Origin of the sequence: Flavobacterium psychrophilum DSM 3660 = ATCC 49418, from assembly GCF_002217405.1 — a bacterium.
GTDB lineage: Bacteria > Bacteroidota > Bacteroidia > Flavobacteriales > Flavobacteriaceae > Flavobacterium > Flavobacterium psychrophilum.
The window spans coordinates 1-45,665 of record NZ_MUHE01000047.1 but is presented as its reverse complement, the minus strand read 5'-3'; the positions used below and the strand labels follow the sequence as shown (position 1 = coordinate 45,665).

The window sequence follows — 45,665 nt, the reverse complement described above, 5'->3', positions numbered from 1 at the left end:
TTTTAAAGCTAAATTGGTATAATATTTAGGTCTGTTTTTTTAGACTATTTTATAATTATATGAAACTTTACAGCTAATAAAATTTATTCGAGGTGTTTATTTATGTGACCTAAAAAAGTATAGCAGTTTTCGCAAAACGCCCAAGTATAAGCTGTAAATAAATAAATTTTGTACTATTCTTACATAAGCGAAAAAGCATCAATAGTTATTTTGATGCGTTTATTAGGCTAATAATGCGATTATAATGCACATATATAAATTTAATTAATAAGAGGCGTAAAAGCGACTATATTACTCTCTAAGAAACGATATGCGCTTATGATGACCTCAAAAAAAAATTAAAAAAACCAACTCGCAACTAAAATTGCGGTAATGACACAAATTAAATCAACTACGAGCATCGTTCCTAAGGCATAACGGGTATTTTTTATATTAACAGAACCAAAGTAAACTGCAATCACATAAAAAGTACTTTCGGCACTGCATTGAAAAATACTGCTTAATCTTCCTGTTAAAGAATCGGCACCAAAAGTATTCATCGAATCAATTAAAAACCCACGTGATCCCGCAGAACTAAAAGGGCGGAGCAAAGCAACTGGCAAAGCGTCTGTAATTTCTTTGCTAACACCCAAATTAGAAAAACCAAAGGCTATCCATTGGCTAATAATTTCAAATAAACCGCTATTTCGGAATAAAGAAATAGCTACTAACATTCCTAAAACATACGGGAAAATAGTAACTCCTGTTTTTACCCCATTGTTAGCTCCTGACACAAAGGTTTCATAAACAGTTGTATTTGCTTCTGCAAATTTCTTTTCTTTAATAAGAGAAAGAATCAGTGTAAATGCAATAATTCCTACTAAAATTAAAGCCGAAAGATTAGAAGTAAAATAATTTTTACCAATTAAATCTAAATGGTTTACATACATTAACAAGCCAACAATTGCAGCAATTAGCGTCATTAAACCAACGACCAAAGAAGCACTTTTGAAATTAATTTTTTGTTTAATTCCAACAATTAAAAAGGCGGCAATGGTGCCAATAAAAGAGGTAATAATGCAAGGCAACATCACATCGGCTGGGTTGCTAGCATTTGCTGCTGCACGATAGCCAATTATAGATGTTGCAATTAAGGTAAGTCCAGAGGCATGCAGGCACATAAACATAATTTGAGCATCGCTGGCTTTGTCTTTTTCGGGGTTTATTTCTTGTAAACTTTCCATGGCTTTGAGTCCGAATGGCGTAGCGGCCGAATCTAATCCTAAGAAATTAGCAGCAAAGTTTAAGGTCATATACGAAATAGAAGGATGATTTTTGGGAATGCTAGGAAATACTTTGACGAAAACGGGGCTCAATACTTTGGCCAATTTTTCGGTTGCTCCAGAAATAATTAAAAGCTCCATTAAGCCACAAAAAAAGGCCAAATAAGCGATAAGAGGCAAAATTAAATCTAGTAATGTGTTTTTGCAAGTAGGTAACAACCCGTCCGATTTTTGAATGCCACTATAAATCTTTACGGTTTTGTTTTTGTACACATAAGTCGTATCTGCATTTATACTGTCTTTATTAACAATCATCGTTTTGTCTGGTGCTTTTTCGATGCTGTCTTTTACAAATTTCGGAATCTGATTGAGATATTTTTCAGAAATTAAAATGGGATCATCTTTTTTTCCATTCAAAATAAAATCGATAGTGTAACTGTTGCCAGAAAATAAACTGAAGACAACAAATACAATTGAAGAAATAAAAATTGCCAACCAAAACCGACTTAATACCATAATTTTGTTTTTTGTAAATGTAATATTTAACTACAAAATTCACAAAGATTTCCGCAAAGTTCACAAATAAAATCCGTGACAATCTGCTTAAATCCGCGTCATCTGCGTTCTATTATTAAACGTGAATAATCTCTTCTTCTATTAATAAATCTTCTCTTCGCAATCGTAAGAAAATTTGAGCCACTGCGATGGTATCTTTCTCGCAATAGGTTATAATTCGATCAATATCTTTTTCTACATAAAAAACATAACCCAATTGCGAACCATCAATATCACCTTTTGGCGAAGGAATTCCTAATACTTTACACATCAATTTTAATGAGGTGAAATGTTTGTAATCACCAAATTTCCATAATTCTAAAGTGTCTAAATGCGGAATTTCCCAAGGTTTTTTTCCAAATAAATTCAGTTTGTTTGGAATGGTAATTTGGTTTATAATCATGCGCCGAGCAATAAACGGAATGTCAAATTCTTTGGCATTATGACCACAGAGAAGGTGTTGAGGTTGGTTGAAATGATTGTTTAATAAATTAATAAAATCGTGTAAAATTTTCTTTTCTTCGCCAAAAAATGAGGTGACTCTAAAATTCCTAATGTCTCCCTTTATTGTAAAATAGCCCACCGAGATACAAATTATTTTTCCAAATTCGGCCCAAATTCCTGCTCTATCATAAAATTCCTGACCCGAAAATTCTTCTTTGCGTTGGTATTGGGTTTTTAGTTCCCAAAGTTGTTTCATCTCATCATCAAGCGAATTGTAATTTTCTTCTTCTGGAACGGTTTCTATATCTAGGAAAAGGATATTGTTTAGGTTTATTTTTTCAATCATTTTTGTAACACGAATTTCCCGAATTTACACTAATGTAAAAACATAGTTAAGTATTTCACGAATATAAAAAAAATGATGGTAATTTTTGTAATTTGTCTCTAATTTTTAAAATAAACTTTGCTGATTTGTTGGGTTTTCGTGTTCTAACAACCATTTTTTGCGCCACAAACCACCCGCATAACCCGTGAGCGAACCATTAGTTCCTATTACACGATGGCAAGGAACAACAATCCAAAGTGGGTTTTTTCCGTTTGCCGATGCTGCTGCTCGAATGGCTTTTGGGTCGCCTAATTTCTTGGCCAAATCGAGATAAGATATTGTTTTTCCAAAAGGAATATTAAGTAATTCTTTCCAAACTTTTTCCTGAAAAATTGTGCCTTTGGGATTGAGTTTGAAAGTAAAATTAGTTCTTTTTCCTTCAAAATATTCTTGGAGTTGGTTTGCGGCTTCTTCGAGGTTTTTAGGGATTTCTTGGCAAACTGTACCTTTGGGCCAAGCAGAAATCTGAGTAATTCCAGTTTGGTCGCCAGTAATTTGGGTAATTCCTAAAGGTGTTTGTATGTATGTTGTTTCCATAATTTAAAGATATGTTTTTTTGCTTTGGAAACGATTTTTGATGAAAAAATAAAATGCGATTTATTCTTAAATAAATCGCATTTTAACTTGTTGTTTTTTTTGGCGCATAACGATTGCTCTTTTCTTGAGGTGCAAAAGCCTAAAAAATGATTTTAATAGCAAACTAAGTTTACAGAAGCTTAATAAAAACCATCTGTTTGTAAAAACGGTTTTTATTTGAGTTTAATAAATTTATAAAATAAACCTTTTTATTTCTGATTTTTTTTAGAAAATAAGAGGCTGATTATTTTACATTTGAATATACATAAGCTTCTAATTGTTGTAGTTCTTCATCAGAAAAAGTTTTTATTAAAGCAAAATTAGCTTTCATCACTTCGTATTGTGTTGGGTCTACAATTGGGTCGGCTTTGCCTTTTAGAAATGTAATTATATTTGCGTTTTTTTCTTTGTAAATTTTTGCAATATCTTGTATGCTAGGCCCTATTGTTTTTACATCGGGTTTATGGCATGTAGTACAAGTGCCTTTTCCTTCAAAAATTTCTTTGCCTAAATCTGAGGGCGATTTTACTTCTGTAGTGGTTGTTTCTGTTTTTTCTTCTGTTTTTCCAAAGGATTCTTCAGATTCTTTTTTGCAAGAAAAGGCTAGAGTTGCAACTGCTATAATAATAATTTTTTTCATGATGTTTTTTTTTGTTACTTCAAAAGTAGGCTATGTTATGACTTAAAAAAATGATAAATATCATCAAAAGGGTATAATAAGAGTCCGTTTTTTTTTAGATGGGATAGTAACAAATTTGTATTAAAATGTAATTAGAAATTCCCGTTTTGTGTAATTTAATTTATTTGTTTTTTAACAATATTGAATCCTATATTTTGCGGCTTAATTCGATTTATTACATTTAACGGTTTTAAAAAGGGTATTATTTATTTAATAGAATTGCGGCTTCTTTGGCAAAATATGTTGATATTAAACTAGCTCCAGCTCTTTTTATACACATTAATTGTTCCATCATGATTTTGTCGTGATCTAACCATCCTCTTTCGGCAGCGGCTTTTATCATTGCGTATTCGCCAGAAACATGAAAAACGGTTACGGGAATATTTACAGCGTTTTTAACTTCTCGTACAATGTCTAAATAGGCAATTCCGGGTTTTACCATGACCATGTCAGCTCCTTCTTCTACATCCATTAATGCTTCTTTGATGGCTTCAATTCTGTTGGCATAATCCATCTGATAGGTTTTTTTGTCTTTCGGAATTTCGGCATTGTTTACAGGTGCACTGTCTAATGCGTCGCGAAATGGTCCGTAAAAAGCTGAAGCATATTTAGCAGCATAACTCATAATTCCTACGTTATGAAAACCTGCGGAGTCTAGACCTTGGCGCAAACGAAGTACACGGCCGTCCATCATATCGGAAGGGGCAACGAAATCTGCTCCTGCTTGTGCGTGTGAAACAGCCATTTTTACTAATGCGGTATTTGTTGCATCATTTGCAATATCGCCATTTTGAATAATTCCGTCGTGACCGTAAATAGAATAAGGGTCTAGTGCCACATCTGGCATGACGATCATTTCTGGGCATGCGGTTTTAATGGCTTTGATAGCGCGTTGCATTAATCCATCGGGATTCCAGGATTCTTTCCCGGTATTGTCTTTTAGAGATTCATTTACTTTTACATAAATATTTACAGCTCTAATTCCCAAAGCGAATATTTCTTTGACTTCCTCGACAGTTAAATCGATAGAACGGCGGTAAATTCCAACCATCGATGGGATTTCTACTTTTATGTTTTCTCCTTCTGTAATAAACATTGGGAACATAAAATCGCTAGGGCTTAGGGTTGTTTCACGAACTAAACTTCTAATAGATTGGTTAATTCTTAAGCGTCTGCCTCTTTGAAGTGGGAACATATATTTAAATTTTAAATTTTTTTTCAATGTATTCAAATCCTTTTTTCATGCGCTTGTTTTCGTCAAAGCGATAGCCTGCATAAATACCAAAACTTGTCTTTTCGTTCTTTATTTCGGTACTATTTTTGTTATTGTAGTCGAAATTTTTATAGGTCGATTTTAATCCGCCAAAAAAGTTTTTGTTGTTATAACCAATGGCTATATTGGCATCGACATTATAATTTACATTAGTAGAACTTACTTTTGTATAATCTTGATATGATGAATTTTTAAAAAAACTTATCGATTTATTTAAGCCAATTCCGGGGTGAACTCCCACAGTTGTAACCCATTTTTTATATAAAATAAAGTTGTACATATAGCCTAATTGTATATAAGCATCGAAAGAATTTATTCTTATTAGTTGGATATTTTTAGTGGCTGGTTGGTTGGTTTCTAGGTTGTTATGATAATACGATATAGATGGTATAAAACTTCCGTTACTTTTTATTTGTCTTTCTGTCATTGATTCGAACGAGCGATAGGAGAAGTTTTTATTTAAGATATAAAAAGTTTTGCCACCAATTGTTTTAATTTGAAGGTCGTTTAGTGGTCTTATGGGTTCAGATGATTTTAAATCTTCGAGGTAAAATCCTTTAATTTCTTTATAAGTTACCTCTTGGCGAAGCCTGTCTGAATAGAAAAACTTAAAACTAAAGTCTAGTGTTTTAGTTTCTCCTTTGCGAGGGTCATTATTGCTTTGTAGAAAATTAGGTGATATAGAAAAATTTAGCCCTAGAAATTTGTAATCGAAAGATAATTTTAGCCTTAAAACATTGTTTGGGACTAGGCTTTTTTGTCTGGTTTTTGTGTAACTTAAATTTTGAATATAAAAATTGTCGGAATTTGAATTAATTTCCATTTGAAAAATCATTTTATCAAAATAGTTTACTCTATATTCTGGATTGTATTTGTTTTTTTTTGCATATAATGAGTCTCTTTCTTGCGCATTGGCAAAAGAGAAGAACAAAAACAAAAGACATATTAACTTACTTTTCATAAATAAATTAGACCCAATTTTTTGGTTTTTTTAATAGGCTTATTAGCTTTTCTTCTTCGCTTCCTTTTTCTGGATGGTGGTCGTAATGCCATTGTACATGTGGGGGCAAACTCATCAAAATACTTTCTATTCTGCCGTTAGTTTTTAATCCAAATAAGGTGCCTTTGTCATGAACCAAATTAAATTCGACGTAGCGACCACGACGAATTTCTTGCCATGTTCTTTGTTCAGGGCTATAGGGTAAATTTTTTCTTTGTTCTAAAATTGGAACATAAGCTTCTAGGAAAGAGTTGCCCACTTCGGTTACGAAATTGTACCAATCGGTCATAGACATGTCATCTGTTTTTTTGCAATAATCGAAAAATAATCCGCCAATACCACGTGCTTCATTTCGGTGTGCATTCCAGAAATAATCGTCGCATTGTTTTTTAAATTTTGGATAAAAATCTAGACTGTGTTTGTTGCAAGCTGTCTTGCAAGTTTGATGAAAATGAATTGCGTCTTCTTCAAATAAATAATATGGTGTAAGATCTTGTCCGCCACCAAACCAAGAATTGATTACGTTTGCGTTATTGTCATACATCTCGAAATAACGCCAATTGGCATGTACAGTTGGTGCCATTGGGTTTTTGGGATGAATGACAAGGCTTAATCCGCAAGCAAAAAAATCTGCTTCGCCAACATTAAATAGTTGCTGCATGCTTTGTGGTAATTTTCCGTGTACTGCCGAAATGTTTACACCGCCTTTTTCTATTACGCTGCCATTTTCTATTACACGTGTTCGTCCGCCACCACCCTCTGGGCGTTCCCAAATATCCTCACGGAAATTAGTGGTGCCCTCTGCGATTTCTAATCCTTTACAAATTTGGTCTTGAAGGTTTTGTATGTACGTGTAGAATTTGTTTTTCATATTAAATTTTATAAACAATCATAACGCCCCCACGATATGGAAGCCATTCGCCACTTTTATTATATTTTGTAGCATTTTCGTATCGCTCGCCAGTGCTTATATTATAACCTTTATAATAACCTTGCTGGTTGCCACCGCCTACAAAAAGGTCTAAAGCAAAATGATTGTCAATGGGAACTTTAAAGCCAACAGTTGCTCCGTATAGGAGGCTATATCCAGTTTGGTAAAGGTCGGTATTTATGTAGTTCCATTTTTGCATTTTATATTTTGATCCTGCAATGTGAGCACCAATATAAAATCCTTTTTCTAATGTAGAAAAATGATACCTCAATTCTGGTGTTACTATTATAAATTCTTGCGGGCCATTATTAATTGATTTCCACAGCGAACACATAACATCTAATTGAAAAGTAAGCTTGTTGCCTACTTTAGTTTCTATTGCAATCTGGGGTATTCCAACAAGAGTTGTAATGTTGGCTTTTATATTGGTTTGTGACCAAGTATTTGCGTAGCAAAACACCATAAAAGAAAGATAGTAAAGTGTTTTTTTGGATAATTTTGTCATTTTTTATTTTTTTAATTCGTATAATTCCATGTCTAGTGGCGCTCCAATAGTTGGGTAAAATTCGTTTAGTAGTGTTTTTTGCCAAATAAAACCATTGTTTTTGGCTACTTTTATACTTCCTAAATTTGTTTTATGGGATATAATTTGAAGTGTTTTTAGTTTTAATTCATCAAAAGCAAATTCCAACATTTTTTTTACTGCAAATGTAGTTAATCTTTTTCCTTCGAACTTCGAACCAATGCAATATGCAAATTCTCCTTGTTTTATATTCCAATCTATTTTTTTGATGATGATTAAACCTGCAATTTCTTGATTGTTTTTCTCTCGGATAGCAAAGGTAAAATTAGTTTTTTCTTTGATTTCTTTATTTTTAATTATAATGTATTTTATAGACTTTTCGAGCGTCGAATTACTTGAAAGTGTTACGGGGAAATAGCGTTGCAATCTTTCATTATTGTTTATAATAAACTGATACAACTCATTTGCATCCGTTGGTTTTAGCTTGTCTAATATATAAATCTCATTAAAGACGTTAAATTTATATTCCATTAAATCTAACTAGATTTTTGATTTGAAATTTGATATTTTTATTAATCTTACTCCATTTAATATATACAAATCATTTTCATTTATATACATACCCGTAACACCATTACTCCAGCTTATAAATCCAGTTTTGGTTTTGTCTGGTGTTATAGTATTTACACTGCCTGTTTTAAAACTTTCAAAGGTATTTGTTGTGTTATTTAGTTTCAATATCCCCTGTCCATTAACAGAAGCATAAATATCATTATTTGAATCTATTGCAATATCCTCAATAGTCGAATTATAGTTTGAAACTAAAGTTGTAACTTTATAAGCATTATTTATAAACTCAATTTTTCGTAAATTTGTATAATCATCTATAACATAGATTTTATTATCTCTACACACGATTTTAGAAATTGATTTAAAACTAGCACTTAATCCATTACCATCAACAACCGAAGCATTTCCAGAACCCGCAATAGTTGATTCTAAATTATTCTCTGGTAAATAAAATTTTAAAGTTTTATTATTATTATCAAAAACTACTATAGAATTATTAGAATATCTTGACATTGCAGTATTTTGGGCCTTATTAATATAATTTGGTCCATTATCAATCATCACATAACTATTCAGTTGAATATTATCATACGAGAATATTTTATTTCTATTATCCGCTCCATCAGAATTAAAAAATAATTTATCGTTTAAAGTCGACGTAATATTGATGCCGTTTCCTAAAAAACCTCTCAAATTATTTAAAACCTCACTTTTTGCTCCATTTGAACTTACTTTTGATAACAATGCCTTAGAATTTGTTCTATCGTCTAGTAGTAGATAAACATCATTTGTTGAAGTAATTGTTAAATCATTAAATTCGATTTGATTGTTCCTATTAGCAGCGTAAAAATCGACATCATAGTCTACTGTTAAATAGTTTTTAAATAGATCTTCAGGTTCATTTTTAGAACAAGAAAGCACGATTAATGTTGCTAATAATAGGGCAAGTTTTTTCATTATTTTTATTTATATTAAAGTTTAGTTATACTCCTTCACTGCATCTACAAACGCTTTGGCATGATCTACAGGGATATTGGGTAAAATTCCGTGACCTAAATTTACAATATATTTGTCTTTCCCGAATTCGTCAATCATTTCGTGTACCATTTTCTTAATCACAGGAATTGGCGAAAGCAAACGACTTGGGTCAAAATTTCCTTGTAAAGTAATGTTTCCACCAGATAAATATCTTGCGTGGCGTGGCGAACAAGTCCAGTCTACACCAAGTGCCGATGCTTTACTTTTTCCCATTTCGCCAAGTGCAAACCAGCAGCCTTTTCCGAAAACAATAACAGGTGTAATGTCTGCCAATGCTTCGATAACTTGGTTAATGTATTTCCATGAAAATTCCTGATAATCAACAGGAGATAACATTCCTCCCCAAGAGTCAAAAATCTGAATGGCATTACAACCTGCTTTTACTTTTTCTGTTAAATATGCAATGGTGGTATCGGTAATTTTTTGTAATAAAACATGTGCTGCTTCTGGATGAGAGAAGCAAAATCCTTTGGCTTTGTCAAAGCTTTTAGATCCTTGCCCTTCTACGGCATAGCACATAATTGTCCATGGGGATCCCGCAAATCCAATTAATGGCACTTCATCGTTTAGCATTTGTTTGGTTAGTTTGATGGCATCAAAAACATAACCTAATGTTTGGTGAACATCTGGAACAATAACTCTTTCTACGTCTTGAATCGTACGAATAGGATTTGGCAAAAAGGGCCCCACATTTTCTTTCATTAATACCTCAATTCCCATGGCTTGTGGTACAACCAAAATATCTGAGAATAATATGGCAGCATCGGGCGCAATTCTGCGAATAGGCTGTACGGTGATTTCGGCTGCTAATTCTGGGGTTTGACAACGGGTAAAAAAATCATATTTGTCTCGCAATGCAATAAATTCTGGCAAATATCTTCCCGCTTGACGCATCATCCAAACTGGTGGACGTTGTACGGTTTCTCCTTTTAATGCTTTTAGAAATAGGTCGTTTTTAATCATTTTTTTCTTTTTTTAATTGCGAATTACATAAACCCTTGCCAAATTACTTATCGTCAAGATGTAAAGGCGCAAATTTATTTTATTTATATTCGTTTATACATTCTTCAATTACATCTTCGATAGTTGGATTTTCGGCAATGATGATGTTTTTTGTAATTTTTTGTAAGGCTTCGGCAGTGGTTTCGCCAATACAAAAGCATACTTCTTTTTTGAGGGTATTGTCTTTTAAATAACTTTCTACTCCCGATGGACTAAAAAACAAAATGGCTTCTACTGAATTTTTTATTTTTTGAGGCGTGAGTGTTGTTTCGTACACTTTAATTTCATTAAAATTTACATTTGCTTCTTTTAGAGTTTGGGGTAATATTTCCCTGCGTAAGTTTCCGCTGAAAAAAGTAAAGCTATCACTACCATGAATTAAGGTTATGATTTCGGCCAGATCGGAAGCGTAACCTGTGTAAACATCTACATTAAAACCGTTTTCTGATAATAATATTTTTGTTTTTAATCCAACACAAAAAACATTTTTCGTTTTTAATTCGTCACATTTTGGGTGTTGCAAAATACTATATACGGCATTTTGACTGGTAAATATTAAATTGTCTTTGATGTTTTTTAAATCAAAATCTTGGTGTTCTGTTTTAATAAAATCGGCTTCAATTACATTAAAATTAGCGTTTACTAAAGCTTCTTTTTGAATGGTTGAGAGTTTTTTTGTAGAAAGTATGTTAATTTGACTCATTATTTTTTTAGTTTTTCTTTGATGGTTTTCATTAGTTGTACACCACCATTTTCAAAAATTTCTTGCCCAGCATGATAGCCTAATTGTTTCCATTCTTGTATTTCGACTATTTTCTTGATTTCTATTTTCTGACTTCCGTCTAATGAAAATAAAACCCCTTGAAAATGAATTGTTTCGTCTTTTTCGTTAAATCTTGCATAAGCTCCAATTGGTGCAGTACAACCGCCTTCTAGCGTTCTTAAAAATTGGCGTTCGATATAGGTTGTTATTTCGGTTTCAATGTGGTTAAGTTCTGCTAAAGCATCTAAACAATAAGTGTCGTTTCCCATGGCAACGACCATCATTGCGCCTTGTGCAGGGGCGGGAATCATCCAGTCTAAGTTGATATAGTTTTCTGGTTTTATATTTATTCTTTCTAAACCTGCTGCAGCAAAAACGGCACCATTCCAGTTGTTGTCTTGCAATTTTTGCATTCGGGTATTTACGTTTCCACGCAAATCGACCACTTGATGATTTGGGTATTTGTGCAACCATTGGGCTTGTCTTCGCAAACTTCCTGTGGCTATTGTTGCTTGGGTATTTAAGAAATCGAGATTGTTGTTATATACTAAAATATCTTTTTCGTTGGCTCTTTCTAAAACGGCTGCTTGCACAATTCCTTGTGGTAAGGCGGTTGGAACGTCTTTCATAGAATGTACAGCAATATCGATATCGCCATTTACCATAGCTATATCGAGTGTTTTTGTAAAAATTCCAGTTATTCCGAGTTCGTAAAGTGGTTTGTCTAGTATAATATCTCCTTGCGATTTTACGGCTATAATTTTTGTTTTATGTCCTAAATCGTTTAGCATTTTCTCGACATGATGTGCTTGCCAAAGCGCTAGTTCACTATCACGAGTTCCTATTTTTATTGTTTTTTTAGCCACTATTTAGTGAAGTTTTTAGCCACTAATTCGCTCGTTTTAATAGTTGCGAATTGTGGTTTTTTTTAGTGTTATAATTGAAATATTTTATTGATATAATCGATGCTTTCATCGACCATTGTTTCTTCATCTTTGAGATGATTGGCGAAGTGATTGGTTATTTTTTGAATAATACGGTTGCTAATAAGTTCTGCTTGTTCTTCATCGAAATTGGATAGTTTTTTTCTCTGAAAGATTAGCTCTTTTTCTTTTATGGTATTCAATTTTGCTTTGAGCGCATGAATTGTTGGGGCATATTTGCGTCCGTTCATCCAGCTGCTAAATTCGTTTTTTATTTCTTCGATAATGGCTTCAGCGGCAGGAATGTGTAGTTTTCTTTTTTCGAGAGTTTCATCGGTAATTTGCGACAAATCATCTAGGTGAACTAAGGTTACGTTTTCTAATTCATTTACATCACTATTTACATTCTTCGGAATCGATAAATCTAGTATGAGTAATGGTTTTTTTAGATTTAAAATAGCTTTGTCTATCGTTGGGTTTTGGGCTCCAGTTGCTACAACTAAAACATCAGCTTTTTGTAATTCGATATGCAAATCGGCATAATCTTTTACAATCAGATTGAGTTTTCCAGCAAGTTTTTCGGCTTTGTCTTTGGTTCTATTTATTAAAGTGATATGCTCATTTTTAGAATGTTTTACTAAATTTTCGCAAGTATTTCTTCCTATTTTTCCTGTGCCAAAGAGCAGAATATTTTTCTCTCCAATATTTGCTACATTTTTCATAATGTATTGTACTGATGCAAATGAAACAGAGGTTGCTCCAGACGAAATATCAGTATCAGTTTTTATTCTTTTACTAGCTTGAATGACAGAATTTACCAATCTTTCCATAAAAGAATTGGCAAGATCTAAGGCTTTACTTTCTGTAAATGCAATTTTTATTTGGCTAATAATCTCGAAATCACCAAGAATCTGACTGTCTAAACCAGTACCCACTTTAAATAAATGAGAAATGGCCTCCTGATTTTTATATACATAGGCTACTTTTTGAAAATCTTCAACAGTACCTTTCGAGTTCTCACAAAGTAATTTGATGAGTTGAAACGGATGCTGGGCAAAACCATAAATCTCGGTTCTGTTACAGGTCGAAGTTACGATTAAGCTTTCTATCCCTTCGGTTTTTGCTTGTTGCAATAAGTTAGATTTCGATTGCGCATCGATACTAAATTTTCCACGAATCTCTGCATCAGCTTTTTTATAATTTAGGCCAATGGCATAAAAAGTGTTGTGCTTCGGAATTGTATTGTTCTCCATAGTTGTCACTTTATTCAAAAAGTTAAGCAAAAGTATAGTTATCCTATTTATAAAAGTAACGCTAGAAGTTCTATTTGTGTCGCTAAGAGATTTTTTTATTAAAAAATAGATTTCTATCGTTATTTCTTTTATTTTTGCATTAAAATCAAGCCTTACGGAAATATTTATTTAGAATAATTCTAAATAAAGAATTCGATTTTATTCAAATTTGACAAAAAAAACATCGCTATGAGTTCAGCCGAAGAAATAAAAATTGATGATGATTTTATCCTGATTCGTTTTCAGAATGATTCGGATAAAACGGTTTCTTTCGAGCGACAGGTAAACAATGGATTAATACAATTTCATTTCGGATTAAAAGGCAACGCAAAATTTATCTTCAATCAAGGAAATTACACTTTAGATCTGAAGGAAGAAAAATCTTTGCTGTTTTATAATCCGCAAAAAGAATTGCCTTTGCATTTAGAAATCGAGCCAAAATCATGGTTAATTTCTATATTGGTTTCTATCAAAAAATTTCACCGCTTGTTTTCTACAGATACAGAGCATATTCCGTTTTTGAGTGATGAAAATAGAGACAAAAAATATTATGGCGAAGAAAACATTTCTCCATCAATGGCCATTGTTTTAAATCAAATGTTTTATTACAACTTGAACCCATCAATAAAAAATTTATACTATAAAGGAAAAGGCTACGAATTGTTGAGTTTGTTTTTTAACCGTTCCGAAGACCCAAATGCAGAGCAATGCCCATTTTTGATAGATGAAGAAAATGTTTTAAAAATAAAAAAAGCCAAAGAAATTATTATTGCTAACATGGCAGAACCCCCAGGTTTACAAGAGTTAGCTGATGAAATAGGTTTAAATTTAAAGAAACTAAAAATGGGTTTCAAGCAAATATACGGCGATACAGTTTATGGTTTTTTGTTTGATTACAAGATGGAGCAAGCCCGAAAATTATTAGATTCAGGATCTTATAATGTAAACGAAGTGGGTTTAAAAATTGGCTATAGTACCGGAAGCCATTTTATAGCCGCTTTTAAAAAGAAATTCGCTACAACACCAAAGAAATATTTATTAGAAAAAAGTTTATAAAAGATGAAAGGAGTTTTATTAGTAAATCTAGGATCGCCAGAAAGCCCAACAGCAAAAGATGTTAAGCCTTATTTAGATGAATTTTTGATGGACAAATACGTAATCGATGTCCCGTATTTATTAAGAGCCTTATTAGTTCGTGGTATTATTTTAAGAAAAAGACCAGAAAAATCGGCCGAAGCATACGCAAAAATCTGGACACCAGAAGGCTCGCCCCTTATTGTGATTTCGAAAAAAATGCACAAAAAAGTGCAAGCCTTAACAGATATTCCTGTTTCGTTAGCCATGCGCTACGGAACCATGACAATCCTAAAAGGGTTGCAAGAACTAAGCGACAAAGGGGTAAATGAAGTGATGCTTTTTCCCTTGTACCCACAACATGCCATGGCATCGACCACTACAATTTTAGTTTTGGCAGAAGAGTTGCGAGCGAAGCATTTTCCAGACATGAGCTTTACAATTGTTCCCGCTTTTTACAACAAACCAGATTATAGTAAAGCCTTAGCTAATTCGATACAAAAACATTTAGCAAGTTACAATTACGATCATTTGTTGTTTTCTTATCACGGAATTCCAGAAAGACATATTCGCAAGACCGATGTTACAAAATCGCACTGCAAAATAGACGGTTCTTGTTGCAACACACCCTCGCCTGCACACGAATTTTGTTATCGCCATCAGTGTTACGAAACCACAAAGCAAGTGGTAAAATTACTAGGAATTCCCGAAGGAAAATATAGTCAGACTTTTCAATCCCGATTGGCAGGTGACAAATGGCTAACGCCTTATACAGATGTTGAAGTAAACAAAATGCCCAAGAAAGGAATTAAAAAATTAGCCGTAGTAACACCAGCTTTCGTATCGGATTGTTTAGAAACATTAGAAGAAATTGCTATGGAAGCCAATCATCAGTTTAAAGAAAACGGAGGAGAAGAATTTTTAGCAATTCCTTGTATGAATGATGAAGACCAATGGTGCGAAGTGATTGCAAATTGGATTAAAGATTTTCAGAAAAAAGGCTAAAAGAAAATAACTGACAGATAATAAATGCTCTCATGGAATACTACAATTACATAAAATCGCTACATTTAATTTTTGTAATCACTTGGTTTGTAGGTTTGTTTAATATAGTTCGCTTCTTTGTATATCAAATTGAAGCAAATGAAAAACCCTCGCCCGATCGCGAAATTTTGCTTGCCCAATTTAAAATAATGACTTACCGTTTGTGGTATATTATTACTTGGCCTAGTGCAATTGTAGCAAGTATTTTCGCTTTTTGGTTGCTTTACCTAAATCCAGCAATACTACAAGCAGATTATTTTCAAATAAAATTAGTCTTTGTCTGTCTGTTATATTTATACCATCTAAAATGCCATCAAATATATAATCAATTGCAAAACGGCAAATTCAAGTATTCTTCAAATGTTATGCGTTTGTGGAACGAAGGCGCAACGATAATACTATTTGCTATTGTTTTTTTAATAATTTTAAAAAATGCTTTCAACTGGATTTACGGTGTTATTGGCATCTTTTTGTTTTCGGTATTAATCATGCTGGGGTTTAAGTTTTACAAACGAATACGTGAAAAAAACAAATAAATGAATTCTATTTTTAAAATTAAAAGTTGGTCATTGCGTGTAAGAATCTTTTTATCGATGATTCTTATCACCATCATATCTTCTATTTTAATTGCAGGTGTTTCGTTAATTCATTTCCAATACGAAAGCAAAGAATACAATCAGGAATTACTAATAAGCAAAGAAAATCAGATAAAACAACACCTTCAGTATGTCCTGGCAACCACGCCACATCCGTTAACGACATTCAATATTCCGTCAATATTTAAAGGGAAAATTTTCGAAATTTCTAACATTCATGATATCGAAATAGATATGTATGACCTAACTGGAAGGCTACTCATTACCTCGAACGCACCAATAATTAAAGGTCAAATTGCACCAAATATTCCAAATATTGTTATAGAAAAAGTTAAGGAATCTGCAAACAACAGATACATAAACTCGATCGAAAACAAAGAAAACAACTTCCAGTTTTCATATAGCTATTTGATGGATTATGTAGAGAAAAATCCTATCGGAATCATACGATTACCCTATAAAGAAGACAACACATTTTATCAAAAACAAATAGAAGAATTCCTAAAAATTTTCGGGTTTGTGTACCTTGCAATGTTCGTTATTTCTATTTGGATAGCTTTATATTTATCTCGATATATTACCAAATCGTTAGAAACAATTTCGAACAGCCTAACTAAAACCAGTCTAACCGAAAAAAACAAAAAAATTGAACTAATTAGCAATAGTTACGAAATAGATAATCTGGTTCATTCCTACAATAATATGATCGACGAACTAGAAGAAAGCGCCAATAAAATAGCCCAAAGCGAACGTGAAGGTGCTTGGCGAGAAATGGCAAAACAAGTAGCACATGAGATTAAAAACCCGCTAACACCTATGCGACTGACAGTGCAGAGTTACCAACGAAAATTTGACCCCACAGACCCCAATGTTACCCAAAAACTAAATGATTACTCCAAAACCTTAATACAGCAAATAGACACGATGAGTGCCGTAGCATCTGCCTTTTCTAACTTCGCATCTATGCCAGCACAACAAAATGAAACTATAAATGTAGTAGATGTAGTAAAATTAACCTTAGATATTTTTAATGAAGGTTTTATAGAATTTTATTCTAATTTAGAGGAAATTATCACCACAATAGACAGAACACAACTCATACGAATTATTACCAATTTGGTTAAAAACGCCTTACAAGCCATTCCCGAAGAACAAGTATTTAAGAAAATTTGGGTTTCAGTAAATAAAGAAGCTAACAACGCCGTAATTACTGTAAAAGACAACGGCAAAGGAATTGCAATAGCAGATTTTGATAGGATTTTCGAACCAAAATTTACCACAAAATCTAGCGGAATGGGACTGGGTTTGGGAATTATAAAAAATATCATCGAAAATTATAACGGAACGATTACTTTTGACTCAGAAATAAATAAAGGAACAACATTTACCGTTTCATTACCCATAACAAATCAATAAATCATGGCATTAGAAAATATTATTTTAGAACACGAAAAAGGAATTGCAACCATTTTTATAAACCGTCCAGAGAAATTAAACGCGCTCAATAAAGCTACTATCCAAGAGCTGCACGAAACTTTAAAAATGATCGATGCAAACGAAGCTGTTAAAGTTATTATTATAACAGGAAGTGGCGAAAAAGCATTTGTAGCAGGTGCTGATATTTCAGAATTTGCTCATTTTTCAGACCACGAAGGCGCCATGTTAGCCGCCAAAGGACAAGAAATCTTATTCGATTTTATCGAAAACATGAAAACACCAGTTATTGCAGCAATTAATGGTTTTGCATTAGGTGGCGGACTAGAACTCGCCATGGCATGTCATTTTCGTATTGCTTCCGAGAATGCAAAAATGGGATTGCCAGAAACTTCACTAGGCGTTATTCCTGGTTACGGAGGAACACAACGTTTGCCACAACTAATTGGTAAAGGACGCGCCATGGAAATGATTATGACGGCAGGCATGATTGATGCCATAACAGCAAAAGCATACGGATTAGTAAATCATGTTGTTTCGCAAACTGATTTAATGTCAACTTATATGACAATTGCCGATAAAATCATGAGAAATTCGCCAGCCGCTATTTCTAAAGCAATTGAAGCTATAAATGCCAATTATAAAGATGGCACCAATGGTTTTGATGCAGAAATTAAAGCTTTTGGCGAATGTTTTGCTACCGATGATTTTAAAGAAGGAACCACTGCTTTTTTAGAAAAAAGAAGAGCTGTTTTTGTTGGAAAATAAGCTAAAATTTAGCGTTCCCCATTCCATTCAAAATGAAATTGCTCAAGAAAAGTTTCCATATAATGGTGCCGTTCTTGGGCAATTTTTTTACCAGTTTCTGTATTCATTTTATCTTTCAATAAAAGTAATTTTTCGTAAAAATGATTTAATGTTGGGGATTCAGAATTTTTATATTCTTCTTTATTCATACTAAGATTTGGCACAATTTCAGGATTGTATAACTGGCGATTTTTGAAGCCTCCATAATTGAAAGTTCTAGCAATTCCTATGGCACCAATAGCATCTAACCTATCTGCATCTTGTACGATTTCTAATTCTTTTGATGCGAAATTTTTATTAAAATTTCCGCCTTTAAAAGAAATGTTTTCGATAATCTTAATGACATGACTAATTATTTCTTCCGAAACGTTTTCTGCTTCTAGGAATTCTCTAGCCATTTTTGGACCAACGGTTTCATCGCCATTATAAAACTTACTGTCGGCAATATCGTGTAATAATGCGCCCAATTTTACAACCATTTCATTGCATTTTTCCGCTGAAGCAATTAGAATTGCATTTTTGTAAACACGCTCTATATGAAACCAATCGTGCCCGCCTTCGGCATTTTCTAGCTTCTGTTTTACGAATAGAATTGTTTTGTTGATGAGGTTTTTCATAATTTCTGTTTTACAAAAAATCCTTTCTTTAGGGAAAGGATTTAGTCTGTTTTCTATGATCTTAAAGTTTTTTATCTTATCAAAGCTGGCTCTACCCATTTAAAAAGTTGAGATTCAGCAGGAATAATCAATCTTTCAGAAATTTTCGCCATTCGGGCAGGTAATTTCATCAAATAATCACGTGCTTTTTCGGCTTCGTCAGTAAGATTTGAAAGTTTTTCTATTTCCCATTTTTCTATGAGTTTTTGCATAATATCTACATAGTCGGAAGCTGTATATACACCTATTCGTTGTGCAGAATCAGAAAAATTTACGAATGCCGAGCTTATTTTTTCTCCAGATTCACGAAGAAATTGCGCAGGCATTACAATTTTTTGTTTCATCATATAATTGAAAGCCAAAAGCATTTCACTTGGATCTACTTTAAAAATTTGATTTACAAATTCTGAATAAGCATGATGATGACGCATTTCGTCGCCAGCAATCATTTTACATATTTTGGCTAATTTATTGTCGCCATATTGTTTTGCAATTTGCGAAACTCTATTGTGCGAAATGTAGGTTGCTAATTCCTGAAAACTAGTGTAAACAAAATTTTTGTAAGGGTCACGACCCGTTCCTATATCAAAACCATCAGCTATAAGATGTTGTGTTGTTATCTCTATCTCACGCATATTTACACGACCTGATAAATACAAGTATTTGTTTAGTAAATCTCCGTGGCGGTTTTCTTCTCCAGTCCATTGTCGTACCCATTTAGACCAGCCGTTTTGTTCTGCTTGTCCTACGCCATCTACGTCCATAAGCCATGATTCGTAGGTTGGTAGTGCTTCTTCAGTAATGGTGTCGCCTACGAGGGTTACCCAAAAATCATAAGGCAATTCTTTTGCTATTTCACGTAATTCTTTTACTTCTTCAAAGAAAGTTTCGCTTTCGGAATTAGGTAAAAAATCAGTTGGTTGCCATATTTTTTCTATTGGAATTAAATATTGGTCAACAAATCCGTCAATTTTATTTTCTAGAAATTGCATTACTTCTAGGCGTATGTTTTTTGTAGACATGCTTAATTTAGATTGTAGATTTTTTGTAAATCTAGTTATACTTTTATAGATTGGATTATTGCATTCTCTGTCATAGTCATTATTTCTTCAAACGAATAATCCTTTACAGCCATTGGTTTGTGAATAATAAATTCTAAACTACTTCCTAAACCCATAGGAAATGCTCCAAATTTAACCATTTTCCATGAATTATTAATACTAATTGGTACAACATGTGCAGAGGGCGCATATTTACACAATATTTTGAGGCCACTTTCGGCAAATTTTTTAGGTTCTCCTGTTTTGCTTCTGGTTCCTTCTGGGAAAATTACTGCTGATCGTTTGTTTGCTTCAATGTATTTTGACAATTGCGCAATAGTCGAAATGGCTTGTTTTGGGTCTTTTCTATCTATAAGTACCGATCCGCCATGGCGTAAATTATAGGAAACGCTAGGAACTCCGCTGCCTAATTCTTTTTTACTCACAAATTTAGGATGAAATGCTCTTAGAAACCAAATTATGCCTATAATATCATATAGGCTTTGGTGGTTAGAAACAAATATGATAGGCACTCCTTTTGGAATGATTTCTCTGTTTTTGATGGTGTAAGTTGAGCCAAGGATATGACCTACTTTTAGGAGGCAAAAATTTAAATAATCGACACTTTTCTTGTGTGTTTGATAACCAAAAATATTAAAGCATACCCATTGAATAGGATGAAAAACCAATAGGCATACTAAGAAAAGGGTATATGCAATAAGGGAAATAGGATAAGATATTAATTTTTCCATTTTATTAGAAATTTTTAGCAAAGATATTTTTTTAAATAAAAAAAACCACGTCGAAACGTGGTTAAATTTATTGGTTTTAATTAGCAAAATTCTGCGTAAGCATCTTTTAAATTTTCGGCAATTAGTTCTGCTGGGCGGCCTTCTATATGATGGCGTTCTAGCATGTGAACCAATTCTCCGTCTTTAAATAAAGCCATGCAAGGTGATGATGGAGGAAATGGAAACATGTGCTTACGGGCTGCTTCTACGGCATCTTTATCGACACCTGCAAAAACGGCAATTAACTGATTTGGTTTTTTTGCTCCGTCTAAACTCATTTTTACTCCTGGGCGCGCATTTCTTGCCGCACAACCACATACTGAATTTATTACCACAAGTGTAGTTCCTTCTTTGGCCAAAGCCATGTCTACTGCTTGGGCATTATATAAATCTTGAAAACCTGCCTCTGATAGTTCAGTACGCATTGGTTTTACCATTTCTTCTGGATACATAATTTTTGTATTAAAAATGTTATTGATTTGCAAAGTTACAAAGTTTGTAAGGAAGTAATAGAGAAGTTAATAGTTTTTTAACTATCGCCTTCAAAGTTTTATAATGATCTATTTTTTACTACTAATTCGCTAATTTTTAAAAATTTGCTAATCGGTATCAATTTACTTCAATAAAATTGGCAAAACATCAGTAATTTTGTCTAATGTTCTAAAATTTGGATGTTCTACTTTGTGACTTATTTTTTCGTGTTCCCAAGTGGTATAAAAAGGAACATGAACCGCATAACCACCAATTCCTAATACGGGTAAAACATCGCTTTTTAAGGAATTTCCTATCATAAAAAACTCCTCAGCATTTATTTCTAAACGGGTTAGTAATTTCTGATAATTAACTTCCTGCTTGTCGGCCATGACTTCGATATGGTGAAAATAATGTCCCAAACCCGAACGATGCAATTTGCTTTGTTGGTCTTTTAAGTCGCCTTTTGTAGCTACGATAAGTTTATATTTTCCGCTTAAAGCTTGTAAGGTTTCTTCAACACCCTCAAGTAATTCGATAGGTTTTTGTATTAATTCTTTGCCGTATTCGATAATTTTCTCGATAATTTCTATCGAAATAGTATTGTTAGAAATTTTCATTGCCGATTCAAGCATCGAAAGAATATATCCTTTTATGCCGTAACCATATAAATCTAAATTCTCGATTTGGGTTTTAAACAATTCTTGAGATAATCCTTGGTGCGACAAATAATCTGCCATCAAAGCACAAAATTTGTGTTCCGTTTCCTGAAAATACGGTTCATTAACGAATAAGGTATCGTCGGCATCGAAAGCGATTACTTTTAGGTTCATGATTTATTTATTTTAACCCTCTCATGGTTTGGAAGCCTGAGAGGGTTTTAAGTCTTAATTTATTCCTTCTCCATTCCCAACTCCAGCAACATCAGGATTTACAAAAGCTAGTTTCCCGTCTGGCAAATTGGTCATCAAAATCATACCTTGACTTTCTACACCACGCAAAGCTCTTGGCGCTAGATTTACTAAAACCGTGACTTGTTTTCCTATGATTTCTTCTGGCGAAAAGCTTTCGGCAATTCCTGAAACAATTGTGCGAACATCGATTCCAGTATCTACTTTTAAAACTAACAATTTGTTGGCTTTTGGCATTTTTTCGGCTTCGATAATGGTTCCTACACGCAAATCCATTTTAGCAAAATCATCGTATTGAATGAGTTCTTTTTGTGGTTCTGCTTTTTTGTTTTCGGCAATATTAGCCGTTTTTGTAGCTTCCAATTTGTCTATTTGTTTTTGTATTTGTTCGTCTTCTATTTGTGCAAATAATATTTCGCCTTCGCCAATTTTGTGTCCAGCAAGAATCAAATCAGAATTTGTTGTTACATCATTCCAACTTAATTTAGCATCAATTTTCAGCATTTTGTTTAATTTCTCAGCCGTAAACGGCAGGAAAGGTTCACACAAAACACGCAACGCCGTAGCAATTTGCAACGCCACATACATTTGCGTTTTTACACGTTCTGGATCGGTTTTTACCATTTTCCAAGGTTCTTCGTCTGCTAGATATTTGTTTCCTAATCGGGCTACATTCATTAATTCGCCCAAAGCTTCACGAAAACGGTATCTTTCTATCGAACTAGAAATTACAGCAGGATAGGCTTTCAATTCGGTTAAAGTGGTTTCATCTACTTCCGAAAATTTGTTAGGAGTTGGCACAACGCCTTCGTAATATTTATTGGTTAAAACCACTACACGATTGATGAAGTTCCCAAAAATGGCAGCCAATTCGTTATTATTTCTCGCCTGAAAATCTTTCCAAGTAAAATCGTTGTCTTTACTTTCTGGAGCATTGGCGGTAAGCGCATAACGCAAAACATCTTGCTGGTTTGGGAAATCTTCTAGGTATTCGTGCAACCAAACCGCCCAGTTTTTAGACGTTGATAATTTATTTCCTTCTAAATTCAGGAACTCATTAGCAGGAACATTGTCTGGCAAAATATAACTTCCTTCCGCTTTTAGCATGGCAGGAAAAATAATACAGTGAAAAACAATATTGTCTTTTCCTATAAAATGCACCAACTTTGTATCGTCTTTTTTCCAGTAATCTTCCCAGTTTTTTCCTTCTCTAGCTGCCCATTCTTTGGTGGCAGAAATATAACCAATAGGCGCATCAAACCAAACATATAATTTTTTTCCTTCGGCACCAGCCACAGGAACGTCGATTCCCCAGTCTAAATCGCGAGTTACGGCACGAGGTTCTAATCCGCCATCGATCCAAGATTTTACTTGACCGTACACATTGGGTTTCCAATCACTTTTGTGCCCTTCAAGAATCCATTTCGTTAGAAAATCCGAATATCTGTCTAAAGGCAAAAACCAGTGTTTTGTCGATTTCATAATGGGTGTTTCGCCAGTAATAGTCGATTTCGGATTAATTAAATCTGTAGCATTTAAGGTCGAACCACATTTTTCGCATTGGTCGCCATACGCTTCTTCGTTGCCACATTTAGGGCAAGTTCCCACCACAAAACGATCGGCAAGAAACTGATCGGCTTTGGCATCATACAATTGCTCCGTCACTTCTTCTATAAAATCGCCTTTGTCATACAATTTCTTAAAAAATTCCGAAGCGGTATCATGGTGAATTTTAGCCGAAGTTCTCGAATAATTATCGAAAGAAATTCCGAAATCGACAAACGATTTGCGGATAATTCCGTCATATTTATCAATCACTTCCTGAGGTGTAATGCCTTCTTTTTTGGCTTTCATCGAGATGGCAACACCGTGTTCGTCGCTTCCGCACATAAACGCCACGTCTTTTCCTTGCAAACGTAAATAGCGCGAATAAATGTCTGAAGGCACGTAAACACCCGCCAAATGCCCAATGTGAATAGGTCCGTTTGTATAAGGCAAAGCTGCCGTAATCGTATATCTTTTAGGATTCTGAATCATAATCAATTAAAAATTAAAAATTACGAATTAAAAATAATAATTCGCCATTGTAAAATGATTGCAAAAATAAGTTTTTTAGGAGCTAATCCCGCTATTCGTTTCAATCTTTTTTTCGGCGAAAAGCCTCAAAAAAGGATTTTCACTGCTATCGGGGCTAGGGCATTCCGTTTCAATTCAAAAATATGTGTCATCCGCATGCCAATAAATAAATAACTTTTATACATTTTGTTTACAGCCTTATTTATTTTTATTATTTTTTTAATATAAATTCATTCATGTTTAACTATATTTGCTAAACTAAATATAAACTATTACTAATCATGTCTATTAAAATAATTTTAATGTCATTGTATGCATCGCTAGGTTTGGTTAAGCAACAAGTGGTTAAGACATTTGGTCGTGATACCTCCGTTGTGGATAAAGAGGTTGTGGATGTAATTTTGTCAAATTCTTCCAATAAGAAAAAATTAATTGAAAGATTAAATCAGAATAACAACTCTTCAGTTGAAATAAAAATTGAGGGTAACAACTTTTCATTTATTACTACTGATTAAGCAATATGGAAATAGCATTAAACTCTTTTATACTTTTTTTGCTGTTTATATTTCCTGGAATTGTATTTAGAAGATTCTATTATGTCGGAGAGTTTTCAAAACAGTTTAGTTCAAGTAACTGGATAAATACTTTGTATATTAGTTTAGTACCAGGATTGGTAATTCAAATAATTTCTTATTTCACATTTGTAAATTTGATTTACAGAAAACCAATTCTTAATAATTATAGCTTTATAAACACGGTCTACACTAAATTGAAATCCAATTCTTTACCCAAAGAGTTCTTTAATTTTGAATTGTTATGCTGGGTATTTGCCTACCTAATTGTTGCAATTTTTATTTCTTTTATAATTGCACAATTTTGTTGGATAGTTGTAAGAAATTTAGATTTAGACAAAAAATTTTCACCTTTAAGATTTAATAATTATTGGCACTATTATTTGAGTGGAGAATCTTTAAAGTTTAAAGACTTTAGAGGAATACTACCAAATCAGAAAGTTTTGTTAACCGAGGCTGATGTATTAATTGATGTAGGAAATGAAGGAACAAAACTTTATAAAGGTTTTTTAAGACAGCATACTATTTGTAAAAACACAGGAGATTTAAAAGCAATTTATTTGACTGATGTTAGAAGATTTAAAAGAGAATTGCCACCCAATAATATTAAAGATGTACCTGGACATATTATGATTATTCCAGCTGAAAAAATTGTAAATATTAATCTAACATATATTACAAGAGCTGAAAAAATTATCAATTATTCTACTTTATTTTTATCGATTTTAAATTTATCAATATTATTATTTTTAATGTTTAATCCGTCAAGCATAATTCTAAAAAACACTACTGTTTTTGGAGATATAGTTGGAAGGTTTTGGTTATTTCTAGGATGGATATTAATAGCAACAATGTTTGATACTTTTGTTAATTCAAAAAAACACGAAGATGTTGTTTCTATAAGATTTGGGCTTTTATTTTTCTTGTTAATTATCTGCGCAATTATCTATTTTTATTTTTACCGATAATTAAAATTTGCTTATATTATTTCAAAATGAAAAAAGCATTCTTACTATTTTTACTTTTCACCATTTCAAACAGTCATTCCCAAACCAAAATGATAACACCACCGTATTTAAAAAAAGGCGATACTATTGCTATTGTTGCTACCGCACGTAAAAACATCGATGATAATTTAAAATTCGCCAAAGATTTACTCACCAGTTGGGGATTAAACGTAAAAATTGGAAGTACCATAGGACTCGATTTAAACCAATTGGCAGGAACCGACGCCCAACGTGCAGCCGATTTTCAAAACCAAATGGACAACCAAAACATAAAAGCCATTTGGTGTGTTCGTGGGGGTTACGGAACCGTGCGAATGATAGATTTGTTAGATTTTAAAAAATTTAAAGAAAATCCAAAATGGATTATTGGTTTTAGCGATGTCACGGTTTTGCACAACCATCTCAATACGATGGGTTATAAATCTATTCACGGGATAATGCCTGTAAGCTCTAAAGCTACCCAAGAAGCTAAAGAGAGTTTGCGAATTGCCCTTTTTGGAGAGCGTTTGGAATATGAAATAGATTCGCATTTTATGAATAAACCCGGAAAAGCTTCGGGAGAATTAGTAGGCGGAAACTTGTCTATTCTATATAGTTTGTTAGGGTCTAAATCGGCAATAAATTGCGATGATAAAATCCTTTTTATGGAAGATCTCGACGAATATTTGTACCATATAGATAGAATGATGATAAACCTGCAACGCAATGGTTGTCTAGAAAGTATTAAAGGAATAATCGTGGGCGGCATGACAAAAATGAAAGATAACGATATTCCTTGGGGAAAAAACGCACTACAAATCATAGATGAGGTAACTAAAAAATACAATATTCCTACTATTTACGAATTTCCCGCAGGGCATATTCAAGACAATAGGGCGCTAGTTATGGGAAATAAAGTTTCTATGAGTGTAAATAATGAATGTAGTACAGTGGTTTTTGAATAATTTAAGGTAAAGTTGTCATTTCGACGAAGGAGAAATCTCATCAAATTGTTTGCATTATGAGATTTCTCCTTCGTCGAAATGACAAAAGGAATAATAATTATGGCAGAACACAATGATCTCGGAAAATTTGGCGAAGACCTTTCGGTCGAATTTCTTCAAAAAAAAGGCTATTCTATTCTAGAAACCAATTGGACTTTCCAGAAAGCGGAAATAGATATTATTGCTCAAAAAGAAAATATTTTAGTGATTGTTGAAGTAAAAACACGTTCGTCAATAGATTTTGGTTCGCCTCAAGACTTTGTAAAACCTGCTAAAATTCAGCTTTTAGTAAAAGCAGTTAATGAATATGTGATTTCGAACGATTTAGATTTAGAAATTCGTTTCGATATTATTGCGGTTTACAAAGAAAGAAAAGAGTTTAAAATCGAACATTTTGAAGATGCTTTTTATCATTTCTAATTAAGGCGCAGGATTTGGAATTAATTCCTGAATCTTATTAATTTTTGATAAAACAGCATCGGTTAGCATGACATCGAAAGCATTAATATTTTCTTCTAATTGGTCTATACTTGTTGCGCCTATTATTGTTGAAGTTACAAATTGCTGATGATTTACAAATGCAAGTGCTAATTCAGTTACTGTTAGTCCCAAATCTTGTGCTAAATCTTGATATAATTTTGTTGCCTTGTAGCAGTTTTCGTTAGTATATCTAGTAAAATTTGGGAATAATTCAAGACGAGAATTGGTTCGAATGCCATTTAAATGTTTGCCTGTTAAAAACCCGAAACCTAAAGGAGAATAGGCTAATAATCCTATATTTTCTCGCATGCAAATTTCAGACAAACCTACTTCGAACAAACGATTTAATAAAGAATATGGGTTTTGTATTGTAGCAATTTTTGGTAAATTATGTTTCTCACTTTGCATCAAAAAGCGCATAACTCCCCAAGGATTTTCGTTAGAAACCCCAAGGTGTTTTATCTTTCCTTCTTTTATTAATTCATCAAAAACGGTTAAAATATCAAAAATAGAATCTTTCCATTGTTCGTCTATTTTAGAAAGTCCACGCTGTCCAAACATATTCATGATACGTTCTGGCCAATGCATTTGGTACAAATCGATATAATCTGTTTGTAAATTTTTTAAACTTAAATTAACGGCCTGATGAATGCTTTTTTTAGAAAAATTTAATGGCTGACGAATGTAAGCCATACCACGATTAGGGCCAGCAATTTTTGTCGCTAAAACTATATTTTCTCTTTTACTTTGACCAATTTTTTGAATCCAAGAACCAATAAAACGTTCGGTACTTCCAAAAATGTGTTCGTTTCCTCCAATTGGATACATTTCGGCAGTATCTATAAAATTGATTCCTTTTTCGATAGCGAAATCTAATTGCGAATGGGCTTCGACTTCGGTATTTTGATTGCCAAAAGTCATGGTGCCAAGGCAAATAGTACTAACTTTTAAATTTGTGTTTGGTAGTGTGTTGTATTTCATGTTTTTAAGGCGTGAGGTGCAAAGGTATAAAGGTTTTTTTGAAAAGGAGCTGAGGTTTTGAGATACAAATTTTTTTAAAGGAAAAAAAGGCTCTAAGAAAATCTTAGAGCCTAGAATCTTTGTGTTTTAGGGCTTATATGTCATTTAACATTTTAGAGATTTCATCTAATTTTGGAGTCAAAATAATTTCGATTCTTCTGTTTTTTGCTTTTCCTTCTGGTGTGTCATTGCTCATAAGTGGCGAGAATTCTCCACGACCAGCTGCGGTTAGGTTTTGCTTATTTACTTTAGGGTTTTCGCCTAAAATATTTACAATAGATGTTGCTCTTTTTGTAGATAAATCCCAGTTGTTTTCTATTTGACCAACTGCTCCTGCAAATTTATCATTATCGGTATGGCCTTCTATTAGGATAGAGATGTCTGGATTATCGCCCAAAACTTTAGCTACGGCAACCACTGCTTTTTTACCTTCGGTACCCACAGCCCAACTGCCAGATTCGAAAAGCAATTTGTTTTCCATAGAAACATATACTTTTCCGTCTTTTTGTTGTACGGTAAGTCCTTTTCCTTCAAATGCTTTTAGCGATTTAGATAAAGTTTCTTTTAGTTTTTTCATCGACGCTTCTTTGGCTGCAATTAGCGCTTCTAATTCGTTTACCCTGTCAGAGCGGTCTTTTAAGTCTCCGCTTAATTTTGCTAAACGTCCTTTTTCGGCAGCAAGAGCTTTTTCCTTAGCTTCTAGTTGTGCTAATAAATCACGATTTTTGTCCATGTTTGCTTTTAGAGATTCGTCGCTATTTTTCTCTAAGGCGTTGTAGGAACTTTGTAATGTTTTTAGGTTGTTGCTTGATGCAGCATAGTCGGCAGCGAGTTTATCTCTTTCTGCTTTTAGCTTGTCGAGTTCTGTTTTTAGTGTTGCATTGTCTAATTGAAACTGGTTTTTAGTTGTTTTTAAAGTTTCATTTTCATCAGAAAGAGCATTGCGTTCTTTTTTTAGTTCGGCAAATTTTGTTTCTAAATCGGCAAATATTTTTTTAGAAACGCATGAGGTTGTTAGGCTTAGTACTAATAATCCTAGGGAAATTTTTTTTATCATTATTTTAAATTTATTTAAATTATTGTTTGTTTTTTAGTAGCGCACAGGTTTTATAAATCTTAATTTTTTATCATTCTACTTCTACTAAAACGGGACAATGGTCAGAATGTTTTGCATCAGGTAAAATAATGGCTCTTTTTATTCTTTCTTTGAGTGTTTCGCTAACTAAATTGTAATCGATGCGCCAGCCTTTGTTGTTGCCACGAGCACCAGCTCTGTAACTCCACCAAGAGTAGTGGTGGGGTTCTTTGTTAAAATGGCGAAAACTATCTACAAAACCAGATTTAATAAAAGCATCTAGCCAGGCACGTTCTTCGGGCAAAAAACCTGATGTTTTGGCGTTTTGTGTCGGGTTATGAATGTCTATCGCTTCATGGCAAATGTTATAATCGCCACAAATAATAAGGTTTGGGATTTTAGTTTTTAGATTGTTTATATAGTTCTGAAAATCATCCATAAACATAAATTTATGGTCTAATCTTTCGATATTTGTTCCGGAAGGCAAATACAAACTCATGATGGAAAGGTCATCAAAATCTACTCTAATATTTCGTCCTTCAAAATCCATGTGGTCTATTTCTGTGCCAAAAACTATATTTTTGGGTTCGGTTTTGCAAAGAATGGCTACGCCACTGTATCCTTTTTTTTGTGCCGAAAAATAGTATTGATACGGATACCCTGCTGCTGTAATAGCATCGGTAGGAATTTGATCTTGGGTGGCTTTTATTTCCTGAAGGCAAATAACATCAGGGTTTGCGGCTTGTAACCAATCGATAAATCCTTTGGTAATGGCTGCTCGAATTCCGTTTACATTGTAGGAAATTATTTTCATTGAAATGGGAGTCTTTTTTATCAAAAGTATAGAAAAAATAGGCAATTTTAAAAATAAATTTTATTTACTTTTAAAGTCTTTATAATCAACGATTTTTATTTAATCATAATTAGGGGTGTGCAGATTAAGATGAAAGTTTTTCTTAAAATTAGACAAGTTTTGTTATCTTTGCTTTTCGCCAAAAATTCAGAGATAAATGGGTTTAGTTACCGCTAAAGAAGTTGCAAAAGCAATAAATACCGACAAATATGGAGTTTTGGGAACTTTCTCAGGATGGTTACTCATGAAGGCACTTAAGATATCGACGCTTAATGAAATTTATGACAAAAATAAGCATTTGTCTGAGTTAGAATTCTTGAATGCTATATTAGATGAGTTTCAAATTAAGTTCGAAATTCCAGAAGAAGACCTCAAACGTTTGCCTAAAGAGGGTGCCTATATTACGGTTTCCAATCATCCTCTTGGGGGTATTGATGGTATTTTATTATTAAAATTAATGCTCGAAAGAGAACCTAATTTTAAGATCATTGCTAATTTTTTACTTCATAGGATAGAGCCTATGAAGCCTTATATTATGCCTGTAAATCCTTTTGAGGATCATAAAGACGCAAAATCGAGTGTGATAGGAATTAAGGAAACACTTCGTCATCTAAGAGACGGAAAACCATTGGGAATGTTTCCTGCGGGCGAAGTTTCTACTTATAAGGACGGCAAAATAATGGTAGATAAGCCATGGGAAGAAGGCGCTATCAAAGTAATTAGAAAAGCCCAAGTTCCTGTAGTTCCTATTTATTTTCATGCAAAAAACAGTCGCTTTTTTTACTTTTTATCTAAAATTAGCAGCACGCTTCGTACCGCAAAACTCCCTTCGGAGTTGCTAACACAGAAGGATCGTGTAATTAAAGTTCGTATAGGAAAACCAATTTCTGTAGCAGAGCAAAACGAGCATGAAACAATCGAGGCCTATTCGGAATTTTTGCGCAAAAAAACATATATGCTGGCTAATGCTTTCGAAAAGGAAAGTAAGCTGCTCACAGTGCCTAGTTTAAAATTGCCAAAAAACCCAAAAGAGATTGTTACAGGCGCCAATTTAGAAAAAATGATTGTCGAGATTGATCATCTTCGCAAAAATGATGACCGACTATTGCAAAGTAAAAATTATGAAGTGTTCTTTGCAAAAGCAGATGATATTCCTAATGTTTTGCACGAAATAGGTCGTTTGCGTGAGATTACTTTTAGAGAAGTGGGAGAAGGTACAAATGAATCGATAGATATTGATTCGTTTGACAAACATTACCACCATCTCTTTTTATGGGACTCAGAAGCCAAAGTAGTTGCAGGCGCTTACAGAATGGGATTAGGATCAGAAATATTTGCAAAATATGGAATAGATGGGTTTTATCTTCAAGATTTGTTTCGTTTCGAACCAGAATTATATGATATGATGAGCAAGTCTATCGAAATGGGTAGGGCATTTATTATTAAAGAATACCAGCAAAAACCAATGCCATTGTTCCTGCTCTGGAAAGGGATTGTGCATACTACTTTACGTCATCCAGAGCATAAATTCTTAATAGGTGGGGTAAGCATAAGTAATCAGTTTTCAGATTTCTCTAAATCGCTCATGATCGAGTTTATGAAATCTAATTATTATGACCCTTATGTGGCACAATATATTCATCCCAAAAAAGAGTATAAAGTAAAACTAAAAGATGCCGATAAGGATTTTATTTTTAATGAAGCTGAAGCCGATTTGGTTAAATTTGATAAATTATTAGACGAACTAGAGCCAGGTAGTTTGCGCTTGCCAGTTTTAATAAAAAAATACATCAAACAAAATGCAAAAGTAGTTGCCTTTAATGTAGATCCTTTGTTTAATAACGCTGTAGATGGATTAATGTATATTAGAATTGCAGATATTCCCGAAAGTACTATGAAGCCTGTTATGGAAGAATTTCAGGCAGAATTAGAAAGGAAATTAGCAGAAAAAGGGGAGTGCTAGGATTAAAACAAAAAAGGCGAGAATATTAATTTTCTCGCCTTTTTTGTTTTATACCAATTTAGCTTTAAAAATACTGGAATATTTATTGAGGATGTTGTCATTCCGAGGAACGAGGAATCTCATAATTTGAATAACTTGATGAGATTCCTCGTTCCTCGGAATGACAAACTGTATGTTTTTTTATCCCAGTAAATTTAAACTTTAAATGGTATTACTTGCTTGAATAGGTTTAATAAAAACCCTCATGACTTTTAGTTAGATAGAAAATGCCTTTAATTCCCGTTATTGTGTTGTAATCCTTCGGTTAGACCAAAATATTTTTTTCTTATTTTTTGTACAATAACTTGGGCTAACTTCTCTTTACTTTCTATAGTCCAGCCTGCAATATGGGGAGATAGTAAAACGTTTTGTGCTTGTAGCAAATACTCGAAAGCAGCTGGTTTTTGTTCTTCAAATAAGTTTTCGAAAGATAGTTTTTCGTATTCTAAAACATCGAGTCCTGCGCCTATTATTTTTTTAGACTGTAAAGCAGTAACTAAATCGTGAGTTACTACATTATTGCCACGTGAGGTATTTATTAGCCAGAAAGGTTTTGCAAAAGCAGTAATAAAATGGGTATTAACCATTTTATCGGTTTGGGGAGTCCACGGAATGTGAAGACTTACCACATCTGCTTTTTGTTGTAGTTCCTGTAAAGTTACTTGTTTGGCATTGCTGTCGGCTATATTTTCGAGTATGTCATAGCATAAAACTTGTGTATCGAAGCCTCGAAGTTTTTTGGCAAATGATTTTCCCATGTTTCCGTAACCTATAATTCCTATGGTTTTTCCGTCGAGTTCGTGCCCACGATTTGCTTCTCGGTTCCAGTGTCCGGAGCGAATTTCTTTGTTGGCTTTGTTGAGGTTGTTCATTAGCGAAAGCAGCATGCCTAGTGTGTGCTCTGCTACTGCATTGCTATTGCCTTCGGGTGCTGCAATGAGTTGTATTCCTTTTGTGAGTGCATAATCGCAATTGATGCTTTCGAGTCCTGCACCTACTCGGGCTATAAATTGTAAATTAGTGGCTTTGTCGAGAAATGTTTTGTCTATTTTGAATCGGCTGCGAATCACGATGCCTTGATAGTCCTGAATTTTTGTCTCGATTTCTTCTTTTGAAGAGTTGTAATCTTCGTGATTTATAAATCCTGCTTCTTGCAATTGCGCCATAAGTAATGGGTGGTTGCTGTCGAGGTGGAGTATTTTTATGTTTTGTGGGTTCATTTTATTTTTTTTTGAAGCACGGAGTTCACAAAGTATGGCACAAAGTACACAAGGTATTTATATGATAAATATACTAATTCTGGTACATTTATAATATAAATACTTACGAATTTATGTAAATTTTTGTTTGAATTTATATCATGTAGTTAGAGTGCTCTCGCATTAGGGATTGTAGCGGTAGCCCACAGCCTGACGAAGGAAGTGCGAGGACTACAAGCGCAAAGCCCGACCCGACTTTTTTAGGAGGGGAATGCCAAAATAATTACCCTTTTATTTTTTGTAATGATGTTTTTATTCCTTTTATTAATGATGAGCTGAAGCCTTGGTGTTCCATTTCGTTGAGTCCTACGATGGTGCATCCTTGCGGGGTGGTTACTCTGTCTATGAGTTGTTCTGGGTGTACTTTTTCTTCTAGGAGCATTTTTGCGGCGCCTTTTGCGGTTTGTGCTGCTATGGCGAGTGCGGTTTGGGCATCGAAACCTATTTCTATTCCGGCTTGCATGGAGGCGCGAATGTAGCGTAGGGCATAAGCGGTGCCGCAAGCGCCAAGAACGGTGGCGGCATCCATTAGTTTTTCTTCGATTACGGGTGCTGTTCCTAGTTGTTGGAATAAGGAAATTGCTTTTTGGGCTTGGTTTTTGTCTTTTTCTTCGAACGAAATGCAGGTGGCTGATTCGCCAAATTGTATGGCGATATTGGGCATGATTCGTATTATTGTATGGTTGTTTTCTACTATATTTTGAAGGGTGTTTATTGTTGTGCCACTGACTGCCGATAGGATGGTTTTGTGCTTAATTTTATCAGAAATTTCTTTTAATACTGTTTCTGCCTGATGTGGTTTTACGGTTAGAATGATAATGTCGGCTTGTTGAATATTGTGTGTGTTGTTGTTAGAGATTTCGATTCCTTTTTCCTGTAAGTAGGAAATGGTTTCTTGGTTTCTTTTTGTAACGGTTACGTGATTGTTTGTTGTGTATTTTGTTATTCCTAAAGCGATGGCAACGCCTAAATTTCCGCCACCTATGATGTGTATTTTCATAATTTTAATTTTAAAAACCTAATATTAATCTGGCTATCCAAAAATAAATCATAATGCCAAATACGTCGTTTGTAGTAGTGATAAATGGTCCTGTGGCTATGGCTGGATCGATTTTCTTTTTGTGTAAAAATAGGGGGACTAATACTCCTAGTGTAGCGGCAAATAAGATTACTACTAACATAGAGATAGAGATTGCAAATCCTACTAAATATTGTTGGTACATTAGGGAATGATACAAAAATAAAAACAGGGATATTATTGTTCCTGAAATTAAGGCTACTGATAGTTCTTTAGATAAGTATTGTCTGCTGTATTGTTTTAGGGTTCCGTTTGCCAAGCCTTGTACGACAATTGCTGATGCTTGTACGCCAATGTTTCCGGCTGTAGCCGATAGCAATGGTACAAATATCATTAAAGTAAAATATTCCTGAACTGAGGTTTGGTTTCCTTCTAGTACTTTTGATGCAATAATTTCGATAACCATTCCGATTAAAAGCCAAGGTAATCTTGCTTTCATTAGTTCTAAAACAGTATCGCTAGATTCTACATCTTGGGTGATACCTGCTGCTAATTGGTAGTCTTTTTCGGCTTCTTCTTTTATTACATCTACAATGTCATCTATGGTAATTCGACCTACTAATCGGCCTAATTCGTCGGTTACAGGAATTGCTTCTAGGTCGTATTTTTGCATGATTCGAGCTACTTCAATATCTTCGGTGTCTACCATTACCGAGTTTAGTTTTTTGATGTAAACTTCGCTAATTGGTGTTTTTGTTGAGGTTGTAAGTAAGTCCTTGAGCGATAGTCTTCCTAATAATTTGTCTTGTTCGTCTACAACATATATAGAGTGTACTCGAGAAATGTTTTCGGCCTGAATTCGCATTTCTTTTATGCAGGTAAGTACGTTCCAGTTTTCGTAAACTTTTACGAGTTCTTTGTGCATGATTCCGCCAGCGGTGTCTTCTTTGTAACGTAATAAATCGACAATATCTTTGGCATGTTCTACGTCTTGAAGTTCTGATATTACTTCTTCTTTTTTGCTTTTAGAAAGTTCGGCAATAATATCGGCAGCATCATTGGTTTCTAATTCATCTAGTTCTTCGGCGATTTCTTTTGGGGATAATCTACTTAGTATGTTTTCTCTTAAATCATCTTCGAGTTCTAATAGAATTTCGGCTGTTTTTTCGGAATCTAAAACTTTAAAAATATAGGTTGCTTCGTCAAAATCTAGTTCGTCTAGAATTTCGGCAATATCAGCATGGTGCATGTCATTTAGCAAAAGCTCCAATTGTTGGTCGTCTTTTTGCTCAATAAGTTGCTCTAACTCTTTTATTAGATCTTTGCTGATTTTAAATTCCATCGGCTTCTATTTTTTTTGTCAGTTCTATAAATTGTTGCACGTCTAATTGTTCTGGGCGAAGATTAAAAACTTCGTCTTCCCGCAGAATATCCGACAAATTTAATGTTTTTAAACTGTTTCGCAATGTTTTTCTTCGTTGTTGAAAAGCCGTTTTTACTACTGTGAAAAATAATTTTTCGCCACATGGCAAACTATAATCTTTTTTTCTTCGCAAACGCAATACACCCGATTTTACTTTTGGCGGCGGGATAAATACGGTTTCATCGACTGTAAATAAATATTCGGCATCATAAAATGCTTGTACTAAAACCGATAGTATTCCGTAGGCTTTTGTTCCTTTTTTTTCGCAAATTCTTTGGGCTACTTCTTTCTGGAACATGCCTGCAAATTCTGGAATCTGGTTGCGATATTCTAAAGCACGAAACACAATTTGTGTCGAAATATTGTACGGGAAATTTCCAATAATGGCAAATTGTTTGCCTTCGAAAATTTCGTTAATATTGTATTTTAAGAAATCTTTAGAGATGATTTTATCTTTTAGTTTCGGGTAATTTTGATCGAGATAAGTTACTGATTCGGTATCTATTTCAATCACATAAGTTGTAACTTCTTTTGCTAATAAATACTTTGTGAGCACACCCATTCCAGGCCCTATTTCTAGTACATTGTCATAACCTTCTAGGTTTAAAGTGTCGGCAATGTCTTTTGCGATACTTTCGTCTTTTAGGAAATGTTGTCCGAGGTGTTTTTTTGCTTTTACTGCTTCCATAATTCTAATAGATTATTTTATTGTGTATTTTTAAGTTGATTAGATTTAGGTAGTCTAATCTTTAATAATCTATTTAATGTTCACTGATTACTTCCAATTCTGTTCTAAAAGCCAACATTTTATCCCCAAAAAGCTTTAATCCTTCTTCACGCATTTTTGGCGCATCTTCTTCATAATATTTTTGTAAAGTTTCTTTATTATCTGTTGTAAATTGAACAGAATAGGTAATTCCGCCCATTTCTTCTTCTATTAAAACTTTGACCATTCTGGCTGAGGTAAATTTACCTGTTGCTAAAACATCGGCAATGTGTTTTTCCTGCATCCAAGAAAACCATTGGTCGTGCACACTTTCGTGAATGTTTATTGTTACGTTGTATATTATCATATTTCGGTTATTTGTGGGTTTGGTTATTTGTGGATTCGAATAACCAAATCAACAAATAACCGAATCAACTTTTTATAAATTTGTATCTCCTCGTAATTTTCTGTAATTGTTTCTAGCTTCGACAAAATAAATACTGTCCTGGTGAGCGAAGATTATTTTCTCATAATACGTTTTTGCTTTTGCAATATCGGGTAGTTGTTTTCTGTAAATTTCGGCCGTAAAGAATAAGGCTTCATCTATGTAAATTCCGTTAGCGTGCTGGTCTATTATTTGTTGGTAATAGTTAAGTGCTTGAATAAAATTATTTTGTTTTTCGTATAGTTTTCCAATTCGTAGCAAAGTTATGTCTTCTATTTTTTCTCCTTTATGTTGCAGTAAAATAGTTTCAAATGCTTGTAATGCTTCGGTGTTTTTGTTTTGATACCCTAAAAAATCTGCTTTCGAGAATTTTTTTAAAGCCACTTGTGTCGAATCTTCGACAGTATTGTCGCTAATGAGTAAGAATAATTCCATCGAATCATTAGCTATAAGTTGCGATGTTGATGATTTAAGAACCGTAAATTGTTTTTGTGCCCAATCGAAATCTCCTTTGTAATAACTTGCTTTTGCCATTTTTAGACTGGCTTCGTGTGCGACTTGATCGTTTTCTAAACCGTCTTGTATTTGAGCATAATAAATAATGGCTTGGTTAAATTTTTCGTCTAGGAGTAAAACATCTGCCAACTCCATTTTTACAGCTGCTTTTTGGTAATTGTTTAAAGGTAAATCTAAAGCTTTGGTTAAAACTGTTTTAGCCGATTCGAATTGTTTTAAATAAAAGGCATCAAAATGTGCATTCAGAATTTGTAAGCGAATAGAATAAGGAGAAATTCCGTATTTCGTTAATAACAAATCGAGTTTTTCTTTTATAATTGGGTAGTCTTTTCTGATTGCTTTATTAATATCTATTGATATTAATTGATAATGAGCTTCCATTTGTAATTCTAAATCTTGTGTATTTAGTAAGATAAAATTTAAGATTTCGGTAGCGGTTTCTATCTCTTTATCATCGATAGTTAGCTTTGCTAAATTAATGATATTGCTTATATTATTGGCACTTCTTTTAAAAATTGCTTTTTCTTGTATAAATGCTTTTCCGTAGTCTTTTTGTTGAATAAAAAACCAACTCATAAACTGATTCCAAAAAATATCTTGTGATTTTTGGGTGCGAATAAGCAAGGCTTTTTTTAAACTATCTGAAAATTTTTTCTGAGAATCCTCAGACATAAAGCGTGTTAATTGGTTTTGTACCAATGGCGCATTTATGGGAAATTTAAATGAATAATCGAGCAGAGTATCGATCATTAAATCTATTTTTCCCAACTGACCTTGTAATAATGACACTTGATAATCGAAATTTGCCTCAGGATTACCTAAAGTTCCTAAACGATATGCCTCGATAGCTTGTTCGACCAATACTTTTTGCTCAAAATCTCGGGCAACCGCATATACGTTGTTTGGGTTTTCTTTTATTTTTTCGAGGGCAATTCTGTAGTTTTTATCGGCTTTATCGGTGTTTTTTTGCAACTGATAATTATACCCTAATTCGATATATAAATTGGGTTGTTTGGTTTTTTCTATTCTGTTTTTAATAATAGTTTCGGCCTTGTCAAATTGTTTTAGTTGTTGGAAACAAGTAACTTGCTTCTGAAAATAATTGTAATTATTGGGTTGGGCTTTTATTAAATCTTCATAAATAAGCGTTGCTTTGTCGAACTCACCTCTGTCAAAATAGTTTTGCGCCAATTGTTCGTTTTGCGAGAAAACAAACATTGGAAGTAACAAAACAATATATAGAAATAAGTTTTTCATGGGTAATATAACGATTTATGATTTGTATCGAAGTGTTTGTCTTTGTCATTTCGGCAAAGTAGAAATCTCACTTAATTATTTAATGTGATTCTTTAGTTTCTTAGAATGACAACTTTGTGTGTTTGCAATTAATAAAAATAAAATAGTCATTAAACAAATGATGTACTAATGTAACAATTTTTATGTTTCATTAGTACATCTAGACTTAAACAAGCTTAGTGTGATTGTTTTTTTTAGTTGATGATATCAAAACCTGTATATTTTCTAAGTACTTCAGGAATTACTATTCCTTCTGGTGTTTGATAATTTTCTAAAATTCCTGCCAATACTCTTGGTAAAGCAAGAGAACTTCCGTTTAAGGTATGTGCCAATTGGTTTTTACCTTCTTTATCTTTGAAACGTAATTTTAATCTATTAGATTGGAAAGTTTCGAAATTAGATACAGACGAAATTTCTAACCAACGATCTTGTGCTGTGCTAAAAACCTCAAAATCATAAGTTAATGCCGATGCAAAACCCATGTCTCCGCCACAAAGACGAAGTATTCTGTATGGTAATTTTAGTTCTTGCAAAATGCTTTTCACGTGTTCTACCATTCCTTCTAGTGCTTCATACGATTTGTCAGGATGTTCGATTCGTACGATTTCTACTTTATCAAATTGGTGCAAACGGTTTAGTCCACGCACGTGAGCACCCCATGATCCTGCTTCACGACGAAAACAAGGCGTATAACCTGTGCATAAAACGGGTAATTCGTTTTCGTTGAGAATAACATCTCTAAAAATGTTGGTTACAGGAACTTCGGCAGTTGGAATAAGATATAAGTTGTCTTTTGCATCGTGGTACATTTGTCCTTCTTTGTCTGGCAATTGCCCAGTTCCGTAGGCCGATGCTTCGTTTACCATGTGTGGTACTTGGTATTCTTGGTACCCCGCATCGGTATTTTTATCTAAAAAATAAGAAATAAGCGCACGTTGTAATTTTGCTCCTTTTCCTTTATAAACAGGAAATCCTGGTGCTGTAATTTTTGTTCCTAATTCGAAATCGACAATGTCGTATTTTTTTATCAATTCCCAATGTGGTTGTGCTTCTTCGTGCAAAACAGGAATGTCACCTTCCTGGAAAATGTTTAGGTTTTCTTCGGGTGTTTTTCCTTCAGGGACAATATCTGCGGGAAGATTAGGTAAGGTATATAGTTTGTCTAATAAATCTTTTGCTAAAGCTTCTGTAATTTCAGAGAGTTCTTTGGTTTTTTCTTTGTTTGTAGCAATTTTTTCTTTTAGAGCGGTCGCTTTTTCTTTTTCGCCGCTTTTCATCAAATCGCCAATTTCTTTTGATATGCTATTAGATTCGGATAAAATAGTATCTAATTCTACTTGTGTGGCACGACGTTTTTCGTCTATTTGTACCACTTCTTGAACAATACTGGTAGCATCGATGCTTCTTTTTGCCAAAGCTTTGATTACTTTTTCCTGATTTTCTCTAATAAATGCGATTTGTAACATAACTTGATTGTCTTTTTAAATGATTTACCCATTAAATTCTTAACCAGATATAAACATAGCGAAAGAGTTTTTGTAGCAAATTATTTTTATATTTAGCTATATTATTTATCTAAAAGCAAAGTTTTCTTATTTATAGAAATATAAATTTATGTTTCTATGTGGTTAATGTTTTAATAAGAACGCAAATTTAGTAATATTTGCTTTAATATTTTAAAAATAAGTCGATAATCCCAAACTAAATCCATCTGTAATTGCTGGTGGGTTATTAAGTATATCATGTTGTTTTTGAAACCGATAGTTTAATCTAATTACTGTTTCGGGAGTTGGTCTAAAACTTATTGCTGGCATTATACTCCAAATATCTTCGCCCATATTGCCACCAGTTTCGTTAAATTTTCCCACATTCCAATCGACATATTCTAGCCTACAAGCTAGATTTAGGGTTGCTTTTTCCCAATCTAGAATGGTTTTATTTACAATTGGTTGTACAATATCTATAAAGCCACCGTGTTGTTTGTTGCCAAATTGTTGTGTATATGTTGTGGGGACATCTACATTAATCCAGGCAAATTCGGCGGTTATAAATGTTTTAATTTTGGGTAGTGTGGTGTTAAAATCGATGGCAAACACATTAATTCTTCGTTTTTCATCTAAAATTATTCCGTCGTCTTGAAATTTATTATAAATTCCTCCCATGTATGAAATGCCTAATTCTCCTATTTTGTTATTTCGCAAGGCTAATTTGCCTGTAAATAAAGGTTGTCCGCTATTTATTTCTTCAAATCGTTCTGGGTTTTTTTTTGCTGCTGGTAAGAACGTTTTGTTTTCTTTGTTTTCAATGATTGAATTGTCGAAATTTCCAGTAAAATAAGCTTCATAACCTATCATCCATTTTCCGGAATATTTTTTTCCAAAAAAACCAGCTCCAGCATTGCTAAAGGTGCCTGGGAGCATTTGTGTTGCCGAAATTGGTCGGTCTGTAAACTCCCATTTTGGTCCATCATGGTTTTGATTGAAGGACCCAATAGGATTTAGAAGAATGCCTGCTCTAAAGTTTACTAGCGGATGAAATTCTACATCTACCGAAGCAAATTCTACCGCTACTTCTTTTCCGCCATCTTCAAATTCTATTTCGCTCAAAAATTTGACACGTTTGCTTATCGCCGATGACATAAAAATAGAGAGTCTTCTGGCTTGAAACTGATGCCCTTCTGAAACGCCATCGGTGGTAAGGTGTTGCCAATTTGTTTCTAGGTATCCTCCAATAGAAATTGGGGTTTTTTCGATATTTAGTGCAGGACGATTATACAAGGCATCCATATTTAATGTTTTTGTTGTGTCTTTTTGAATGCGTTTTAAAAGGCTTGCATCTATTTGAGCATGCGTTTTTGTGAGGCATAATAAGCTAATTATGAGTAAGAAAGTGGTCACTAGTGATCTCATTTCAATGATATTTTTAGGGTGTTGTTTTCTATTATTATGGGAAATTTTTTTAAATCTGAACTTGCTGGTCCACTTTCTACAATTCCTTTGTTATTAAACTCGCTTCCGTGAGCTGCACACTGTAATTTATCGCCAAAAGCCTGTAATTCTGCTCCTTGATGTGTACATTTCATGAGTAATGCGGCATAATTTTTGGCATCGAATCGATAAACGCAAATCGGGTATCGTAAAATTTCATTTTGAACGATTAGGTATTTTTTATAACCTGTTTTTTTATTGGTTTTTATTTCAAAATCAGTTATTGGTATTAAAATATTTGAGCCTTTTATTTCTTTGGTTAAAACCCGAGAAGTAGAACAACTCTCTAGTATTGATGTACTAATAATTCCTGCTAGACAACCAAAACCGCAAGTTTTTAGAAATTCTTTTCTATTCATGTTATAAAGATTTTAAGAATTTGATCAAAGCATTTTTTTCTCCCTGCGAGAGATTATTAAAAGCTGTTTTACTGTTTGTCGCTTCTCCGCCATGCATAGAAATGGCTTGTTCGATACTTCTTGCTCTTCCGTCGTGCATTAAAAAAACATTTCCGCCTTGAGCGTTTTCAGAAAGGCCTAATCCCCATAAAGGAGGTGTTCTCCATTCGTAGGTTTTTGCGCTTCCTTCTGTATATCCGTCATTTAATTCGCTTCCCATATCATGTAAAAGCAAATCGGTATATGGAGAAAAGGTTTTGAAGGATAAAGCACTAATTGGCGAATATCCTGTACTTAGATCTGCTTTATGGCAACCCACACAATTAATTTTATTAAATAAATTTTCTCCTTGAATAACTTGCGAATCGCCAGAATTGCGGCGAGGTGGTGCTTTTAATGTTTTTAGGTAAAAATCTACGTCGTTAACTATATTTGTTGCTATTTCGGGATCAATTTCTTGGTTAGTATATACGTCGATCGGGTTATAAGTTGAGGTAATTCCGATGTCTTGATTGTATGCGGTGACTGTTTGATGTAATAAATTGAAAGTTGCCGCTTTTTTTCCGAAGCGACCTATGTGTTTTCCGTTTTGCGATATTGCATCTACTGGATTTATGTATTCGGGAATTAAAATCCAGTTGGGCACTCCAGATATGCCATCGCCATTAGCGTCATTGGGGTCGGACATGGCTAGTATATCTGCATCGGTAATAAATTGCAAAAATCCTAAACCAGTATTGGCTGGTGGTGTAAATTTTGAAAAAGTTGCTCCAAGAGGAATTTGTTCGGGCATAAATCCAGGTAATGCTCTGTTTTGTAATTGAGGACCACCTAAGTGCAAAAATATATTCCCGTTTTCATTAGGTTGCCCAAATCTTGTGAGCGTGGTAAAGGGGTGTCCCTTCCCGTCGCCAGCATGACAACTAATGCAACTTGTGGCTACAAATGTAGATCCCAAACCAGTTTCTCGTGTAAAGACTTCATTAAAAGCGGCATCGCCTTTTAGGAATCTTGCTGACTCTTCGGTTGAAAGCCCATCTATAGGGCCGTCTAAAATTTCGTCATCTTTAGGAATAGCAACATAAGATTCATCACAAGAGTAGAGAATAGTGATAAATAGTAATAAAAATATTTTTTTCATTATACTTAATTTATTTTTAGGCAAAACTAAAAAATATATTAACATAAAACAAAATATATAATTATATTTGCTAAATTTAATTTTTTAAATATGGGAAAATCTCTAGAAGAAGTTCATGAATCTGTTTCTACACAAAACAAGACTAGTATTTTAAAAAAGATATTAGCCTTTTTTGGACCAGCTTATTTGGTTAGTGTGGGGTATATGGATCCTGGAAATTGGGCGACAGATATAGCTGGCGGAAGCCAATTTGGTTATACATTACTTTGGGTTTTACTCATGAGTAATATGATGGCATTGCTTTTGCAGAGTTTGAGTGCACGATTAGGTATTGTAACCCAACGAGATTTAGCACAAGCATCGCGTGAAACTTATTCGCCATTTATAAACTATATTCTTTATTTTCTTGCCGAAATTGCTATTGCTGCCTGCGACTTAGCAGAAGTTTTAGGAATGGCAATAGGGATTAATTTATTGTTTGGTATTCCACTCATGCAAGGCGTAATGATTACCGTTTTAGATACCTTTTTATTGCTTTTTCTAATTAATAAAGGCATTAAAAAAATGGAAGCTTTTATTATTGCCTTAGTCATGATTATAGGGGTATCCTTTATTTTCGAAATGATTTTTGCAGCACCAGAAGTAGGAAGTGTTCTAAAAGGACTAATCCCATCTATGCCAAACGAAAATGCCCTTTATATAGCTATTGGAATTATTGGTGCAACGGTTATGCCACACAACTTATATTTGCATTCGTCATTGGTTCAGACCAGAAAATTTGATAGAAGTACTGCCGGAATTAAGCAAGCTTTGAAATATAATTTTATCGATTCGACCATAGCCTTAAACTTAGCTTTTTTTGTAAATGCAGCGATTTTAATTTTGGCAGCAGCCACATTTTACAAAAACGGACTATTTGAAGTTGCCGAAATTCAAGACGCACACAAACTTTTAGCACCAATGTTAGGGACTAATTGGGCTCCTGTATTGTTTGCTGTTGCGCTTATTGCAGCTGGTCAGAGTTCGACTATTACAGGGACACTAGCGGGGCAAATTATTATGGAAGGTTATCTAAATTTGCGTATCCAGCCATGGGTTCGTCGTATTATTACCAGATTAATTGCCATTGTTCCTGCAGTGATTGTAATTTCTGTTTTTGGCGAAAGTGTAACTGGGAAAATGCTTATTTTGAGTCAGGTAATTTTGAGTTTACAACTTGGGTTTGCTATTATTCCACTTATACATTTTGTTTCAGATAAAGATAGAATGAAAGGTTTTGCTATTTCTAAAACCACTCAAATTGCTTCATGGATTGTTGCTGTTATTATAGTTTCGCTAAATGCTAAATTGGTTTTCAATGAGATTAAAGATTGGTTAGAAACAGCTGAAAACCCAATAATATTGTGGTTTACAGTTGTTCCGTTATCTATTGGTTTTTTAATCTTGTTGCTTTATATTGTTTTTAAACCATTTATGACTAAATCTAAAATTAATATTCAAAACCATTTGCCACACAATATGGTGCTTAAGTTTTCGGCATCTGAAACGTACAGTAAAAAGAACATTGCTATTTCTGTCGATTTTTCTTCGGCCGATGAGCTGGCGATAAATGCAGCGTTCGAATTAGGTGGAATTGAAGCGAGCTACACCTTAATTCATGTTGTAGAAACAGTAGGAGCAATGCTTTTTGGGAAAAATGCCGATGATCACGAAACCTCGATAGATGAAAAATTGTTGAAAGAATATGAAGTAATGCTTTGCAAAAAAGGATTTAAAGTGTTCACTATATTAGGTTTTGGCAAACCAGACAAAGCGATTCCGAAAATTATAAACCAAGGGAATTATGATGTTTTAGTTATGGGAACTCATGGTCATCGTGGCATAAAAGATTTGCTTTTTGGTACAACAGTTAATAAATTGCGCCACGAAATATCTATCCCGTTATTTATCGTTAAAAAATAAAGTTTAACCACAAAGCACACTAAGAAATCACAAAAAAAAGGAAGAGCAATACCAATTTAGCTTTAAAAATACTGGAATATTTATTGAGGATGTTGTCATTCCGAGGAACGAGGAATCTCATAATTTGAATAACTTGATGAGATTCCTCGTTTCTCGGAATGACAAACTGTATGTTTTTTTATCCCAGTAAATTTAAACTTTAAATGGTATTAACACACGCTACAAGTAATTTGGGTTTTAGACTTAATTTGAAGTTAGTTTTGCATTTAGAAGATTTGGCAAATCCGAAATAAAGCTTAATTTAGCTCTAAACTACTTGTAGAAAACTAGTTAACATTAACGATTCTTAAGACCTATTATTTGTGTTTGAAAATAATTTTAACATTTAATTAAACATAAATCTGTT

The 45,665-nt window shown here is 33.7% G+C and carries 44 protein-coding genes; 11 read left to right on the top strand and 33 right to left on the bottom strand.

What is annotated here, in order from left to right; all coding sequences use genetic code 11:
* Positions 1 to 338 precede the first annotated feature (338 nt).
* From B0A57_RS10815 to hemA, 14 genes are all read right to left on the bottom strand, one after another.
* Positions 339 to 1,778, bottom strand: a complete 1,440-nt coding sequence (locus tag B0A57_RS10815; protein WP_034097131.1) for a nucleoside recognition domain-containing protein — start codon at positions 1,776 to 1,778, stop codon at positions 339 to 341.
* A 115-nt stretch (positions 1,779 to 1,893) separates the two neighbouring features.
* The gene (locus B0A57_RS10810) at positions 1,894 to 2,607 is read right to left on the bottom strand and encodes a 3'-5' exonuclease (protein ID WP_034097133.1); all 714 of its coding nucleotides are present in this window, start codon (positions 2,605 to 2,607) and stop codon (positions 1,894 to 1,896) included.
* Between the two features lie 105 nt (positions 2,608 to 2,712).
* The gene (locus B0A57_RS10805; protein WP_034097134.1) at positions 2,713 to 3,183 is read right to left on the bottom strand and encodes a methylated-DNA--[protein]-cysteine S-methyltransferase; all 471 of its coding nucleotides are present in this window, start codon (positions 3,181 to 3,183) and stop codon (positions 2,713 to 2,715) included.
* A gap of 283 nt (positions 3,184 to 3,466) precedes the next feature.
* Positions 3,467 to 3,862, bottom strand: a complete 396-nt coding sequence (locus B0A57_RS10800) for a c-type cytochrome (protein WP_011962215.1) — start codon at positions 3,860 to 3,862, stop codon at positions 3,467 to 3,469.
* A 241-nt stretch (positions 3,863 to 4,103) separates the two neighbouring features.
* Positions 4,104 to 5,096, bottom strand: a complete 993-nt coding sequence (hemB, locus tag B0A57_RS10795; protein ID WP_034097139.1) for a porphobilinogen synthase — start codon at positions 5,094 to 5,096, stop codon at positions 4,104 to 4,106.
* A 4-nt stretch (positions 5,097 to 5,100) separates the two neighbouring features.
* Positions 5,101 to 6,135 (bottom strand): DUF4421 domain-containing protein, encoded by a 1,035-nt coding sequence (locus B0A57_RS10790; RefSeq protein WP_011962217.1) that lies wholly within the window; start codon positions 6,133 to 6,135, stop codon positions 5,101 to 5,103.
* A gap of 7 nt (positions 6,136 to 6,142) precedes the next feature.
* Entirely contained in the window at positions 6,143 to 7,045 is a 903-nt protein-coding gene (gene hemF / locus B0A57_RS10785) for an oxygen-dependent coproporphyrinogen oxidase (protein WP_011962218.1), read from the bottom strand.
* A gap of 1 nt (position 7,046) precedes the next feature.
* Positions 7,047 to 7,610, bottom strand: coding sequence for a DUF3575 domain-containing protein (locus tag B0A57_RS10780; RefSeq protein WP_011962219.1), 564 nt, complete (start codon positions 7,608 to 7,610; stop codon positions 7,047 to 7,049).
* Between the two features lie 3 nt (positions 7,611 to 7,613).
* Positions 7,614 to 8,159, bottom strand: coding sequence for a GNAT family N-acetyltransferase (locus tag B0A57_RS10775; protein ID WP_038465774.1), 546 nt, complete (start codon positions 8,157 to 8,159; stop codon positions 7,614 to 7,616).
* 9 nt (positions 8,160 to 8,168) lie between these two features.
* The gene (locus tag B0A57_RS10770; protein WP_038465777.1) at positions 8,169 to 9,155 is read right to left on the bottom strand and encodes a hypothetical protein; all 987 of its coding nucleotides are present in this window, start codon (positions 9,153 to 9,155) and stop codon (positions 8,169 to 8,171) included.
* Between the two features lie 21 nt (positions 9,156 to 9,176).
* A complete protein-coding gene (gene hemE, locus B0A57_RS10765; protein ID WP_038465779.1) occupies positions 9,177 to 10,199 on the bottom strand; it encodes a uroporphyrinogen decarboxylase in 1,023 nt (340 codons plus the stop codon).
* A 79-nt stretch (positions 10,200 to 10,278) separates the two neighbouring features.
* Entirely contained in the window at positions 10,279 to 10,941 is a 663-nt protein-coding gene (locus tag B0A57_RS10760; RefSeq protein WP_034097145.1) for a uroporphyrinogen-III synthase, read from the bottom strand.
* The gene (gene hemC, locus B0A57_RS10755; RefSeq protein WP_034097147.1) at positions 10,941 to 11,867 is read right to left on the bottom strand and encodes a hydroxymethylbilane synthase; all 927 of its coding nucleotides are present in this window, start codon (positions 11,865 to 11,867) and stop codon (positions 10,941 to 10,943) included. Before hemC ends, B0A57_RS10760 begins: the two co-directional genes overlap by 1 nt.
* Before the next feature lie 68 nt (positions 11,868 to 11,935).
* A complete protein-coding gene (gene hemA / locus B0A57_RS10750; protein WP_011962225.1) occupies positions 11,936 to 13,177 on the bottom strand; it encodes a glutamyl-tRNA reductase in 1,242 nt (413 codons plus the stop codon).
* A 228-nt stretch (positions 13,178 to 13,405) separates the two neighbouring features.
* On the opposite strand from hemA, the gene B0A57_RS10745 reads away from it, so the two are divergent.
* From B0A57_RS10745 to B0A57_RS10725, 5 genes are read left to right on the top strand one after another with little or no spacing between them, the layout of a single operon-like run.
* Entirely contained in the window at positions 13,406 to 14,272 is an 867-nt protein-coding gene (locus B0A57_RS10745; RefSeq protein ID WP_011962226.1) for a helix-turn-helix transcriptional regulator, read from the top strand.
* A gap of 3 nt (positions 14,273 to 14,275) precedes the next feature.
* Complete coding sequence (gene hemH / locus B0A57_RS10740) at positions 14,276 to 15,295, top strand: ferrochelatase (RefSeq protein ID WP_011962227.1); 1,020 nt, start codon at positions 14,276 to 14,278, stop codon at positions 15,293 to 15,295.
* 32 nt (positions 15,296 to 15,327) lie between these two features.
* On the top strand, positions 15,328 to 15,870 hold the full coding sequence (locus tag B0A57_RS10735) for a CopD family protein (protein ID WP_034097149.1): 543 nt from the start codon (positions 15,328 to 15,330) through the stop codon (positions 15,868 to 15,870).
* Positions 15,871 to 17,346, top strand: coding sequence for a sensor histidine kinase (locus B0A57_RS10730; protein ID WP_074460285.1), 1,476 nt, complete (start codon positions 15,871 to 15,873; stop codon positions 17,344 to 17,346).
* A 3-nt stretch (positions 17,347 to 17,349) separates the two neighbouring features.
* Complete coding sequence (locus B0A57_RS10725) at positions 17,350 to 18,132, top strand: enoyl-CoA hydratase/isomerase family protein (RefSeq protein WP_011962230.1); 783 nt, start codon at positions 17,350 to 17,352, stop codon at positions 18,130 to 18,132.
* Between the two features lie 8 nt (positions 18,133 to 18,140).
* On the opposite strand, the gene B0A57_RS10720 is transcribed toward B0A57_RS10725, so the two are convergent.
* The 6 genes from B0A57_RS10720 to metG form a co-directional block, all read right to left on the bottom strand.
* Entirely contained in the window at positions 18,141 to 18,788 is a 648-nt protein-coding gene (locus B0A57_RS10720) for an HD domain-containing protein (RefSeq protein ID WP_034097152.1), read from the bottom strand.
* Positions 18,789 to 18,859: 71 nt separating this feature from the next.
* On the bottom strand, positions 18,860 to 19,849 hold the full coding sequence (locus tag B0A57_RS10715) for an acyl-ACP desaturase (protein WP_011962232.1): 990 nt from the start codon (positions 19,847 to 19,849) through the stop codon (positions 18,860 to 18,862).
* A gap of 35 nt (positions 19,850 to 19,884) precedes the next feature.
* The gene (locus B0A57_RS10710) at positions 19,885 to 20,619 is read right to left on the bottom strand and encodes a lysophospholipid acyltransferase family protein (RefSeq protein WP_034097178.1); all 735 of its coding nucleotides are present in this window, start codon (positions 20,617 to 20,619) and stop codon (positions 19,885 to 19,887) included.
* Positions 20,620 to 20,699: 80 nt separating this feature from the next.
* Complete coding sequence (locus tag B0A57_RS10705) at positions 20,700 to 21,110, bottom strand: BrxA/BrxB family bacilliredoxin (protein WP_034097157.1); 411 nt, start codon at positions 21,108 to 21,110, stop codon at positions 20,700 to 20,702.
* Between the two features lie 162 nt (positions 21,111 to 21,272).
* Positions 21,273 to 21,962, bottom strand: a complete 690-nt coding sequence (locus B0A57_RS10700; protein ID WP_034097160.1) for an HAD family hydrolase — start codon at positions 21,960 to 21,962, stop codon at positions 21,273 to 21,275.
* Between the two features lie 54 nt (positions 21,963 to 22,016).
* Positions 22,017 to 24,077, bottom strand: a complete 2,061-nt coding sequence (metG, locus tag B0A57_RS10695) for a methionine--tRNA ligase (protein WP_034097163.1) — start codon at positions 24,075 to 24,077, stop codon at positions 22,017 to 22,019.
* A 320-nt stretch (positions 24,078 to 24,397) separates the two neighbouring features.
* On the opposite strand from metG, the gene B0A57_RS10690 reads away from it, so the two are divergent.
* From B0A57_RS10690 to B0A57_RS10675, 4 genes are all read left to right on the top strand, one after another.
* On the top strand, positions 24,398 to 24,631 hold the full coding sequence (locus tag B0A57_RS10690) for a hypothetical protein (RefSeq protein WP_034097166.1): 234 nt from the start codon (positions 24,398 to 24,400) through the stop codon (positions 24,629 to 24,631).
* Positions 24,632 to 25,071: 440 nt separating this feature from the next.
* A complete protein-coding gene (locus B0A57_RS12255) occupies positions 25,072 to 25,656 on the top strand; it encodes a hypothetical protein (RefSeq protein ID WP_165765254.1) in 585 nt (194 codons plus the stop codon).
* A gap of 26 nt (positions 25,657 to 25,682) precedes the next feature.
* The gene (locus tag B0A57_RS10680; protein ID WP_034097170.1) at positions 25,683 to 26,639 is read left to right on the top strand and encodes a S66 peptidase family protein; all 957 of its coding nucleotides are present in this window, start codon (positions 25,683 to 25,685) and stop codon (positions 26,637 to 26,639) included.
* A gap of 99 nt (positions 26,640 to 26,738) precedes the next feature.
* Positions 26,739 to 27,098: a YraN family protein gene (locus B0A57_RS10675; RefSeq protein ID WP_016361979.1), complete on the top strand. Its 360-nt coding sequence runs from the start codon at positions 26,739 to 26,741 to the stop codon at positions 27,096 to 27,098.
* On the opposite strand, the gene B0A57_RS10670 is transcribed toward B0A57_RS10675, so the two are convergent.
* From B0A57_RS10670 to B0A57_RS10660, 3 genes are all read right to left on the bottom strand, one after another.
* Entirely contained in the window at positions 27,099 to 28,139 is a 1,041-nt protein-coding gene (locus B0A57_RS10670; protein WP_034097173.1) for an aldo/keto reductase, read from the bottom strand.
* A 133-nt stretch (positions 28,140 to 28,272) separates the two neighbouring features.
* On the bottom strand, positions 28,273 to 29,235 hold the full coding sequence (locus B0A57_RS10665; protein WP_011962242.1) for an OmpA family protein: 963 nt from the start codon (positions 29,233 to 29,235) through the stop codon (positions 28,273 to 28,275).
* A gap of 70 nt (positions 29,236 to 29,305) precedes the next feature.
* A complete protein-coding gene (locus B0A57_RS10660; RefSeq protein ID WP_011962243.1) occupies positions 29,306 to 30,067 on the bottom strand; it encodes an exodeoxyribonuclease III in 762 nt (253 codons plus the stop codon).
* 196 nt (positions 30,068 to 30,263) lie between these two features.
* On the opposite strand from B0A57_RS10660, the gene B0A57_RS10655 reads away from it, so the two are divergent.
* Complete coding sequence (locus tag B0A57_RS10655) at positions 30,264 to 32,069, top strand: GNAT family N-acyltransferase (RefSeq protein WP_011962244.1); 1,806 nt, start codon at positions 30,264 to 30,266, stop codon at positions 32,067 to 32,069.
* Positions 32,070 to 32,341: 272 nt separating this feature from the next.
* Here the strand turns inward: B0A57_RS10655 and B0A57_RS10650 are convergent, their stop codons facing one another.
* The 10 genes from B0A57_RS10650 to B0A57_RS10605 form a co-directional block, all read right to left on the bottom strand.
* A complete protein-coding gene (locus B0A57_RS10650; protein WP_011962245.1) occupies positions 32,342 to 33,328 on the bottom strand; it encodes a 2-hydroxyacid dehydrogenase in 987 nt (328 codons plus the stop codon).
* Positions 33,329 to 33,590: 262 nt separating this feature from the next.
* Entirely contained in the window at positions 33,591 to 34,367 is a 777-nt protein-coding gene (gene proC / locus B0A57_RS10645; RefSeq protein WP_011962247.1) for a pyrroline-5-carboxylate reductase, read from the bottom strand.
* Between the two features lie 10 nt (positions 34,368 to 34,377).
* The gene (gene mgtE / locus B0A57_RS10640) at positions 34,378 to 35,727 is read right to left on the bottom strand and encodes a magnesium transporter (RefSeq protein ID WP_011962248.1); all 1,350 of its coding nucleotides are present in this window, start codon (positions 35,725 to 35,727) and stop codon (positions 34,378 to 34,380) included.
* Complete coding sequence (gene rsmA, locus B0A57_RS10635; RefSeq protein WP_011962249.1) at positions 35,717 to 36,496, bottom strand: 16S rRNA (adenine(1518)-N(6)/adenine(1519)-N(6))-dimethyltransferase RsmA; 780 nt, start codon at positions 36,494 to 36,496, stop codon at positions 35,717 to 35,719. Before rsmA ends, mgtE begins: the two co-directional genes overlap by 11 nt.
* A gap of 73 nt (positions 36,497 to 36,569) precedes the next feature.
* Positions 36,570 to 36,881 carry a DUF4286 family protein gene (locus B0A57_RS10630; RefSeq protein ID WP_034101002.1) on the bottom strand — a complete coding sequence of 104 codons (312 nt, stop codon included), beginning with the start codon at positions 36,879 to 36,881 and terminating at the stop codon, positions 36,570 to 36,572.
* Positions 36,882 to 36,953: 72 nt separating this feature from the next.
* Positions 36,954 to 38,732 (bottom strand): tetratricopeptide repeat protein, encoded by a 1,779-nt coding sequence (locus B0A57_RS10625; protein WP_011962252.1) that lies wholly within the window; start codon positions 38,730 to 38,732, stop codon positions 36,954 to 36,956.
* Positions 38,733 to 38,965: 233 nt separating this feature from the next.
* Positions 38,966 to 40,237: a serine--tRNA ligase gene (gene serS / locus B0A57_RS10620; RefSeq protein WP_038465793.1), complete on the bottom strand. Its 1,272-nt coding sequence runs from the start codon at positions 40,235 to 40,237 to the stop codon at positions 38,966 to 38,968.
* A gap of 210 nt (positions 40,238 to 40,447) precedes the next feature.
* The gene (locus tag B0A57_RS10615; RefSeq protein WP_034097192.1) at positions 40,448 to 41,680 is read right to left on the bottom strand and encodes a hypothetical protein; all 1,233 of its coding nucleotides are present in this window, start codon (positions 41,678 to 41,680) and stop codon (positions 40,448 to 40,450) included.
* Entirely contained in the window at positions 41,677 to 42,117 is a 441-nt protein-coding gene (locus B0A57_RS10610) for a ubiquinol-cytochrome c reductase iron-sulfur subunit (RefSeq protein ID WP_034097194.1), read from the bottom strand. Before B0A57_RS10610 ends, B0A57_RS10615 begins: the two co-directional genes overlap by 4 nt.
* A gap of 1 nt (position 42,118) precedes the next feature.
* Entirely contained in the window at positions 42,119 to 43,297 is a 1,179-nt protein-coding gene (locus B0A57_RS10605) for a di-heme oxidoredictase family protein (RefSeq protein ID WP_034097214.1), read from the bottom strand.
* Between the two features lie 90 nt (positions 43,298 to 43,387).
* Here B0A57_RS10605 and B0A57_RS10600 point away from each other — a divergent pair, with 90 nt between their 5' ends.
* On the top strand, positions 43,388 to 45,259 hold the full coding sequence (locus tag B0A57_RS10600; protein ID WP_011962257.1) for an Nramp family divalent metal transporter: 1,872 nt from the start codon (positions 43,388 to 43,390) through the stop codon (positions 45,257 to 45,259).
* The last annotated feature ends 406 nt before the right edge of the window (positions 45,260 to 45,665 follow it).

Coding starts and splice junctions, on each gene's coding strand:
- proC (WP_011962247.1), bottom strand. CDS start 34,367: ATGAAAATACACATCATAGGTGGCGGAAATTTAGGCGTTGCCATCGCT.
- hemE (WP_038465779.1), bottom strand. CDS start 10,199: ATGATTAAAAACGACCTATTTCTAAAAGCATTAAAAGGAGAAACCGTA.
- B0A57_RS10625 (WP_011962252.1), bottom strand. CDS start 38,732: ATGAAAAACTTATTTCTATATATTGTTTTGTTACTTCCAATGTTTGTT.
- B0A57_RS10800 (WP_011962215.1), bottom strand. CDS start 3,862: ATGAAAAAAATTATTATTATAGCAGTTGCAACTCTAGCCTTTTCTTGC.
- B0A57_RS10615 (WP_034097192.1), bottom strand. CDS start 41,680: ATGAGATCACTAGTGACCACTTTCTTACTCATAATTAGCTTATTATGC.
- B0A57_RS10665 (WP_011962242.1), bottom strand. CDS start 29,235: ATGATAAAAAAAATTTCCCTAGGATTATTAGTACTAAGCCTAACAACC.
- B0A57_RS10700 (WP_034097160.1), bottom strand. CDS start 21,962: ATGAACCTAAAAGTAATCGCTTTCGATGCCGACGATACCTTATTCGTT.
- B0A57_RS10770 (WP_038465777.1), bottom strand. CDS start 9,155: ATGAAAAAACTTGCCCTATTATTAGCAACATTAATCGTGCTTTCTTGT.
- B0A57_RS10600 (WP_011962257.1), top strand. CDS start 43,388: ATGGGAAAATCTCTAGAAGAAGTTCATGAATCTGTTTCTACACAAAAC.
- B0A57_RS10760 (WP_034097145.1), bottom strand. CDS start 10,941: ATGAGTCAAATTAACATACTTTCTACAAAAAAACTCTCAACCATTCAA.
- B0A57_RS10735 (WP_034097149.1), top strand. CDS start 15,328: ATGGAATACTACAATTACATAAAATCGCTACATTTAATTTTTGTAATC.
- serS (WP_038465793.1), bottom strand. CDS start 40,237: ATGTTACAAATCGCATTTATTAGAGAAAATCAGGAAAAAGTAATCAAA.
- B0A57_RS10610 (WP_034097194.1), bottom strand. CDS start 42,117: ATGAATAGAAAAGAATTTCTAAAAACTTGCGGTTTTGGTTGTCTAGCA.
- metG (WP_034097163.1), bottom strand. CDS start 24,077: ATGATTCAGAATCCTAAAAGATATACGATTACGGCAGCTTTGCCTTAT.
- B0A57_RS10650 (WP_011962245.1), bottom strand. CDS start 33,328: ATGAACCCACAAAACATAAAAATACTCCACCTCGACAGCAACCACCCA.
- B0A57_RS10745 (WP_011962226.1), top strand. CDS start 13,406: ATGAGTTCAGCCGAAGAAATAAAAATTGATGATGATTTTATCCTGATT.
- B0A57_RS10815 (WP_034097131.1), bottom strand. CDS start 1,778: ATGGTATTAAGTCGGTTTTGGTTGGCAATTTTTATTTCTTCAATTGTA.
- B0A57_RS10705 (WP_034097157.1), bottom strand. CDS start 21,110: ATGTATCCAGAAGAAATGGTAAAACCAATGCGTACTGAACTATCAGAG.
- B0A57_RS10720 (WP_034097152.1), bottom strand. CDS start 18,788: ATGAAAAACCTCATCAACAAAACAATTCTATTCGTAAAACAGAAGCTA.
- B0A57_RS10655 (WP_011962244.1), top strand. CDS start 30,264: ATGGGTTTAGTTACCGCTAAAGAAGTTGCAAAAGCAATAAATACCGAC.
- B0A57_RS10675 (WP_016361979.1), top strand. CDS start 26,739: ATGGCAGAACACAATGATCTCGGAAAATTTGGCGAAGACCTTTCGGTC.
- hemB (WP_034097139.1), bottom strand. CDS start 5,096: ATGTTCCCACTTCAAAGAGGCAGACGCTTAAGAATTAACCAATCTATT.
- rsmA (WP_011962249.1), bottom strand. CDS start 36,496: ATGGAAGCAGTAAAAGCAAAAAAACACCTCGGACAACATTTCCTAAAA.
- mgtE (WP_011962248.1), bottom strand. CDS start 35,727: ATGGAATTTAAAATCAGCAAAGATCTAATAAAAGAGTTAGAGCAACTT.
- B0A57_RS10725 (WP_011962230.1), top strand. CDS start 17,350: ATGGCATTAGAAAATATTATTTTAGAACACGAAAAAGGAATTGCAACC.
- B0A57_RS10715 (WP_011962232.1), bottom strand. CDS start 19,849: ATGTCTACAAAAAACATACGCCTAGAAGTAATGCAATTTCTAGAAAAT.
- B0A57_RS10780 (WP_011962219.1), bottom strand. CDS start 7,610: ATGACAAAATTATCCAAAAAAACACTTTACTATCTTTCTTTTATGGTG.
- B0A57_RS10605 (WP_034097214.1), bottom strand. CDS start 43,297: ATGAAAAAAATATTTTTATTACTATTTATCACTATTCTCTACTCTTGT.
- B0A57_RS10630 (WP_034101002.1), bottom strand. CDS start 36,881: ATGATAATATACAACGTAACAATAAACATTCACGAAAGTGTGCACGAC.
- B0A57_RS10690 (WP_034097166.1), top strand. CDS start 24,398: ATGTCTATTAAAATAATTTTAATGTCATTGTATGCATCGCTAGGTTTG.
- B0A57_RS10660 (WP_011962243.1), bottom strand. CDS start 30,067: ATGAAAATAATTTCCTACAATGTAAACGGAATTCGAGCAGCCATTACC.
- hemH (WP_011962227.1), top strand. CDS start 14,276: ATGAAAGGAGTTTTATTAGTAAATCTAGGATCGCCAGAAAGCCCAACA.
- B0A57_RS10680 (WP_034097170.1), top strand. CDS start 25,683: ATGAAAAAAGCATTCTTACTATTTTTACTTTTCACCATTTCAAACAGT.
- B0A57_RS10730 (WP_074460285.1), top strand. CDS start 15,871: ATGAATTCTATTTTTAAAATTAAAAGTTGGTCATTGCGTGTAAGAATC.
- B0A57_RS10710 (WP_034097178.1), bottom strand. CDS start 20,619: ATGGAAAAATTAATATCTTATCCTATTTCCCTTATTGCATATACCCTT.
- B0A57_RS10805 (WP_034097134.1), bottom strand. CDS start 3,183: ATGGAAACAACATACATACAAACACCTTTAGGAATTACCCAAATTACT.
- hemA (WP_011962225.1), bottom strand. CDS start 13,177: ATGGAGAACAATACAATTCCGAAGCACAACACTTTTTATGCCATTGGC.
- B0A57_RS10775 (WP_038465774.1), bottom strand. CDS start 8,159: ATGGAATATAAATTTAACGTCTTTAATGAGATTTATATATTAGACAAG.
- hemF (WP_011962218.1), bottom strand. CDS start 7,045: ATGAAAAACAAATTCTACACGTACATACAAAACCTTCAAGACCAAATT.
- B0A57_RS10670 (WP_034097173.1), bottom strand. CDS start 28,139: ATGAAATACAACACACTACCAAACACAAATTTAAAAGTTAGTACTATT.
- B0A57_RS10790 (WP_011962217.1), bottom strand. CDS start 6,135: ATGAAAAGTAAGTTAATATGTCTTTTGTTTTTGTTCTTCTCTTTTGCC.
- B0A57_RS10810 (WP_034097133.1), bottom strand. CDS start 2,607: ATGATTGAAAAAATAAACCTAAACAATATCCTTTTCCTAGATATAGAA.